At 62.3% G+C, this 44298-nt stretch carries 45 protein-coding genes and 1 pseudogene; 12 read left to right on the forward strand and 34 right to left on the reverse strand.

The window, feature by feature from the left end; translation table 11 throughout:
* The 21 genes from fabI to NCR39_RS23600 form a co-directional block, all read right to left on the reverse strand.
* The coding region (fabI, locus tag NCR39_RS23500; RefSeq protein WP_250454494.1) for an enoyl-ACP reductase FabI at positions 1 to 733 on the reverse strand (733 nt) is incomplete at its 3' end.
* Positions 730 to 1923, reverse strand: a complete 1194-nt coding sequence (locus NCR39_RS23505) for an acetate/propionate family kinase (RefSeq protein ID WP_250454495.1) — start codon at positions 1921 to 1923, stop codon at positions 730 to 732. The genes fabI and NCR39_RS23505, both read right to left, overlap by 4 nt.
* A 3-nt stretch (positions 1924 to 1926) precedes the next feature.
* Positions 1927 to 2865 (reverse strand): phosphate acetyltransferase, encoded by a 939-nt coding sequence (locus NCR39_RS23510; RefSeq protein ID WP_250454496.1) that lies wholly within the window; start codon positions 2863 to 2865, stop codon positions 1927 to 1929.
* Positions 2866 to 2876: 11 nt separating this feature from the next.
* Positions 2877 to 5201, reverse strand: a complete 2325-nt coding sequence (locus NCR39_RS23515) for a DUF3141 domain-containing protein (RefSeq protein WP_250454497.1) — start codon at positions 5199 to 5201, stop codon at positions 2877 to 2879.
* A gap of 175 nt (positions 5202 to 5376) precedes the next feature.
* The gene (ppk2, locus tag NCR39_RS23520; RefSeq protein WP_250454498.1) at positions 5377 to 6210 is read right to left on the reverse strand and encodes a polyphosphate kinase 2; all 834 of its coding nucleotides are present in this window, start codon (positions 6208 to 6210) and stop codon (positions 5377 to 5379) included.
* Between the two features lie 11 nt (positions 6211 to 6221).
* Positions 6222 to 6479 (reverse strand): RNA recognition motif domain-containing protein, encoded by a 258-nt coding sequence (locus NCR39_RS23525; RefSeq protein WP_250454499.1) that lies wholly within the window; start codon positions 6477 to 6479, stop codon positions 6222 to 6224.
* A 95-nt stretch (positions 6480 to 6574) separates the two neighbouring features.
* Positions 6575 to 6787 carry a DUF2964 family protein gene (locus tag NCR39_RS23530; protein ID WP_250454500.1) on the reverse strand — a complete coding sequence of 71 codons (213 nt, stop codon included), beginning with the start codon at positions 6785 to 6787 and terminating at the stop codon, positions 6575 to 6577.
* A gap of 44 nt (positions 6788 to 6831) precedes the next feature.
* Entirely contained in the window at positions 6832 to 7353 is a 522-nt protein-coding gene (locus NCR39_RS23535; RefSeq protein WP_250454501.1) for a hypothetical protein, read from the reverse strand.
* Between the two features lie 6 nt (positions 7354 to 7359).
* Positions 7360 to 7947, reverse strand: coding sequence for a hypothetical protein (locus tag NCR39_RS23540; RefSeq protein WP_250454502.1), 588 nt, complete (start codon positions 7945 to 7947; stop codon positions 7360 to 7362).
* A gap of 49 nt (positions 7948 to 7996) precedes the next feature.
* Positions 7997 to 8455: a glycine zipper domain-containing protein gene (locus NCR39_RS23545; RefSeq protein WP_502800275.1), complete on the reverse strand. Its 459-nt coding sequence runs from the start codon at positions 8453 to 8455 to the stop codon at positions 7997 to 7999.
* A 368-nt stretch (positions 8456 to 8823) separates the two neighbouring features.
* On the reverse strand, positions 8824 to 9819 hold the full coding sequence (locus tag NCR39_RS23550) for a 2-hydroxyacid dehydrogenase (RefSeq protein WP_250454504.1): 996 nt from the start codon (positions 9817 to 9819) through the stop codon (positions 8824 to 8826).
* A gap of 30 nt (positions 9820 to 9849) precedes the next feature.
* The gene (locus tag NCR39_RS23555) at positions 9850 to 11439 is read right to left on the reverse strand and encodes an aspartate:alanine exchanger family transporter (RefSeq protein WP_250454505.1); all 1590 of its coding nucleotides are present in this window, start codon (positions 11437 to 11439) and stop codon (positions 9850 to 9852) included.
* A 184-nt stretch (positions 11440 to 11623) separates the two neighbouring features.
* Positions 11624 to 12565, reverse strand: a complete 942-nt coding sequence (locus NCR39_RS23560) for a 3-hydroxyacyl-CoA dehydrogenase (RefSeq protein ID WP_250454506.1) — start codon at positions 12563 to 12565, stop codon at positions 11624 to 11626.
* An 88-nt stretch (positions 12566 to 12653) separates the two neighbouring features.
* Positions 12654 to 13586, reverse strand: a complete 933-nt coding sequence (kce, locus tag NCR39_RS23565; protein WP_250454507.1) for a 3,5-dioxohexanoate:acetyl-CoA acetone transferase — start codon at positions 13584 to 13586, stop codon at positions 12654 to 12656.
* A 40-nt stretch (positions 13587 to 13626) separates the two neighbouring features.
* Entirely contained in the window at positions 13627 to 14433 is an 807-nt protein-coding gene (locus tag NCR39_RS23570; RefSeq protein WP_250454508.1) for an SDR family oxidoreductase, read from the reverse strand.
* 29 nt (positions 14434 to 14462) lie between these two features.
* On the reverse strand, positions 14463 to 15131 hold the full coding sequence (locus tag NCR39_RS23575; protein ID WP_250454534.1) for a GntR family transcriptional regulator: 669 nt from the start codon (positions 15129 to 15131) through the stop codon (positions 14463 to 14465).
* Between the two features lie 192 nt (positions 15132 to 15323).
* Positions 15324 to 15605: a DUF3325 domain-containing protein gene (locus tag NCR39_RS23580; RefSeq protein WP_250454509.1), complete on the reverse strand. Its 282-nt coding sequence runs from the start codon at positions 15603 to 15605 to the stop codon at positions 15324 to 15326.
* Positions 15602 to 17176, reverse strand: coding sequence for a PepSY-associated TM helix domain-containing protein (locus tag NCR39_RS23585; RefSeq protein WP_350029693.1), 1575 nt, complete (start codon positions 17174 to 17176; stop codon positions 15602 to 15604). Before NCR39_RS23585 ends, NCR39_RS23580 begins: the two co-directional genes overlap by 4 nt.
* A gap of 41 nt (positions 17177 to 17217) precedes the next feature.
* Positions 17218 to 17511, reverse strand: a complete 294-nt coding sequence (locus tag NCR39_RS23590; protein ID WP_250454511.1) for a DUF3649 domain-containing protein — start codon at positions 17509 to 17511, stop codon at positions 17218 to 17220.
* A gap of 211 nt (positions 17512 to 17722) precedes the next feature.
* Positions 17723 to 19066 carry an MFS transporter gene (locus tag NCR39_RS23595; RefSeq protein WP_250454512.1) on the reverse strand — a complete coding sequence of 448 codons (1344 nt, stop codon included), beginning with the start codon at positions 19064 to 19066 and terminating at the stop codon, positions 17723 to 17725.
* A gap of 61 nt (positions 19067 to 19127) precedes the next feature.
* Complete coding sequence (locus tag NCR39_RS23600) at positions 19128 to 19913, reverse strand: SDR family oxidoreductase (RefSeq protein WP_250454513.1); 786 nt, start codon at positions 19911 to 19913, stop codon at positions 19128 to 19130.
* 742 nt (positions 19914 to 20655) lie between these two features.
* On the opposite strand from NCR39_RS23600, the gene NCR39_RS23605 reads away from it, so the two are divergent.
* Complete coding sequence (locus NCR39_RS23605; protein ID WP_250454514.1) at positions 20656 to 21054, forward strand: hypothetical protein; 399 nt, start codon at positions 20656 to 20658, stop codon at positions 21052 to 21054.
* A gap of 70 nt (positions 21055 to 21124) precedes the next feature.
* Here NCR39_RS23605 and NCR39_RS23610 read toward each other — a convergent pair whose 3' ends face one another.
* Positions 21125 to 21916, reverse strand: coding sequence for a DUF2182 domain-containing protein (locus tag NCR39_RS23610; RefSeq protein ID WP_250454515.1), 792 nt, complete (start codon positions 21914 to 21916; stop codon positions 21125 to 21127).
* Positions 21917 to 21932: 16 nt separating this feature from the next.
* On the reverse strand, positions 21933 to 22535 hold the full coding sequence (locus NCR39_RS23615) for a DUF1326 domain-containing protein (RefSeq protein ID WP_250454516.1): 603 nt from the start codon (positions 22533 to 22535) through the stop codon (positions 21933 to 21935).
* Positions 22536 to 22853: 318 nt separating this feature from the next.
* Between NCR39_RS23615 and NCR39_RS23620 the strand changes: the two genes are divergently transcribed.
* Entirely contained in the window at positions 22854 to 23522 is a 669-nt protein-coding gene (locus NCR39_RS23620; protein WP_284507336.1) for a CpsD/CapB family tyrosine-protein kinase, read from the forward strand.
* Here NCR39_RS23620 and NCR39_RS23625 read toward each other — a convergent pair.
* Entirely contained in the window at positions 23519 to 24412 is an 894-nt protein-coding gene (locus tag NCR39_RS23625; RefSeq protein ID WP_250454536.1) for an ATP-grasp fold amidoligase family protein, read from the reverse strand. The genes NCR39_RS23620 and NCR39_RS23625 overlap by 4 nt on opposite strands.
* Positions 24413 to 24958: 546 nt before the next feature.
* On the opposite strand from NCR39_RS23625, the gene NCR39_RS23630 reads away from it, so the two are divergent.
* The 8 genes from NCR39_RS23630 (at position 24959) to NCR39_RS23665 (ending at position 35258) form a co-directional block, all read left to right on the forward strand.
* A complete protein-coding gene (locus NCR39_RS23630) occupies positions 24959 to 26380 on the forward strand; it encodes a tyrosinase family protein (protein ID WP_250454517.1) in 1422 nt (473 codons plus the stop codon).
* A 398-nt stretch (positions 26381 to 26778) separates the two neighbouring features.
* Positions 26779 to 27738, forward strand: coding sequence for an ABC transporter substrate-binding protein (locus NCR39_RS23635; protein ID WP_250454518.1), 960 nt, complete (start codon positions 26779 to 26781; stop codon positions 27736 to 27738).
* A 6-nt stretch (positions 27739 to 27744) separates the two neighbouring features.
* Positions 27745 to 29286 carry a sugar ABC transporter ATP-binding protein gene (locus tag NCR39_RS23640; protein WP_250454519.1) on the forward strand — a complete coding sequence of 514 codons (1542 nt, stop codon included), beginning with the start codon at positions 27745 to 27747 and terminating at the stop codon, positions 29284 to 29286.
* Positions 29279 to 30349: an ABC transporter permease gene (locus NCR39_RS23645; protein ID WP_250454520.1), complete on the forward strand. Its 1071-nt coding sequence runs from the start codon at positions 29279 to 29281 to the stop codon at positions 30347 to 30349. Before NCR39_RS23640 ends, NCR39_RS23645 begins: the two co-directional genes overlap by 8 nt.
* Positions 30346 to 31380 (forward strand): galactofuranose ABC transporter, permease protein YjfF, encoded by a 1035-nt coding sequence (gene yjfF, locus NCR39_RS23650; protein ID WP_250454521.1) that lies wholly within the window; start codon positions 30346 to 30348, stop codon positions 31378 to 31380. The genes NCR39_RS23645 and yjfF overlap by 4 nt, the downstream gene beginning before the upstream one ends.
* A 7-nt stretch (positions 31381 to 31387) precedes the next feature.
* Positions 31388 to 32110, forward strand: coding sequence for a FadR/GntR family transcriptional regulator (locus NCR39_RS23655; protein ID WP_250454522.1), 723 nt, complete (start codon positions 31388 to 31390; stop codon positions 32108 to 32110).
* A 154-nt stretch (positions 32111 to 32264) separates the two neighbouring features.
* A complete protein-coding gene (locus NCR39_RS23660; protein WP_250454523.1) occupies positions 32265 to 32711 on the forward strand; it encodes a YybH family protein in 447 nt (148 codons plus the stop codon).
* Positions 32712 to 32903: 192 nt separating this feature from the next.
* Complete coding sequence (locus NCR39_RS23665; RefSeq protein ID WP_250454524.1) at positions 32904 to 35258, forward strand: sensor domain-containing protein; 2355 nt, start codon at positions 32904 to 32906, stop codon at positions 35256 to 35258.
* A 30-nt stretch (positions 35259 to 35288) separates the two neighbouring features.
* On the opposite strand, the gene NCR39_RS23670 is transcribed toward NCR39_RS23665, so the two are convergent.
* Complete coding sequence (locus NCR39_RS23670) at positions 35289 to 36209, reverse strand: LysR family transcriptional regulator (protein WP_250454525.1); 921 nt, start codon at positions 36207 to 36209, stop codon at positions 35289 to 35291.
* A 123-nt stretch (positions 36210 to 36332) separates the two neighbouring features.
* On the opposite strand from NCR39_RS23670, the gene NCR39_RS23675 reads away from it, so the two are divergent.
* Both NCR39_RS23675 and NCR39_RS23680 read left to right on the forward strand, forming a co-directional pair.
* The gene (locus NCR39_RS23675; RefSeq protein WP_250454526.1) at positions 36333 to 37523 is read left to right on the forward strand and encodes a M20 aminoacylase family protein; all 1191 of its coding nucleotides are present in this window, start codon (positions 36333 to 36335) and stop codon (positions 37521 to 37523) included.
* Positions 37520 to 38830 (forward strand): MFS transporter, encoded by a 1311-nt coding sequence (locus NCR39_RS23680; protein ID WP_502800274.1) that lies wholly within the window; start codon positions 37520 to 37522, stop codon positions 38828 to 38830. Before NCR39_RS23675 ends, NCR39_RS23680 begins: the two co-directional genes overlap by 4 nt.
* Before the next feature lie 505 nt (positions 38831 to 39335).
* Here NCR39_RS23680 and NCR39_RS23685 read toward each other — a convergent pair.
* From NCR39_RS23685 to NCR39_RS23720, 9 genes and pseudogenes are all read right to left on the reverse strand, one after another.
* Entirely contained in the window at positions 39336 to 39725 is a 390-nt protein-coding gene (locus NCR39_RS23685; RefSeq protein WP_250454527.1) for an Imm41 family immunity protein, read from the reverse strand.
* Positions 39726 to 40146: 421 nt separating this feature from the next.
* Positions 40147 to 40284 carry a colicin E3/pyocin S6 family cytotoxin gene (locus NCR39_RS29825; protein ID WP_350029694.1) on the reverse strand — a complete coding sequence of 46 codons (138 nt, stop codon included), beginning with the start codon at positions 40282 to 40284 and terminating at the stop codon, positions 40147 to 40149.
* 15 nt (positions 40285 to 40299) lie between these two features.
* Complete coding sequence (locus NCR39_RS23690) at positions 40300 to 40542, reverse strand: hypothetical protein (protein WP_250454528.1); 243 nt, start codon at positions 40540 to 40542, stop codon at positions 40300 to 40302.
* A 197-nt stretch (positions 40543 to 40739) separates the two neighbouring features.
* Positions 40740 to 41240 (reverse strand): hypothetical protein, encoded by a 501-nt coding sequence (locus NCR39_RS23695; RefSeq protein ID WP_250454529.1) that lies wholly within the window; start codon positions 41238 to 41240, stop codon positions 40740 to 40742.
* A 9-nt stretch (positions 41241 to 41249) separates the two neighbouring features.
* Positions 41250 to 41906, reverse strand: a complete 657-nt coding sequence (locus NCR39_RS23700) for a hypothetical protein (RefSeq protein WP_250454530.1) — start codon at positions 41904 to 41906, stop codon at positions 41250 to 41252.
* A gap of 39 nt (positions 41907 to 41945) precedes the next feature.
* The gene (locus tag NCR39_RS23705; protein ID WP_250454531.1) at positions 41946 to 42398 is read right to left on the reverse strand and encodes a PM0498 family protein; all 453 of its coding nucleotides are present in this window, start codon (positions 42396 to 42398) and stop codon (positions 41946 to 41948) included.
* Between the two features lie 99 nt (positions 42399 to 42497).
* Positions 42498 to 42818 (reverse strand): DUF6984 family protein, encoded by a 321-nt coding sequence (locus tag NCR39_RS23710; RefSeq protein WP_250454532.1) that lies wholly within the window; start codon positions 42816 to 42818, stop codon positions 42498 to 42500.
* 2 nt (positions 42819 to 42820) lie between these two features.
* Complete coding sequence (locus NCR39_RS23715) at positions 42821 to 43360, reverse strand: hypothetical protein (RefSeq protein ID WP_250454533.1); 540 nt, start codon at positions 43358 to 43360, stop codon at positions 42821 to 42823.
* A 13-nt stretch (positions 43361 to 43373) separates the two neighbouring features.
* Positions 43374 to 44298 (reverse strand): annotated as a pseudogene (locus NCR39_RS23720) (filamentous hemagglutinin); the annotation flags it as partial.

Consider the following 44298-nt stretch of genomic DNA (forward strand, 5'->3'; position numbering starts at 1 on the left):
CCCCCCCCGGTAGGGCGGCCCGCACAACCCGCATGGAACCCCGCCCTACATGGATGCCACCGCGGGCCCCCGGCCCCCCCCCCCCCCCCGCTTCGGTGAGCAGGAGATCGAAGTCCTTGAGCCCGGACGCCGCGCGCGTTTTCAGCGGACCGGGCGATATGGCATGCACGCGCACGCCCTGCGGTCCGAGTTCGAACGCGAGATAGCGCGCGCAGGCTTCGAGCGCGGCCTTCACCGGACCCATGACGTTGTAGTTCGCGACGACCTTGTTCGCGCCGTGATAGCTCATCGTGAACATCGTGCCGCCGTTCTTCATGAGCGGCGCCGCGAGCCGCGCCATCCGCACGAACGAATGACACGAGATGTCCATCGCCGCCGCGAAGCCCTGCGCCGAGCAGTTCAGAAGACCGCCTTGAAGATCCTCCTTCGGCGCCCACGCGATGGAATGCACGAGGATATCGAGCGCGCCCCATTCGCGTTCGATGCGCGCGAAGACCGCATCGAGTTCGTCCTGACGCGACGCATCGAGCGGCATGAAGATCGGCGCTTCGAGCGCCTGCGCGAGCGGCTCGACGTGAGGCTTCGCCTTCTCGCCGGCATAGGTGATGGCAAGCTCCGCGCCCAGATCGCGGAACGCCTTCGCGCAGCCGTACGCAATGGAATGCTCGTTGGCGATGCCCGTCACGAGCGCCTTCGCGCCTTTCAACGGCGGCGTCTGAACCTGCAGTGTCATGTCGATGCTCCTTGCGTCAGCGCGAGCGTATGACGCGCGATCATCCGTTCTTCGTTGGTCGGCACGACCCACGCGCTCACCTTGCTCGATGCCGTGCTGATGCGCGGGCCGCCGCTTTCGTTCGCGGCGTCGTCGAGTTCGATGCCCCACCATCGCGCTTCGTCGCACACGCGCCGCCGTATTTCCGCCGAATGCTCGCCGATGCCTGCCGTGAACACGAGCGCATCGAGGCCATGCAGCGCGGCGGCCATCGATCCGAGTTCGCGGCAAATGCGATACACATAAAGATCGATGGCGAAGCGCGCGCGGGGATCGTCGGTGGCGAGCAGCGCGCGCATGTCGCCCGATATGCCCGATACGCCGAGCAATCCCGAGCGCCGATACAGCAGGTCTTCGATCTCGCGCGCGTTCATGCCGAGTTCGTCGAAGAGATAAAGCACGACGCCGGGATCGAGACTGCCGGTGCGCGTGCCCATCATGAGGCCGTCGACGGCGGTGAAGCCCATCGTGCTCGCGACGCTCTTGCCATTCAGCATCGCGCAGAGGCTCGCGCCGTTGCCCAGATGCGCGACGACCGTGCGCCCCGCCGCTGCATCGGGCGCGATCTGCGGCAGCACGCTCGCGATGTATTCGTACGAGAGGCCATGAAAGCCGTAGCGCCGCACGCCCATCTTCGTCACCGATTCCGGCAGCGCGAACGCCTGCGCGAGCGGCGCCTGGCTTGCGTGGAACGCGGTGTCGAAACACGCGACTTCCGGCATCGACGGATTGCGCTCGGCAATGATGCGAATGGGCTTCAAATTGTGCGGCTGATGCAGCGGCGCAAGCGGCGTGAGCGTGTCGAGTTCGTCGACGACATCGGCGGTGGCGAGCACGGGCTGCGTGAAACGCGCGCCGCCATGCACCACGCGATGCCCCACCGCGATCAGCCGATGCCCTTCGCCATGCGAGCGCAGAAAGTCCGCGATATGCGCGATGGCTTGCGCGTGCCGCAGCTTCTCGCCATCGCCCCATGCGTGCTCGCCGGTCTTTTGACCGTGGGCGTCGAATGCGGTGAAGCGCGGCGAACTGAAGAGCCCTTCCGCCTGCCCGTGCGTGACGAGCGCGAGACCATCGGGACCGTTCACGTCGAACGCGCAGAACTTGATGCTCGACGAACCGGCGTTGAGAACCAGAATGACGTCGGCCATGTTTCACCCCAGCAATTGCGCTTCTTCCCGGCGCTTGGCCGCGACGAGCGACGCCACCGCGCACGACGCGAGCCGCGATTGCAGCGTATCGGCGCGGCTCGTGAGGATGATCGGCACGCGCGCGCCGAGCACGATGCCCGCCGCATCCGCGCCCGCGAGAAACGACAGGCTTTTCGCGAGCATGTTGCCCGCTTCGAGATCCGGCACGAGCAGCACGTTCGCGCGGCCCGCGACGGGCGAATCGATCTTCTTGGTCCGCGCGGCTTCGGGATCGATCGCGTTGTCGAGCGCGAGCGGACCGTCGACGAGCGCGCCCGTGATCTGATGCCGGTCCACCATCTTGCAGAGCGCGGCGGCTTCCAGTGTCGACGGCACTTTCGGGTTCACCGTCTCCATCGCGGAGAGAATCGCCACGCGCACTTCGGCCATGCGCACGGCGTGACCGAGATCGATCGCGTTCTGCAGGATATCGACCTTGTCCGCGAGCGTCGGCGCAATGTTGATCGCGGCATCGGTGATGATGAGCACGTTCTCGTGACCCGGCACGTCCATGATGAAACAGTGGCTCACGCGCCGCGCGGTGCGCAGCCCGCCTTCGCGCGCGACGACCGCGGCCATCAGTTCGTCGGTGTGCAGGCTGCCTTTCATCAGCGCTTCCGCCTTCGCTTCGCGCACCAGTTCCACCGCCCGTTGCGCGGCGGCATGACTGTGCGGGGCATCGACAATCGGAAAGCCGGCGATGTTCAGCCCGAACTCTTCCGCCACTTCGCGGATGCGCTCGCGCGGCCCGGCGAGCAGCGGCTCGATCAACCCCATGGCGGCGGCTTCGACCGCGCTTTCCAACGATGTGCGGTCGCACGGATGCGCGATCGCCGTCTTGAGCGGCGGCAGCGTCTGGCAGATCGCGATGAGCTTCTGATACTTCTCGTGCGTATGCTCCATGTTCACTCCCGTCAATGCGTCTGCGCCGATCGTTTCGCTGGCTTCGTCGCGCGCGCGGGCGGCATCGGCAGCGCGGCGCGAATGCGCGCAAGCATCTCGCGCTGCGCGGCGCTCGGCTCCGTGCTCTGCATGCGGCTATCGGCGAGCAGCGTATCCATGAGCGTGAGGAGCTTCTTGCGCTCGTCGGCATCGGCGAGGAGATCGGGCAACGTCGCGAGCGCCTGCTGCGGTTCGAGACGCACGACGATCTCCTGCTCGCCGCGCAGCCGGCGCCACGCATCGGGCTGCATCTGCGGCATGTATTGCGCGTAGTCGTGCGTCAGTTCCTGGCGCAGCAGCATGCGGGCGAAAGGCACCGGCTCGTCGTGCTGCATCAGGAGACACGCGACGCGTGCGAGCGCTTCCGCATAACCGCCCTTCGCGATGCCCGCCAGCGCTTCCTGCACGAACGGCAGATCGCGCGGATTGGCCGGTTCATGCGGATGCTCGCCACTCGCCATGGCCTGATCGTGATGCGCCGAGAACAGCGTGCCGTAGACCGAAAAGAAGAGGCTTTCGGTGGCGGCGTCGCGCATTGCACGATAGAAATCGAGGCTCGCGCTCACCATGTCCGATCCGCAATGCTCCGCGTCGCGCCACGCGTTCTTCGCGGTATCCGGCTTGCGCGCGGCTCTCACCGCGTCCGCTGTCGGGCCGAGCCACGCGAGCCACGGATTGAGGTCCGACATCATCCAGCGCTGCGCACGCAACGGATGAAACTGCCTGAGGAACGTCGCGGTCACGTCGTTGGACATGGCCTGCACGAACGGTTGCGCAAACAGCTCATACGCACGCTGATTGAAATCCGATACCTGTTTCACGGCCTGAAACGGCAATTCGTCGATGCGTTCGAAGCGGTTGAACCGCGCAACCACGTCTTCCAGCCGATGCTCGCGGAACGACACGTCGTATTCGGTCGTGCCGTTCGGGGTCTTGCGTTCGGCGATCTCCATGCCGTACAGCCCCGGCGGAAACGTCTCGATCGCTTCGAGCACCGATGCGATCTGCGTGTACTCCTTCTTCGCAACCTTGCCGCTCACGAAGATGCCGAGATGGCCGATATCCTGATGCATCAGCCCGACGATCACCTGTCCGCGCGACTTGATTTCCTCGGTGCTGCGATAGATGTCCGTGACCCAGTTGAACGCTTGTTGCGGCGGCGTGATGTTGTCGCCGAGCGACGCGAAGAGAATGATCGGCGAGCGGATCGCGCGCAGATCGAACGATGCGCCTTCCACGCCGCGCACTTCGCCCGACCATAGCTGGTTGCCGACGAAGAGATTGCGCGTGATCCATTCGATCTCGTCGCGGTTCATCAGGTAGTAGCCGCCCCACCATCGTTCGAAGTCGAGAAAGCGCGGCGGTTCGGTGTCGATGTTCGCGAACAGGTGGTAATACTTGTCCCACAGGCTGTTCGCGGGATTGAGCGACTCGAAGTTCTGCACGAGATGGGCGCCGTCGAACCGGCCGTTGCCGAGGTCCGCCGTGAACGACGCGAGCCACGTGCCGCCCAGCATGCCGCCGGAATAGCGCATGGGGTTGTCGCCCTCGCCTTCGCTCCATGCGCCGCTCCAGTACGACATCGGCGCGCCGTTGATGACGAGCGGACCCGTTTCGTCCGGATCGGAACTGGCGAGCATCATCGCGGCCCAGCCGCCCTGGCAGTTGCCGACGATCGCGGGCTTCGGACTCTCGGGATGCCGCTCGCGCACGTGCTTCACGAAGCGCTGCTCGGCTGCGCAGACATCGAGCAGGGTCTGGCCCGGCTGCGGATCGCGGAAGAACGTGACGAAATAGACCGGATGCCCCGCACGCAACGCGACGCCGACTTGCGAGTCGTCCTTGAAGCCGCCGATGCCGGGACCGTGACCCGCGCGCGGATCGATGATGAGATACGGGCGCTTCGTATCGTCGATCACGACGCCTTGCGGCGGCACGATACGCAAGAGCGCATAGTTCACCGGGCGCGCGAAGCCGCGTGCATCGAGAAGCATCTCGTACTCGAAATGCAGCACCGGTTCGGAGCCGCGCTTCGCGCGTTCGACGAACTGGTTGCCGCGCTGGCGCAGCGTGTCCCAGAAGAGAATGGAGCGCTGAAAGACATCGACGGCGTAGTCGTATGCATTCGGCTGCGCCGGCATGGATGCACGGGCCGCGCCGTTGTCGAGCCACGTCTTGCCGGCGGCGCTCACGCGCTCGCTGTAGTGCTGCTGCGCGGTTTGCGCGCGCTTCTGGAACACTCGTGCGACCTTGCCCGCGATTTCCTGGCTGCGGGCGAACTGGACGGCATACGTCATGCGTGACCTCCGCCGGAGATTGAGAGGGAAGCGCTTACATCAGATGCAGGGCCGGATGATGAACGACGCGCCTGCGTGATTACGCATGGATATCATCGACAAAACCCATGCGCAACGTTGCATCGGCACGATGTCATCGTCGTTGAGCTACATCAAGGACTGGTCGATGCCGCGTTCAAAACGGCTCCGGCACGTAACGCAGAGGCCGCCCGTTCTCGCGATAGCCGTCGGGCTTCTGGCGTTTCGGCAGCTTCACCTTTTCGCGCGGCACGGCGCTGTAAGGAATGTTCGTCAGCAGGTGGCTGATGACATTGAGACGCGCGCGCCGCTTGTCGTCGGAACGCACGACGTACCAGGGCGCGTGTTCGGTATCGGTGGCGGCGAACATGTCGTCGCGTGCGCGCGAGTAGTCGTACCAGCGGCTGTAGGATCGAAGGTCCATTGGCGAGAGCTTCCAGATCTTGCGTTCGTCGTGGATGCGCGCTTCGAGACGGCGCGTCTGTTCATCCGGACCTACTTCGAGCCAGTATTTCAGCAGGATCACGCCTGAATCGATGATCGCGCGCTCGACGAGCGGCACGCCGCGCAGAAAGGTATCCACCTGCTCCTGCGTGCAGAAGCCCATCACGCGTTCGACGCCCGCGCGGTTGTACCAGCTCCGGTCGAAGAGCGTGATTTCGCCGGCTGCGGGCAGATGCGGCAGATAGCGCTGCATGTACATCTGCGTCTTTTCGCGGTCGGTCGGCGCGGGCAGCGCGACCACACGAAACACGCGCGGACTCACGCGTTCGGTGATCGCGCGGATGGTGCCGCCCTTGCCCGCGCCGTCGCGTCCCTCGAACACGACGCAGATTTTCGCGCCGGTATGAACGACCCATTGCTGCACTTTCACGAGTTCGACATGCAGGCGCGCGAGTTCCTTTTCGTAGGTCTTCGCGCTCAGGCGATCATGTCCGCTCTCGCGGTCGTGCGTGCGTTCCGGCTCTGCGATCGCATCGTGATGGTTCATGTGTGTTCCCCTCAACGCTCGTGGCGCTCGGGCATGACCTGCACCACGAGCGTGCGTTCCTTCCAGACCATGTTGTGCAGGCGCGGCTGGAAGCGGCGCAGCACATACGACTCCACGGAATCGAACGTCACGACCGCCGCCGGATGCTCGCCCGTGCCGCGCACGCGTCTGATGGAATCGAAAGAAGGGAATCCGTACTTACAGAGGAACTCGCGGATCTCGTCATCGGTCGTTTCCTCTTCGACATTGCCAAGCCAGAGATCGCCCATTACGAAGCCCTCCATCGCATGCGGGACGTGCGCCGCCGCGTTGATCAGTATTCAGCTTCTATAGCGTAGTACACAATCGCGGCCATCACGACGATTCATGACGACTCGTCGCCATTCCCCTGCTTGCGCTGCGCGAGCGGATTCAGCGCCGCCACGAACACGACGATGCCCGCGCCCAGCGCGACCATTCCATAGCGGAACTCGGGCCGCACGTCGTAGATGAGACCGTGAATGGTGCCGTACAGCCCGCCCAGCCAGATGAACACGCCAATGGCCGCGATCACCATTCGAAGCTCGTCTCGTCTCATCCATGCCTCCGTGGCGCACTCCGTTGCACCGCATCCGCCACTCATCACAACACGTTCCGCTGGCTCGGATCGTAGCGAGGATCGGGCTGCTTCTGCGTCTGCCTGAGCACGCCGTCCTTGTCGAAATAGAAATGGAATAGCAGATGGTCGATGTTGTTCTCCACATACCGATACGACCACACTTCGCGGTCCATGCGCTTGAAATACGACGTTTCGAACGGCCGGCCGAATGCGGTCAGCACGTCGTCGCGCGTCCACTTGCCGACTTCCGCGCGATAGAACTCGTTGTCCTGAAGCACTTGCCGCACACTGACGACCTTGCCCGATGCATCGATATCGACGGCTGTGGTCGTGGAACCCATCGGCTGCGTCGGCCACATCAGCCGCTTGCCGCCGCCGGGCAACTCATAGCTTTCCTTCGGCGCACCGAGACGCGCGATGATCGCCTGCTGATCCATGCCCGCATCCACGCGCGCTTCCTGCTGCGCGCAAGCGGCAAGCATCAACACGGCGGCAGTGCTCAGGCTCACACCATGCCGGCGCGACAATAAAAGGCCCTTTTTCATGGCACTTTATTTGGGCATCGCGGGATCGACGGAAATGGCCAGCGCTTCGGTGTACACCGCCTTCACCTGGTCGCCCTTCTTCACGCGCTTCAATCGGTCGGGGTCGGACACGACGACATCCACCGTCTGCCCGCGCGGACCGCGCAGCGTCACGACGTTCGCATGGCGATCGACGGCGACGACATCCGCGATGATCGTCACCTCGCGCCCGATCTCGCCGCCCGGCTTCGCGCCCTGCGGCGCGCGCGCTTCGATTTCTTTCTCGGAACGCTTCACGTCGGTCTTCGTATCGACGAGGCTCAGGCTGAGCGATTCGCGATACTGCGCCGTGACGACATCGCCGACCACGAGCTGATCGAAGTTGCGCGCTTCTGGCGTCACTTCGAGTTCCAGCACCTTTCCCGCTTTCGTCTTGAGCGTGACGGTGCGCGTGGCCGGATCGATGCCGACGACCGTCGCCGTGACCTTCGCCACGCCCTGCACCGTGGCGCCGTGCTGTCCGCGCTCGATGCTCATGTCCGTTTCGGGCTCGGCGGACAGCGCGCTCGTGCAAAGCGCAAGACATGACAGCAGAAGCAGACTCGTGCGCCTCATCTTCTCGCTCCTTCTACATGGCTTCAAACAGCGCCGCGTACCTTGAACGTCATTGAATCGAATAGCCGCGACCCTGCATGCAGGCGGCCCACGCGCGGTAATACGTGCTCATCGCGCCCTGGCTTTGCGCCTGTGCGTTGGCTTGCTGCTCGCGCCGGTTCTGACGCGCGCGCATGCCGCCCGCCATCGTGCCGGCGGTGGCGCCGATGGCCGCGCCCTTGCCCGCATCGCCCGCGATCGCGCCGATGACCGCGCCGCCCGCCGCGCCGCGCGCAGCACCGCCCACGCGTTCGCCGCCGCCGACAGCAGGCCCGCTCGGCGGTGGCGGCGCTGCCGATGCCGTCGCCGGATCGATGCCCGTGTTGCTCTTCGCCCAGCTATAGCAGGCGCCATCGTCCTTCTGCTGTTGCTGCGCGCTCTGTCCTTTCGACGGATAAGCGATCGGCTTGCCTTGCGCCATCACGTCGAGCGCCAACACCGCGATCACGATGGCGCAACTCACTCGCATTCTCTTTGCGTTCATGCCCACTCCTTGCCTTCCTTCTCATTCGACGAACGTACTTCAACGGCAGCGCGCATGCGCCACGACTCTTCTGATACACCACGCCGTTGCCGTTGACAATGACAGTCATGCCGCCGCTCTCTCTATTGCACGAGAAAGCGCTTGCGATAAACGTGATAGCGCGCCGACCGGTTTCGGTCCCTGAAACAATGCGAGTCGGTTCGATGAGATGTGCGAACGGTATCGTCGATTTTTTCGCAGCAGCGTGCCGAAAACGGCGTGAATCGCCGCCATTGATCGCGGAGTCAGTTTGAAGATATGCAAACGCCGTGGCTTATTCAAGGCCACGGCGCGTGCGCCGCGCATCGCGCTTGTCAGCTTGCCTTTACTTCATTCACGAGCGGCTCGTTTATCTCGAACGCACTCACGCTTTGCAGCGTCGTTTCGCAAATGGTCGTAAGCGCTTCGCGAGTCAGATAGGCCTGATGCCCCGTCACGATCACATTCGGAAATGAAACGAGACGCTGCATGACATCGTCCTGAATGATTTCATTCGACAGGTCGCGAAAGAAGAGACTGCCTTCCTGCTCGTACACGTCGATGGCGAGTCCGCCCAACTGTCCGCTCTTCAATGCCCCGATGACCGCCTCGGTATCGATCAGCGCGCCGCGGCTCGTGTTGATGAGCAGCGCGCCGGGCTTCGCGCGTGAGAGCATGCCGGCGTTGATGATGTGATGCGTCTGCGGCGTCAACGGACAATGCAGGGAGATGATGTCCGCCTTCTCGCCGATCTCGCCGGGCTCAGCATAACGGCAGCCGAGCGATTCGAATTCCGCCGACGGATACGGGTCGTAGCCGATCACCTCGCATCCGAAGCCGAGCATGATCTGCGCGAACACGCAGCCGATCTTTCCCGTGCCGACGACCGCGACCGTCTTTCCGTACAGATCGAAGCCGATGAGTCCATCGAGCGAGAAGTTCGAATCGCGCGTGCGGTTGTACGCGCGATGCACCTTGCGGTTGATCGCGAGCAGCAGCGCGACGGCGAACTCCGCCACGGAATACGGCGAATACGTGACCACGCGCACGACCTTCATGCCGAGCCGCGCCGCCGCTTCGAGATCGACATTGTTGAAGCCCGTGCAGCGCAACGCGACGAGACGCGTGCCGCCGCGATGCAGCGCTTCGAGCGCGCGCGCATCGGCCTTGTCGTTGACGAAGATGCAGACCGCGCCGAAGCCGTTGGCGAGACCGGCCGTATCGTGATCGAGCAGCACGTCCAGATATCTGAGCGCGTGGTGCTCCGACTTGTTCGCTTCATCGAGAAACTTGCGCTCGTAAGGCGTCGAACTGAAGATCGCGACTTCCATGATGGCCTCCCTGAAAATGTCGATACGGCTTTAGCCGCTCGCGAGCGATATGGCGATCTGAACGAAAAGCACTTTCACGATGGTCATCGACGGAAAAATCATCGCGTACATGATGTCGGGCTGCTCGGTCGGCGCAATGCGATTCGCGAATGCGAGGATGGCCGGGTTGCCCGTCGCGCCGCAAATCACGCCGGCGGTGGTATCGAACGGCAGCCTGAATAGCCACAGGCAGCACGCCGCCGTCACGCTCACGAGCACGGCCAGCGTGATCGCGCCGTATAGCAGCAGCAGCGGGCCGGCCGTGCCCACGGTCGCGATGAACTTCGGCCCGCACGATATGCCGACCTGCGCGAGAAAGATGGTGAGCCCGAGATTGCGCAGCACGAGATTCGCGGAGAGCGGCATGACCCACACGAAAGGCCCGTTGCGGCGCAACTTCCCGAGACACAGCGCGAGCAGCAGCAGCGCCGCGAGGCCGAGACTGAACGAACCGAGACCCGGCACGGGCAGCGGCAACGCGCCGATCAGAAGCCCCGCCGCCGCGCCGATGCCGAGGCAGATGAAGCTCAAGTCCGCGGTGCCTTTGATGGAATCGCCGAAGAACGCGCGAATGGTCGCCTGATGCGCGCGATTGACGAGCAGGCCCACGCGATCGCCTGCTTCGATCACGAGATCGGGCGTGGAAAGCAGATCGGCGTCGCCGCGTCGCACATGCGCGATCGCGCACTTCACGCCATCGGGAAAGCGGATGTTGCCGAGCGCCATGCCGACCACCGCCGGATTCGATGCGAACACGCGCATGTAGTCGAGATCTTCGCGACGGCTCGTCACGCGGCCCGGCTGCAACTCGCCGCATAGCGCGGTGGCCTGTTCGAGCAGCCGGCGATCCGTGGCCGTGGCAAGCAGGACATCGTCGGAGCGCAAGACGAAGTCATCGGCGGGCAACTGGTTGTGATGCTCGCGACGCACCGCTGCAATCGCGACGCCCGCAGGCAACCGAGCCGTGAGCGCCGCAATGGTGAGACCGAAGAAGCTCTCGTTTCTCAGCGCGATTTCGGCGGTTTCGAGCACCTTCGCGGGCGGCTTCGCGATCTTCGCCTTCAGCATGACCTTCAGCGCGTAGAGAAACAGAATGGGCCCGGCCACGCCGAACGGATACGCGACGCTATAGGCAACGGCGGCGTCGTTGCTTTTCATCGATGCAATCGCGACTTGCAGGCTTGCCGTGCTCGTGCCGCTGCCGGCGAACATGCCGAGCGAATCGGCGAGCTTGATGCCGAGCGGAATGAACGCGCACGACACGAGACCCGAGACGATCACGCCGACGCATGCGGCCGCGTTCGCCTTCGCGCCGTCGCGGCTCGTGAGGCCCTTGAAGAACTGCGCGCCGTATTGAATGCCGATTCCGTATAGAAACAGCAGCAGCCCCAGCGTGCCGAGCAACGCGGGCGGCGCGGACTTAGGCGCGAACGCGCCCACGGCGAGTCCGACGAACAGCACCGCGCCGGACCCGAGCGCGACGCCCTTGATGTTGATCTCGCCGATCAGATAACCGAGCGCGATGGTCAGAAACAGCGCGAATAGCGACTGATTTTCGAGGAACGTCCTGACTGCATCCATGCTGCCTCCCGTCGATCTTGCCGTTCTGCCTGCAAACATTAAAGACGCTCGACGGGGCGCAGTCCAGATTCATTGACTGCGATGACTCGATTTGCGAAACGATCGGGAGCGGCGCATCGAATGTTCGAACGTGCCGCTCGCGTGGATTGCTACTCACGCGCTTACATCATCGCGCGAAGGTAGACTAACCCTTCTCTTCCAGCGACCGCCGATGCGCGAGCAGCGCCATCAAGCGACGATCCCGCCAACGGCTGCGCTCTTCGATGCGGTCCCGATCCAGCACCGCGCGGCGTTCCGCGTCGAGCCGCGTGAGCGTTTCGTCGGACCAGTGAAACGGCGTGCGCGTCGCCGCGATACTGCGATATGTGCCGCCATAGCGCGACGCATAATCCGCCACGCCTCCGGGCGCGTTCAGGTCGATGGTCTCGAACGGACCCATGAACGACCAGCGCATCGCGAGACCATCGCGCATGACGGTATCGAGGTCGGCTGCGCTCGCGTAGCCTTGTTCGTAGAGACTCAACGCTTCGTCGAGCACGGCGCCTTGCAAGCGGTTTAATAAGAACCCCGAAATTTCCCGATTCACGACGACCGGCTTTTGCCCCGCTTCTTCGTATAGCGCGCGCGCACGTTCCAACGTCTGCGGCGCGGTCCACGGCGCGCCGCACAGTTCGACGAGCGGCACGAGCGAGGGCGGATTCACCGGGTGCGCCACGAGACAGCGCGCGCGCCCTTGCAGCCCTTCGGTGAAGGTCGATGCAGGCAGTCCCGATGTCGAGCTTGCGAGCAGCGCATCGGGCTTCGTCAGCCGGTCCAGTTCGGCGAACAATGCGCGCTTCGCATCCACCACCTCGGCGATGTTCTCTTGCACGAGATCGGCATCCGCGACGGCTTGCGCCAGCGTCTCGCATGCGGCGATGCGCGCGACGATGGTATCGACGGCTTCGTCGATCAGACCGAACGATGCGAGGTCCTCCACGCTTTCGCGGATCGCCGGTATCGCGCCCGCGAGCATGTCGGCGGATGCATCGTGAATCTTCACCGTGAAGCCGTTGCGCGCGAACACGATGGCCCACGCGCGGCCAATGCGCCCCGAACCGATGACCGCGACGTTTCTTCCTTGCATTCGATTGATCCTCTATAAGTTACGAGTCCGCGCGTTGACCGCGGTCAGCACGACGATCCCTGCACTGTCGTTCACGATGCTTCGCGCATCAGAAGTTGGTGTCGCTCGCGCCCTTGAGTTGCAGCATTTCGCGCGCTTCGTCCGGCGTGGCGATATCGAGCGACAGCCCTTCGATCACCTGCCTGATCTTGCGCACTTGCGCGGCGCTGGATTCCGCGAGCTTGCCCGGTTCGATCCACAACGAATCTTCCAGGCCCACGCGCACGTTCGATCCCTGCGCGACGCCCATGGAGCCGAGCGTGATCTGATTGCGGCCCGCACCGAGGATCGACCAGACATAGTCCTTGCCGAACAGGCGGTCCGCCGTGCGGCGCATGTGCGCGAGATCTTCGGGATGCGGACCGATGCCGCCCAGCAAGCCGAACACGCTCTGCACGAAGAACGGCGGCTTCGCGAGCCCGCGGTCCACGAAATGCGCGAGGTTGTATAGATGCGAGATGTCGTAGCACTCGTACTCGAAGCGCGTGCCGTTCGCACTGCACGAAGTGAGGATGTATTCGATATCCGCGAACGTATTCTTGAACACGAGATCGCGGCTGTTCTCCAGATGCTTGCGCTCCCACTCGTATTTGAATTCCTTGAAGCGATCGAGCATCGGATAGAGGCCGAAGTTCATCGAGCCCATATTGAGCGACGCCACTTCCGGCTTGAAATGATGCGCGGGCTTCAATCGCTCGGCGACGGTCATATGCGGACTGCCGCCCGTCGTGATGTTGATGACCGCGTCGGTTTCCGCCTTGATGCGCGGCAGAAACTCCTGGAACACGGCGGGATCTTGCGTGGGATGGCCGTCGTTCGGATCGCGCGCGTGAAGGTGAATGATGGCCGCGCCTTCCTTCGCCGCCGCGAGCGCCGCATCGCCGATCTGCTGCGGCGTCAGCGGAAGATACGGCGACATGGACGGCGTATGGATCGCACCGGTCGGCGCGCATGTGATGATGACCTTGCGTTTGTTTGCCATGGGGTCCTCTTAAGTCCTTTTGTCCGTGTGGGTCTTCAGTTCAAAGCACTTCGACGTTGCCGCACACCGAGATGGCCTGCCCCGAGATGCCGCTGCCCGCGGGCGAGCACAGAAAGAGCGCGGTCGCCGCGACTTCTTCGGGCGTCGTCATGCGGCGCAGCGAAATCTTCGCGAGATACTGCTGCTCCATCTCGTCGTATGAGAGGTTCATCTGCTTCGCGCGCGCGGCGATCACGCGTTCGATGCGCGGCCCTTTCACGACGCCCGGCTGTATCGCGTTGACGCGAATGTTCGTGGGACCGAGTTCGATCGCGAGGCTCTTCACCATGCCGACCACGGCCCACTTCGTCGCTGCATACGGCGTTCTGAACGCATAGCCGAGCCTGCCCGCCACCGACGACAACGCGATGATCGTCCCGCCATGCGGTGCGTTGCGGAGAAGCGGCACCGCGCGCCGCGCGAAGTAGAACTGCGCGTTGAGATTCACGTCCACGGTGTCTTCCCACGCCTCGACGTCGATCTCTTCGATACCGCCCGTCGGTCCCGCGATGCCCGCGTTGTTCACGAGCACATCGAGGCCGCCGAGCTGGCTTTCCACATCGCTGAAGACGCGTTCCACCGCATCGCGGTCGGACACATCCGCGAGCGTCGCGGTAATCGGATTCAGTTCGGCGCAGGCTTCGGCTTGCGCGAGCGCATCGATGGCGTCGGGGCTCGCATCGCAGACATGCACGCGCGCGCCGGCATCGATGAAAGCGCGCGCGGTCACGAGCCCGATGCCCGATGCGCCGCCCGTGATGAGCACGCGCAAGCCCGCCTGCGGTTTCAACATCTGAATAACCGTCATTCGTCGTCTCCGTCTATTTATTCGCGATCCTAAGCGTTTGCCTTCTTGATACTGAATTCACTGGCTTGTTCCGCGCCTTGCAGACGCTCCGCGATATCCGCCGCCGCATCGCCGATATCTTCTTCGATGCCTGCACGCGCGCCTTCGCCGTCGCCGCGCCAGAGCGCCTCGACGATATGTCGATGCGCGGTCATCGAACGGCGCATGTGCGGGATATCGGGTGCGACGAGATTCAGGAACGGACCGATGCGCATCCACAGGTTCTTGATCGTCGCGAGCGTGATGTCGCTTGCGCCGTGCGTGTAGATGGCAATGTGGAATTCGAAATTGTCGCGCAGATAGGCGGGGCCGTCGCCGGCTTCGACATGCGCGTCCATCACGTCATAGACAGCTTGCAACGCGGTGAGATGCGCATGCGTCATGCGCGACGCCGCGCGCTTCGCAACCGCGCCTTCGAGCGCGATGCGCACGTCGCGCAGTTCGCCGAGCAGTTCGAGCGTCATCGGCGGGACCATCAGCGCGCGGCCGGGTCCGTCGATCAGCGCGCCTTCCGCCTGCAGACGCGTGAGGGCCGCGCGCACCGGCATGGTCGACGAACCGACGGCTTCCGCCACGCTGCGCAAGCTCAACAACTGGCCCGGCGCGAAGCGGCCCGTCATGATCGCCTCGCGCAATTGCGCATAGACGCGGCCCGCCATGGTTTCCCTTGCCACGAGTTCCAGCGAGGAAAGATCCGTTGTGGAGCGTGTCGCCACTGTGCGTCTCCGTCGTATGACTCGAGTTACGCTGCGTCAGCTGTGACCTGTGATCACAGTTCGGTTCAGTGAATTCTGTTACGTGTTCCGTTCGACGTCAACGGCGTTTCGTTAGGGGAAAACGCGGACGCGTGGCTAGCGTGCGCTCACACGCTCGCATGCGATCAACGCGATATACACGATGCCCGCGCCAAGGCTCGTGCATCCGCTATAGCGAACGAGGCCCATCGCCCATCCTTCATTCGCGACGAGCATCCATAGCGCGAACGCGAGACCGCACCAGCCCGCGATGCGAAAGGCATGCGTTTGTCCGCGCGTCATGAGCCGCTTGAACAATGTGAGTTGATGGCGCTCCATCGCCATGGCGAGGCACGAGAACGAGGCGATGCATACGACGACTGCGAGCATAGGCGTCATGCGTTCTCCTTCTCGCGCACATGATCGATGACACCCGCCCGCTCACGCACCGATGTCTTCGCGCGCGGACGATGACGCGTGACGCGCATCGCCAGCACGGCATGCAGTGCTGCGAAGGCCCACATCATCGCTTCGAAGCCCGCGAAAACAAGGTCGCCTTCCGCGATGCTGCGCCAGAACGGCCGTTGCGTGGTGATCGCATCGAGCACGGGCAACAACGCAAGCAACGCGGCCGCAAGCCATAACAATTCGATCCATGCGCGCTTGGCGGCGCGCGTCATCGCGTAGAGCAAGGTCGCGCCCCACACCGCGAAGAACACGTTCACCTCCGCATTCGCGCGGTCCGCGAGCGTAACCGGCAGCACGCGGTTGGCCCACAAGTAACTCGTCATGGCAACCGAAAGCCCCGCAATGCTCGCGATATTCAGGCGGTCGACGAGCCAGAAGCCGAAGTAAGGCCGCGCGGGATCGGGCAGCTTCTGACGGCGCTTGACGGTCCACATCACGAGGCCCGTGCCGACCATCGCGGTGCCGCCGAGACTCACGATGAAATAGAGCCAGCGCAATTGAAGATCGCTGAAGCGTCCGAGGTGCAGCGCATACATCACGCCGCGCGTTTCGGCCGCGCCGCCCACGTGTTCCTTCACGTCGATCAGCTTGCCGGACACGCCGTCGAACAGCATGTATTGCGGGCTCATCGATACCCGCGACGCCTCGCCTCGCGACACGGCCACGCGCGCGTTGGCATCGCCGGGAAGCGTGATCGTCACGCGGCCCACGTGATCCTTGCCCCAACGCGCCTGCGCTTCGCGGACCATCGCATCGACGGGACTCAGCGGCGCTTGCTTGCCGCTCGGCTTGCCCGGCTGAATGAAGGCGCTCGTTTGAGCCTGCATTGCCTGACGTTGCGCGGGCGTCCTGAGCGCGGTCTGCGCGCCCCACGGCATGTACATCGTCATGAGCGTGACGAGACCGGTGTAGGTGATCATCGCGTGAAAAGGCAGGCCGAACACGGATAGCGCGTTGTGCGCATCGAGCCATGAACGCTGGCCCTTGCCGCCGCGAAACGTGAAGAAGTCGACGAAGATCTTCTTGTGCGTGATGACGCCGCTCACGATGGCGACGAGCATGAACATCGCGCAGAAGCCCGCAATCCAGCGTCCCCATAGCGGCGGCATGTAATAGAACTGGAAGTGGAAGCGATAGAAGAACTCGCCGCCGAGCGTGTCGCGCGATGCGGTCTTCTGCCCTGTGAAGGGATCGAACGTGCCGTCCTGAAACGTGCGTTGGCCGGGCGCGGCGTGCGGCGTGCGCCAGAACGCGCTCACGACGTTCGTGCGATCCGAAGGCAGATCGAAGCTCCATTGCGCGCTTCCCGCCGCGATGCTGCCGAGCGTGCCGGCCACGCGCTGCGCCGTTTGCGCGGCATCGGGCGACTCGCTCCGATGCGGCGATTCGGGCCGCATCCATTGCGAGGTCTCGTCCTTGAAGTAGCTGACGGTGCCGGTCAGGAACATCGCGTAGAGAATCCAGCCCGCGAGCAGACCCGCCCACGTGTGCAGGTCGGACATCGTCTGCCGGATGCCGCGAGGCTTTATTTCAGGGCTTTTCTTCACGACGCCTGCCCTGCGAACCACACGCTGGCCGCCGCCAGCAGCAGCGGCGCGGCTGCAACGATGAGACCGGCCCACGCGCGCATCGCGCTTCGCACGGCGAAGACCCAGATCACCGCGCACGCGTACACGACGAAGCTCAGCAACATGCCGGCAAGCACGGCCTGCGTCTTGTCGATGGGCAACGCGAGCGTGGCCACGCTCGTCAACGCGGCGAGCGCGTAGCCGCCGAACATCGCGGCGACGATGCGGGAGATGAGCGGTGCGGCTTTCATCGGAATGTCGATACTCATGGCGAAGGGCCGAACGGCGCGTCGTGCGCTTCGTTCGGCCCTTGTTTCAGGGATTGAAATTGAATATCGGCGATTATCGCTTAATTGCGAATCATTCGCAATTCGAGGGGATGCGCTTAGCCGAAGGAATGCCGAAGCGCGCCGGCATTAACGCCGCGCAGCGGTTGCCCGTCTGCGCGGCGAGGCGGTTCAGAGATGAGTGACGAACGTTTTACTGAAGGCCTTCGCCGCGCACCGTGCCTGCGTCGCGGAAACGGATCTTGTGCGGCATGGCCCACGCAATCAGCGCAGCCGTGAAGATGCAGACGACCGCGATCGCATACAGCCCCATCGATGCGCTGCCGAGCATGTCCTTCACCTTGCCGACCATGTACGGCGCGACGATGCCGCCGAACTGACCCAGCGAGTTGATCAGCGCAAGCCCGGCCGCCGCCGCCGCGCCGGTCAGAATGCGCGCGGGGAACATCCAGAAGATGCCGAACGATGCGATCACGCCCGTCGCCGAGATGCTCAGGCCGAGCACGAGCAGCACCGTGTTCGTGGGCCACGCGGCGCTGATGAAATAGCCGAACGCGGCGGCCAGCGCGCAACCGGTCAGATGCCAGCGGCGCTCGCCCGTGCGGTCCGAGTTGCGGCTGATGAGCACGGTGCCGATCATCGCGGAGAGATACGGAATCATCGTGATGAGACCGATGACGAGCGGATCGCTATTGCCCGCGCTTTTCACGAGCTGCGGCATCCAGAAGAGGAAGCCGTAGATGCCCATGCACAGGCCGAAGTAGATGAGCGAGAACAGATAGATGACCGGCCAGCGCAATGCAACGAGAAAGGAATGCGTGCTGTCCACCTTGCGATCGCGCGCGATGATCGCGGAAAGCAGGCTCTTTTCAGCGGGCGTGAGCCACTTCGCATCTTCGACGCGATCGTCGAGCACGAACAGCACCATCAAACCGAGCGCGATGGAAGGCAGCCCTTCGAGCAGAAAGAGCCACTGCCAGCCCGGCATGCCGTTCAAGCCGTCGAAGTACTTGAGGATGCCGCCCGAGATCGGCCCGCCGATGATCCCGCACAACGCAATCGCGCCGAAGAACAGCGAGTTCATGCGCCCGCGACGTTCGGCGGGAAACCATTGCGTATAGAAGTACAGCACGCCCGGCACGAAGCCCGCTTCGAGCGCGCCCAGCAGAAAGCGCAGCACATAGAACGACGTTTCGTCGCGCACGAACATCATCGCCGCCGATGCCGCGCCCCACGAAATCATGATGCGCGCGATCCAGCGGCGCGCGCCCGTGCGGACCATGATCGCGTTGCTCGGAATCTCGAACAGCAGATAGCCGATGAAGAACACACTCGCGCCCAAGCCATACGCGGCTTCGCTCAGGCCGAGTTGCGACTGCATCTGCAGCTTCGCGAAACTGATGTTCACGCGGTCCAGATACGCCGCCACGAAGCACGCGAGGATGAGCGGCACGATGCGCCAGCTCACCTTGTTGAAAATGCGCGCTTCATCGAGCGCGTGCGCCTCGGGGACGACGTCCGCCAGGGTTTTGAGCATTGCTTGTCTCCGTCGATACTTTTATATGAAGCACTGCGTCAGCCGAAATGCTCGGGCTCGTCTATCCGCGTCCGACGAACGGCCTCTTCGTCGCCATGACGGTCATGTACTGCACGTTCGCTTCGAGCGGCAAGCCCGCCATGTAAGCGACCGAACGTGCGGCATGCGCGAGGTCCATCGTGGGTTCGGGCGCGCGTTCGCCGTTGGCCTGCAGCACGCCGCTCTGCATCTTCGCGGCCATCTCGGTCATCACGTTGCCGAAGTCGATCTGGCAGACCGCGATGTCGTACTTGCGGCCATCGAGCGCGCATGCCTTCGTGAGCCCGCTCACCGCGTGCTTGCTCGCGGTGTAATCGGCGGAATGAAGACGCGGCGTGTGCGCGGACAGCGAACCGTTGTTGACGATGCGGCCGCCGCGCGGCTCTTGCGCGCGCATCTGCCGAAAGGCCGCCTGCGTGCATAGCAGCGTGCCCGTCACGTTGATATCGAGCATGCTGCGAAAGCGCTCGACCGACAGGTCTTCAACCGAGACTCCTTCCACGCCCAGGCCCGCGTTGTTGAACAGCAGATCGAGCCGGCCGAAGCGTTGCCGCACGGTATCGAAGAGATGCGTGACGGATACGGGATCGGCCACGTCGGTTGCGATGGCGAGCAGGCGGTCGGCGGCGTCCGCACGCTGCCCGGCGTAATCGCGAATGACGGCATCGAGCGCGTCCTGCCGACGGCCCGCGAGCGCCACGCGCCAGCCTTCGTCGGCGAGCGCGTGGACCGTCGCGCGGCCGATACCGCTGCCCGCTCCCGTGACGATGGCGACGCGGTTTGCATTCGGTCTGTCGTGCTGACTCATTGTTCGTGTTCCCCCGGAATGTTCTGGATCGTCCTTGCATCGACTTAGCGAATCTAGCCAAAAGCCCGCGCGCCCAATATTGAGAATTTGCGATAGGGGTATGAGAAAGCGTTATACCTTTGGCGTATTCATGGGCAGATCCGGCGGCCATGCGCGTGCGGTAAGTCTTGCATCGCCCTTACGCAGCAAGGTTTCCGGCGTTGTTGCGCCACGGCATCGCGCTGTATGCGAGTCCCCGTGCGTGTTGTCTGCCGAAATGTGAATAGGGGAAGATGCGGGGGAAGATGCGAACGGCTTTTCGCTTTTCTGCCGACGGTCGCTAAAGCGGCGCCGCTACCGCGCCGTCCACGAGAAGAGCACGGCACACGACATCGAGAACTTCACATTATTCAGTGCACCTACTGACTTACGAGAATATGCACTGGACCTTTCGATTTCTAACTTCTATAAAACGTGAGTGTGCGGCATCGCGCAGGAAAGCCATCTGAATCACACGTCGATTTTCACACGGCGGCGCTCGAACTCACTCGACGCGCCTGTGTCCGATCGTGCCCGATTGTTCCTTTTGCTGCCGCGCACCTGTTCGAATCAACGCATGTTGGAAACAAGAACGTGGAGGTTGATCATCATGAGCAATAGTGCCTCAGGCAGGTTTCTGATTCACGCCCTCGTCGGCGTCATCGGCGTCACAGCGGCAACGTGGGCATCGACCGGTCATTCACAGACGCTCCCGAAACAAGGCATGATCGAAGCAACTTACACCGCATCCGGAGCCGATGTTCGAAACGTCACCGTCAGCGGCGACGACGCCGTCTATCTCTTCGAATCGACGCTCCTGATGACCAACAGCAACAAGACGCCGCTGATGCAGAACGTGACCGCGCGCTGCGTCGAAGCGGGATTCAGCGCCGGCAGCGCAACGGGATACTGCGTCTATTCGGACAAGGACGGCGACAAGTTCGTCGAGGCGTACACGTATCAGGGCGGATCGACGACAGGCAAAGGCACGCTCAGTTCGGGCACCGGAAAATACAAGGGCATCCAGGGACAGTTCGACTGGCAGCAAGTCGTCGCCCTGCCCTCGGATAAAGGCACGTACAACTACATCGGCAAGAAGACGGGCAGCTATCGCATTCCGTAGAACGGCGGCGTTCGGTCTTCTCTGCCGCATCAGTGCGCGCCGTACATCGGCATTCGCGAACTGCGCGCGCTTAGACGATATGCGGCAGCACGATCCATCCCGCCCACGCGATCAGCCCAATCCCGAGCGCCTTGCCGATGTATCGTCCCGAAGGAAGGTTCTTTTCCGCCGCCATGACGGCGCCGAGCGCGAGCATCCACCCGACGCTTCCCGTTCCCACCGCGAACATGAGCAGCATGAGCGTCCAGCAGCAGCCCACGCAAAACGCGCCGTGATTCACGCCCATCAGAAAGCTGTCGCGTCGCGCGTTCCGGCCGCTCCAGTGCTCCATGACGAACATGAGCGGCGAGCGGCACTTGTCCAGGCACCGATACTTGATGCGGCTGAACTGGTAGACGCCCGCCAGCCCGACCACGCCCGCGCCCAACAGCCACGCATGCAGCGAGATCATCGGCGTGCGCTGCGCGAACTGATGCAACACGGCATCGGCGCCGTGCGCCACTGCGCCGAACATCGCCCATGCAGCGGCATAACCCGAGACGAGCAATGCAAGCAGCACGCGCCTGTCCGCGCGCGTGGCGGTGAGGCGTCTGAAGTTCGCGAGCAATGGAAACACGGTCGGCAGCATCATGGCCGCGATCATCAGCAGCCACGCCGCGCTATGCAGCAACGCGTCGAGCATCACGCTGCCGCCGGGAACGGATTCGCAAAGCGCGGCCACGCTCGGCAAGTCGAGCCAGCTCGCGTGATGCACGTAGCGCGCATACGGCCCCGCGCCCCACGCCCACAGCACGACCCAGGCGCTCGCCACCAATGCCGCGAAGAGGGGCGCGAAAAGCCGCGCGCGTTCGGCGTTGCGCATGTCGACGCCCGCTTCGTTATGACGCGAAGCTGAACGAGCCTTGAATGGCGTTATGCCCGCTCAACGTGAAATCGATGCCCAGCGTATCGTTCTTCAAGCGAAACTTATTCGCTTTGCCGACGTATGCGGGCGAGCCGGGTATCGTCGAGAAGATGCTTTCGACGAGCTTCGTCGGCTCGCCGGTGGGACCGCGATACGGTTCCAGTTCGGCGTCGACCGTCTGGCCCACGGTGAGTCTGCCCTTGCCGTCGCGCACCGTGTATTCGATCGGCGCACGCTCGACCGATACCACCTCGCCGATCAGCTTCACCAGTTCCGCGAGCGGGCCGCCGCGCTCTCCGCGATGCACGCTCAAGAGCGCATCGTATTGCGCGTCGGTGGCGTTGTTATCGACATACATCGCAACACGCCATTCGCCTTTCAGCACATTGCCCGGAATGAACGCGGCGAACGCGACGGTGATGCCCGACACGTCCACGCCATCGATCACGCCTTTTTCATAGTGATACGCCATTGCGCTACGGCATGTCCCGTTATCCGGATCTTCGCCGATCCAGCACGGACACAGCACTTTGCATTCGCATACTTCGAGAATGCTGCCTTCCAGTCGATAGCTCATTTCCGCCCTCATCCGTTGATGTCGAACGATCGGGCCGTCGTTAAAACACGTGTGTTCGATTGTGCGTTGTCTTGTTCCGAGCGACGTCCGCCCGCTTTCAGTTTTAGGCGTTATGCGCACGGATGGAAAGCCGCACGAATTATTTCCCAGTTGTCCATACTAATAAACCTGTACTACGCTGTCCCGGTGACACCGAACACGCATTCATTCGACGAATGCGCGAGTCAGTCAAAGCACGTTCGTTATAAATCACTCGACGCGGTCCGCGGTTCTCGAAGCTCCACGCCAGTTCAATCAACGGAGGCTCGCATCGTGCTCATGCCGCTCGAAGAGTTTCGTTTTGGACGCGGACAACGGTCGGCGTTGGCCGCAACGCGCCGCCGATCCAACGTGATGGTCATCACGGGGCCGACGGTCGGTGCCGGCAAGACCTACGTGGCCGCGAATCTCGCGGGCATCAACGCGCGCGCCGGCAAGCACGTATTGCTCATCGACGCCGATCTGCGACACGGGCGCGTGGCGTCCTTGTTTGGCCTTTCGCCCGGTGCGGGACTCGCGCATGTGCTCAGCGGAAGGACGGACATCAAGGCGGCGCTTCGCTCCGTGGACGTGCGCGGCCTCCAGGTGATGACAGCCGGCGGCGAACTCGCGGACCCGTCCGAGTTGCTTTCGAACGGACGTTTGCCTGAAATGTTGCGGCAACTCACGCCGCATTACGACGTCATCTTCATCGATACCCCGGCGATACTCGCCTTCGCCGATGCAATCACCGTGGCCGCGCTCGGCGGATCGACGATTCTGATCGCGCCGCCCGGAGCGCAAAGCGACGACGATCTGGAAGACGCGGTCAACGTGCTTCAGCGCACGGGCGCGAACGTCGCCGGCGTGATCTATAACGCGCCGCCGCGCCGCGCAGGCGACGATCGCAGGCGCGCTTACCCAGCGGGATATGCGGCACGGCGCCGGCGCAGTCCTGCGGCTTTCTAGGCCCGCGCGCCTTGCAGAAAAGGCCGGTTCATGAGACGGCCCCATTCGTAGTCGAGATTCTCGGGGACCATGGGAAATACGCCCGCGCCCGGCGTGAAAGTCAACTCGCCGAAATAAATCCGGTCGCCCGGCGCGTAAAGATCGACACGTACATACTCGAAACCTTCCGCAAGCGACGCCGCCACCGCCAGCAACGCGGCCAGGTTCGCCGGGCGCGGCGCTGCTTCCACGCTACGCAGATAGTGCCCGATCGCGACATCGAGACAGTTCCAGTTTGCGTCGTACGTATCGCCGCGCGGATGCTCGCTGAAACGATCCGAAATCACCGCGATGTAATTGACCGGCTTGGTCTGCCCTTCGCTGAAGAAGCAGTGAATCTTGATGTCGGGCGGAATTTCCTCGTTCGACTCCACGAGTAGCTGTTCGAAGTAGATGCGAGGCTTGATGGTGCGATAGTGACGTTCGCGCGCCACGCGATAGAAGTCGGTCGCAAGCCAGCGCTGCGCGAGACGCTGCAATTGCTCGAACGATGTCTTCGACTTGTCGCGCACGACCTCGACAAAGCCGCTGCCGTGATTCGCCTTCATCACGAACTTCGAGGGCAATGCATCGAACACGTCGCGCGTGAACGCGGGCGGCGTTGCAATGAGCGGTATCAGATATTGTTCGCCGACCTTGCGGCGCACGTAGTCGCGCACGGTCAATTTGTCGGTCAAATCGACGAAACGCGCATCGGGATAAAGACAGCGATGCAGAATCTTTTCGTTGAATGTTCTCGGATGCGTGAGATTCGGGAACCTTCCAACCTTGCGCCGGTGCTCGATAGTCAAGAACACGCGGTCTGGCATGCAGTCCAATACCGCTTTGCCAAGCGCCTTGCCGATCGACATCATCGTTCTCCTGTGTTGCGCCGTTATGCGTGCAATTCCACGGCACGATGAGCCCGTCGATGATAGACCATGGAACCACCGCTTTCTAGCGAATGACGCGAGGCGTCAAGCGTCAGACGTTTGCCGGGTTCACGAGGACGCCGCATCGGCGCGCGACTGTCGCCACAGTGCGACAACACATGTATAAACGACATTAGTCGGATATTTACGTGCGGAAACGCACGATTAAAGCACGCCTGATCGGCGTACATTCCTTTCTGACAACTCACGGCGCGAAAACACTTGCAAGGCTCGCGTTCGAACGTCGATTGCCGATTGCAAGCGCAAACGTTGGACTAGTCGCCGGGTTTTCCCTGCTCGCCATCCAGCCGAAGGCCCAAGGAATAGACCGCTTGACACGCCGGTCGATGTCTGGGCCGGCCTGGTCGCGCACCATCTAATTAGACGTACTATGTACCGGAGAACACCTTGAGCCGCCTCAAAATTACCCGACGAGCCTTTCTCGGCGGCGCTGCATCCACTCTCTCATGGGCCGCGTTCCCCTACATGGCAGTGGCCGCGACCAATGTCATTCGCGTGGAATGGCAGCAGTACAAACAGACCCCGCAATACGCGTCGTTCCTCAACGCAGTGCGTTCGATGATGGCGAACACCAACGCCAACGATCCCAATTCCTGGCAGTACTGGAGCAACGTTCACGCGAACTACTGCCCGCACCGCACGCCGTACTTCCTGGCATGGCATCGCGGTTATCTCTACTATCTCGAACAGCAGATGAAGCGCATCACCGGTGACGCCAATTTCACGCTGCCTTACTGGGACTGGTTCAGCAACCCGCATGTGCCGAGTGAGTTCACCGACAACGCAAGCGGCAATCCGCTGTATTGCCCGCGTCTGAACACGAACGTGTATAACGCACTTGATCTCTCGCCGTTCTCGTCGTCGGTCGTGAACTTCCAGCGCGGCACCGCGAACTCGTTCGAAGAGAAGTTCGAGACCGCACCGCATAACCCGGTGCATAACATCATCGGCAACACGATGGCGACGATGCAGTCGCCGCGCGATCCGATCTTCTATCTGCATCACGCGAACGTGGACCGCCTCTGGCATGCATGGGCGCTGCCGGACGGACGCACCATGCCGCCGCCGACCGACCCGTACTGGGCAGGCACGTTCACGTATGCGCCGGGCCTCACGATCAACAAGGAACAGACTTACTCCAACCGCACGCGCCTCGGCTACGACTACGCGAACACGTCGCGGCCCACCACGATGCCGCCGCAGGCGCAAGAAGGCCGCATCATCCGCGTGCAGGCGCAAGTGCCGCAGATCCAGGTGCGTCCGGCAGTGGCTTCTTTCGCGGCGACGGCAGCCCGCACGATCGCAAACGGACGCCGCTCCATCGGCGGTGTCAAGAACGTCGTGCTCGGCAAGCAATCGATCAGCGCACGCGTGATCGGCGAAACGGCTTCCACGAAGCAGCTGCAGGATCTGCTCTCCGCGACGGCCGACAGCTTCAATGCCGCATCGCGCGGCGCGTCGAACGCTGCAGCGCTCGCGGCGGGCAAGAGCAGTCAGTACAAGTCCGTGAAGATCGTGCTCGACAACGTCACGTTGACGACGGCGGGCGCAGCGGGCGGTTACTTCTACAACGTGTATCTGAATCTGCCCGAAGGCGTGGATATCGACGAAGTGCGTTCGAAGCATTTCCTCGGCACGGTCGGCGCGTTCGAAATTTCGGGGGCCGCGCATCACGGTGAAGTGTCGCTCGACTTCCCGGCGACTGCCGCGCTGCTGAAGATGGGCTCGGGCAACGGGCGCGAATATGCGGTTTCGTTCGTGCGCGTGGACGGCGGAGCATCGGCCAAGGGCGATGCGATCTCGGTCGGCGAAGTCCGCGTGGAGTTCTCCACGGAAGCGCCGTACATCATCTCCACGAGCGCGCGCGCCCCGGCCGGCGCTTACTAAGACTCGCAGGTCCGGCATCGCTGCCGGATGCTTCGCTCGAAAGACCCGCCGATGTCCGGCGGGTCTTTTTTATCGCCTCGTTTATTCCGGATACCTAATTACCCGATAAGTTCAGAGATATCGACCCTGTGCACTGCTGTTTCTCCGTCCCGCAAGATCGTATGACTGTTTCCCGCCGAAAAGCGGGTTTACATGGATAAAAACCCGCGAAACTCCTTCATATAGTCTACCTATCTCAGCGCCGCCTCATCGCACACGCAAAACCCAAATAGCGAGAGAAATCGCAGTTAAGCGGTTAAGGGATAAGAAGGATCAAAGCCGAATCACCGATTCAGACGTGCATTCCACAAGCATTCGAAGACCTATAAATCGACAGCGAACGAATGGAGGGAACACCGATGAGACGCCGTACCGTATTGGCCGCGATGGCCGCCGCTTCATTGAGTGGAATGATTCCGGAGTTGAGTTTTGCGCAAAAGCCCATCGTGCTCGGCTTCGCGCAGGTCGGCGCGGAAAGCGAATGGCGCACCGCGAATACCGAGTCCATCAAGTCGAGCGCGAAGGATGCCGGCATCGACCTCAAGTTCTCGGACGCCCAGCAAAAGCAGGAAAACCAGATCAAGGCAATCCGCTCGTACATCGCGCAACGCGTGGACGTGATCGCGTTCTCGCCTGTCGTCGAAACGGGCTGGGACACGGTGCTCATCGAAGCGAAGAACGCGAAGATTCCCGTCGTGCTGACCGACCGCGCGATCAGCAGCAAGGACGAATCGCTCTATGTCACGTTCATCGGCTCGGACTTCACCGAGGAAGGCCGCAAGGCGGGCCGCTGGCTCGTCGAGAAGATGAAGGACAATCCCGGCCCCGTGAATATCGTCGAATTGCAGGGTACGGTCGGCTCCGCGCCCGCCATCGACCGCAAGAAGGGCTTCGAGGAAATCATCAAGGCCGATCCGAAGTACAAGATCATTCGCTCGCAGACCGGCGACTTCACGCGCGCGAAAGGCAAGGAAGTGATGGAGGCGTTCCTCAAGGCCGACGGCAAGAAGATCAACGTACTCTATGCGCACAACGACGACATGGCCATCGGCGCGATCCAGGCTATCGAAGAAGCGGGCATGAAGCCGGGCAAGGACATCGTCATCATTTCCGTGGATGGCGTGAAGGGCGCTTTCGAAGCGATGATGGCCGGCAAGCTCAACGTATCGGTGGAATGCAGTCCGCTGCTCGGGCCGCAACTGATGTCGGTCGTGAAGGACATCAAGGCGGGCAAGCCGGTGCAGAAGCGCATCGTCACGCAGGAAAGCATCTTCCCGATGGAAGTCGCGGCGAAGGAATTTCCCAACCGCAAGTACTGAGCGACGATGACATCGCCAAGCCCGACGGACGCCGCGCCCGTACTCGAGCTGCGCGGCATCGACAAGCGTTTTGCCGGCGTGCACGCTCTGGCCGACGTGAACCTCACCCTTTATCCGGGCGAGGTTCACGCGTTGATGGGCCAGAACGGCGCGGGCAAGTCCACGCTCATCAAGGTGCTCACCGGCGTCGTCAGTCTCGACGCCGGCGAGATCCTGCTCGATGGCCGCGCCATTCGCCCCGGCTCGCCTCAAGAAGCGCAGCAGCTCGGCATCAGCACCGTGTATCAGGAAGTCAATCTCTGTCCTAACCTGTCCGTCGCGGAGAACATCTTCGCGGGATCGTTTCCGCGTCGCGGTGCGCTGCATGCGTTTCGCATCGACTGGGAAGCGACGAATCGGCAAGCGCGCGAACTGCTTGCGCGCATCGGACTCGATATCGATGTCACGCGCCTGCTCACGAGTTATTCCGTCGCGGTGCAGCAGATGGTTGCGATTGCGCGCGCGTTGAAGCTCTCGTCGAAAGTGCTGATTCTCGATGAACCCACTTCCTCTCTCGACGAAGAAGAAGTGCGTCTGCTCTTCGACGTGCTGCGCCGTTTGCGCGCGCAAGGCCTCGCCATTCTCTTCGTCACGCACTTTCTCAACCAGGTCTACGCGATCTCGGACCGCATCACCGTGTTGCGCAATAGCCGGCGTGTCGGCGTGTGGCGCGCTGCCGAACTGAACACGCAGGCGCTGATCGCCGCGATGCTCGGCCGCGAACTGGCCGCTGCGCAAGCGCGCCAGACGCCGCCCGAAGAAACCGCCACGGACGCGACCGACGACATGCTTCTCGACGCCTCGCGGCTCGGTCAAACGGGGCAATTGCAGCCGCTCGATCTGCGCGTGCGTGCGGGCGAAGTCGTGGGCGTCGCGGGCCTGCTCGGGTCGGGGCGCACGGAACTCGCACGGCTGCTGTTCGGACTCGAAAAGCCCGATGAAGGCGAACTGCGCATCGACGGCGTTCCGGTGAAATTCGCGACGCCCGCGCACGCTATTCGTCACGGTGTCGCGTTCTGTCCCGAAGAGCGCAAGGCGGATGGCATCGTCGCGGAGTTGTCGTTGCGCGAGAACATCGCGCTCGCGTTGCAGGCGCGGCTCGGCACACGGCGATGCCTTTCGCGCGCGGAACAGAACGCGCTCGCCGAACGGTTCGTGCGTGCGCTCGGCATCAAGGCCGCGACGCTCGACATGCCCATCGGCCTGCTTTCCGGCGGCAATCAGCAGAAGGCGCTCATCGCGAGATGGCTTGCCACGGAACCGCGTCTTCTGATTCTCGACGAACCCACGCGCGGCATCGACGTCGCCGCGAAACAGGAGATCATGGACGAGATCCTGCGGCTCGCATCGACGGGCATGGCTGTGCTCTTCATCTCGTCGGAGATATCGGAAATCGTTCGGATTGCGAATCGTATCGTCGTGTTGCGCGATCGTCGCAAGGTCGGCGAGTTGCCCGCGGGCACGAGCGAAGACACCGTATGCGAAATGATCGGAGCCGAACATGGATGACGCCGCACCGCGCAGAACGCCAGCCAGCGCGCTACGCGCCGCGCTCGAACACCGGCTCGGCTGGCCGCTCGTCACGCTCGCGCTTTTGCTCGCGCTGAACGCCGCGTTCAACGCGGGCTTCCTGCATGTCGAATGGCGCGATGGCCATTTGTACGGCAGCTTCGTCGATATTCTCAATCGCGCCGCGCCGCTCGCGGTGGTGTCGCTCGGCATGACCATCGTGATCGCCACGCGCGGCATCGACATCTCCGTGGGCGCGATCGTCGCCATCGCGGGCGCGGTCGCCGCGTGGGCCATCGGCGGATCGGTGGCGGGGAACGTCACGCGGTTTCCGCTGCCATTTGTATTGCTGGCGGCGCTCGGCGTCGCGTTGTTGTGCGGCGTGTGGAACGGGCTGCTCGTGGCGCGCGCGGGCATGCAGCCGATCATCGCGACACTGATCCTCATGGTCGCCGGACGCGGCATCGCGCAGCTCATCACGAGCGGGCAAATCATCACCATCTACTACTCGCCGTATTTCTTCTTCGGCGGCGGCTATTTCCTCGGCTTGCCGGTGTCCATCCTGATCGTCGCGCTCGTCTTTGCTCTGCTGTATCTCGCGATCACACGCACGGCGCTCGGGCTCTTTCTTCAGGCCGTCGGCATCAATCCGACAGCGGCGCGCGTCGCGGGCGTGCAGGCGCGGCGGCTCACGCTCGGCGCATACGCGTTCAGCGGCTTGTGCGCGGGCGTCGCGGGCATTCTCATCAGCTCGAACGTGAAGAGCGCGGACGGCAACAACGCGGGCCTCCTGCTCGAACTCGATGCGATCCTCGCCGTCACGCTCGGCGGCACCGCGCTCACGGGCGGACGGTTCACGCTCGCGGGCAGCGTGATCGGCGCGCTCATCATCCAGACGCTCACGTATCTGATCTATTCGCTCGGCGTGCCGCCTGAAGTGAATCTCGTCGTGAAGGCCATCGTCGTGTTCGCGGTGATGATGCTGCAATCCGGCGAGTTCCGCGCCACCGTCGCGAAGTTCGCGCGGCGCCCTGCTCTCTCCGACCGCGAGGTGCGCCGATGAACTCGCGCCTGCCCAAGCCGCCGAGCGTTCCACTCACGCCCGATCACGGCGGCCGCGCCCCGCGACGCTCGATCGCGCAGAGCCGCTATGTGCCGCTCGCGGCGACCATCGCGCTGTTCATCGCCGTCTCCGTGATCGGCTCGACGATGTACACCGGCTTTCTCTCGCTGCAAGTGTTCCTCAATTTGCTGATCGACAACGCGTTCCTGATCGTCGTCGCCGTGGGGCAGACCTTCGTGATTCTCTCGGGCGGCATCGATCTTTCCGTGGGATCGGTGATCGCGCTCACGACGATGGTCTCCGCCGCGCTCGTCGAGAAAGCGGGCTGGCATCCGCTCGTCGTCATTCCGCTGGTGCTCGTCATGGGCACGGCCTTCGGCACGTTCATGGGCTGGCTGATCGCGCGCTTCAGGCTTCAGCCGTTCATCGTGACGCTCGCGGGCATGTTCCTCGCGCGCGGCCTGTGCTATCTCATCAGCATCGATTCGATCAGCATCACGCATCCGTGGTATGCGGCCGTCTCGCAGATTCGCATTCCGCTCGCAAGCGATGCCTCGCTTTCCATCGGCGCGGTCATCGCGCTCGTCGTGCTCGTGATTGCTGTGTTCGTCGCGCATTACACGCCGTTCGGCCGCTCCATCTACGCGGTCGGCGGCAATCCGCATTCGGCGTTGCTGATGGGCTTGCCCGTGCATGGCGCGACCATCGGCGCGTATGCGCTTTCGGGCTTCTGCTCGGCGCTCGGCGGCGTGCTGTTCACGTTCTACATGCTGTCGGGCTACGGCCTGCACGCCATGGGACTCGAACTCGATGCCATCGCTTCGGTCGTCATCGGCGGCACGCTGTTGACGGGCGGCGTCGGCTATGTGATCGGCACGCTCTTCGGCGTGCTTCTGCTCGGCATCATTCAGACGCTGATCTCGTTCGACGGCTCGCTCAGTTCGTGGTGGACGAAGATCGCGGTCGGCGCGCTTCTACTCGTGTTCTGCCTGTCGCAGCGGGCCTTCGGTTACCGCGCGGCGAGGCGCTAAGGAAAGCATGGACTATCGTCATCCTCCGGTCCGCAAAAGCATGCACGCGCGCATCGTGCAGGAGCTTGGCATCGAAATCGTGAGCGGCCGGCTTGCGCCCGGCGAACGCCTGCCCGCCGAAGCCAGGTTGTGCGAATCATATGGTGTCAGCCGGCCGGTGCTGCGCGAAGCGACGCGCGTGCTCGTCGCGAAGGGGCTCGTCTTGTCGAAGCCGCGTCTGGGCAGCGTCGTGCGCCCGCGCGACGAATGGCACATGCTCGATCCCGACGTGCTCTTCTGGACCATCAACAGCGTGAACGAAGGCGAGTTCTTTCGATCGCTGCTCGTGGTGCGGCGGATCATCGAGCCGGCGGCGGCGGCGCTGGCGGCATCGAATGCGACGGACGAGGATCTCGCGCGCATCCGCGATGCATTCGAGCGCATGTCGCATGCCGGCACGCCCGATGCGTTGCTCGCGCCCGATCTCGACTTTCATCGCGCGATCATGTCGGCCACGCACAACGACATGCTGATGTATATCGGGCATATGTTGTCGCTCGCGCTATCGGAGTCGATCAAGCTGACGAGCCGTCATCCGGATACGCACGCGCTTTCGTTGCCACGGCACAAGGCGATTCTCACGGCCATCATCAATCGCGATCCGCTGGGCGCGCGTCACGCGAGTCTCGTGCAGCTCGACAACGCGCAGGCCGACGCGGAGAACGTGTTGTCGGCGGTGTATCAGGAATAGCGTATCGACGAAACACGGTCGAACGTTCATGCCTTCGTCTTTCCTTCGCTTGGCGCGCAGCGTGTTAATTGCTTACGCCGCAGCGCGCTTCCTATACTTCGTGCGCCGTCGTCCGAATTTACGATGGACGACGAAACGATCAGGGAGACGAGCGATGAAGAAGGCAGCCGGATGGATGAGCGCATGCGCCGTGTTCGTCGTGGCCGCGCCATATGCGGTTCACGCAGCGGAAGACCCCACGGTCGAGAAAGCGAACGCAGCGTGGGACCAGACGTTCAACAGCGGCGACGCGAAAAAGCTCGCCGCGCTCTACGATGAAAACGCGGTGATATCGCCGGGCAACGGCAAGACGATCAAGGGCCGCGCGGACATCGAAAAGCTCTTCGACGGCTATTTCAAGGCAGGCACCGGCAATCACACGACGAGCGTCGTCAACGCGCGGCGCGTCGGCAATGTCATGTACGAGACCGCGAACTGGACGGCCACCGTCGATAAGGAAGGCAAAAAGACGCAATACCAGGGCGTGCTGCTCAAGGTGATGACCCGGGGCACCGACGGACAGTGGCGCACCACCGCGCACACGTGGAACGCCGCGCAGTGAAAGCGCCCGCATGCCGCAATTTTTTCCGCTTTTCGGAAGGCAAAAACGCATCGCTCGGGTCACCGAACTTTCGGATCGCGAACGCGCACCCTAAAGCATCCGCCCGCCGCGACGTAAACCAGCTATAGCCACTCCCGGCCACGTCAGGCCGGGACGGCCGCTCGTCCACCGCAAGCCGGTTTCGTCTCGCACATGTCTCAAACCACTCGTCCCGGAGTTCCAGGAGCCATCCCGTACCCCAGCGATACGGCGCGACCCCGCTCTCCCGCACGCAATCAGGGCTTCCTCTCCTTCTTCCTTTCGACGCGCAAGCGAAGCAACGCCTCGCTGCCGCTCGCGAGCATCGCGCAGATATTTTCCGCCGCCGCCGGCGCGTGGGCGCTCGCGTGGTTCGCGCTGTCGTCGGTGTCGGAGGAAGCGGCTTTCTGTATCGGCGCGGGCGCATGCGTGCTCGCGCTGCTGCTCGGCCTGCGCCACGCCCGGCGCGAACTCGCGCGCGCCAACGCGACCGCCGCGCTCGCCCGCGCGCTGCTCGACGCCAACCGCGAATGCCTGAAGCTGATCGGCCCGGATGGCCGCATGCTGCGCATCTCCGAACACGGCGCCGAAATCATGCAGGCGAGCAGCCCGGAACAACTCGCGGGCGCGAACTGGCTCGGCTTCTGGTCCGGCGACGACGCCCGCGCCGCCCGCACCGCATTCGATGCCGCACTCAACGGCTCGCCCGCCTCGTTCATGGGCTCGTGCCCGACGACGGCCGGCGTGCCGAAGACGTGGCAATCGCGCCTCATTCCGATCGACGACGGGCGCGGCGGCGTGCGCGACATCCTGTGCGCATCGCTCGATGTGACGCAGGAAGCCGAACTCACCGCCGACCTGCGCGCGAAAGAGCTGCTCATGTCCGAAATGGAAGCGCACGTCGGCCTGTGCTTCTACTCGTACAGCGCGGATTACAGCTATTTCCACCACGTGAGCGCGGGCTGCGCGTCGGTCTTCGGCATCGACGCGAAAGTGCTGCGCGAACGCCCGCAGGCGTGGATGGATCTCGTGCTGCCGGAAGAGCGTCCGGAGCTTCTCGCGACGATGCAGCGCATCACGCAATCGAAGGCCGGCGGGCGCGCGCGTTATCGGATCGAGCATCCGGTGACGGGCGTGCGCTGGATTCAGAGCACGGGCTATCCCATATTGGACGCGAACGGCAATGTCGTGCGCGTGGTCGGCATCAGTGAGGACGTCACCGTCGAGCACGAGCGTCTGGCCGAACTCGACCGCCTCGCGTTCTCGGACTCGCTGACGGGGCTCGCGAATCGCGGCGCGCTCGTGCTGAAGATCGAGGAGCGCTGCCAGCGCGACGCCGCGTTCGCGCTGATGTTCATCGACCTCGACCGTTTCAAGGTGCTGAACGACACGCTCGGACACACCGCCGCCGACCGCCTGCTCAAGTCGCTGAGCGAGCTGATCCAGGCCGCGCTGCCGCCCGACGCCCTGCTCGCGCGCCTGGGCGGCGACGAATTCGCCGTGCTGATCGACGACGCCGCCGACAAGACGCGCCTCGCCCGCATCGCGAAGGACATTCTGGCGGCGCTCGCGAAATCGGGCGAGCCTTCGCGCGCGGATGCGTTCGTCACGGCGTCCATCGGCATTTCGGTGTTCCCGGAGAACGGCGCAGACCACGAAACGCTGCTCACGAGCGCGGACATCGCCATGTACGCGGCGAAGAAGGCCGGGCGCAACGGCTTTTCGTTCGCGGACGCGAATTCGACCGAGCGTATCGTCGATTTCAAGCTGGAGCGCGATTTGCCCGCCGCGCTCGCGAATCGCCAGTTCCTGTTGCATTACCAAGCGATTCACGAGCCGCGCACGCTCGAAGTGCGCAGCGTGGAAGCGCTGATCCGCTGGAAGCATCCGACGCGTGGGCTGGTTTCGCCCGGCGTCTTCATTCCGATTCTCGAAGAAAGCGGCTTCATCAACGAAGTCGGCGCCTGGGTCATGGACGAAGCGCTGCGCCAGCTCGCGCTCTGGCGTCATGCGGGCGCGCGCTCGCTCGGCGTGTCGGTGAACGTGTCGTCGCGGCAGTTGCGCGACGAGGCGATCGTCGAGGTCGTCAACGACGCGCTGCATCGCTATGAGTTGCCCGCATCCAGCCTGCAAGTGGAACTGACCGAAAGCGCGCTGATGGAGAATCCCGCGCTCGCGCAGCGGACCTTGTCCGCGTTGAAGACGCTGGGCGTGCGCATTGCCATCGACGATTTCGGCACCGGCTATTCGAGTCTGCGCTATCTCGCGGACTTCTCGCCCGACACGCTCAAGATCGACCGGTCGTTCGTCGCGCGGCTGCAGGACGATCGCGCGACGCAAAGCATCGTCGGCGGGATCATTCAGATGGCGCGCGCGCTCGGCGTGAGCGTGACGGCGGAAGGCGTCGAGCAGGCGGTGCAGCTCGAATTCCTGCGCGAAGCCGCATGCGATCGCGTGCAGGGCTATCTGCTGAGTCAGCCCGTCGCGCCGGAGAAAGTGCTCGGGCTTTCCATCGCCGCGCCCGAATAAAACTGGCCGCGCTTTCCACGCCGCGCACGCTCACGCGCGCTCGTTGAGAAAACTCTGCGCGAGCTGTTTCCACAGGTGATCCGCCGCCGGCGAAAGCCTTCTGCCGACGCGCGTCATCATCTGGCTGCCGAAACCCGCCGCGATCGGATGATCGATCGGCACCGCGACAAGCTCGCCCAGATCGACGCCGCGCCGCGCCGTGATCGTCGACATGAACGCGACGCCCAGCCCCGCCGCCGCGAGCGTCTGCGCCGTGTTGAAGAGATCGACGCGATACGCAGGCATCACGTTGAGCCGCGCGTCGTCGAGAAGCGACTGCACGAACTGCTGCACGCCGAACGCTTCCGTCATGAAGATGAGCCGCTCGTGCGCGAGTTCGGCGGCGGCCACCTTCGACATCGACGCGAAGCGATGCGCCGGCGCGACCACCGCGCACAACGGCCGCTCGGCGAAGCGATGGATGCGCATGGCGGGATCGTCGGCGGAGCGCGCGCACAGGCCGATATCGACCGCGTCGTCGCGCACGAGCGAGAGCACGGCGGGCGTCGGCCCGGAGCGAATTTCGACGAGGATGTCGGGATAGGTCATCGAAAAGCGCTGCAATGCCCGCGCGATCAGATTGCCGATGAATCCTTCGCCCACGCCCAGCGCCACGCGCCCGCGCCGCAAGTGCCGGTATTCCTCCAGCCGCGCGGCGAGATCGCGGGCGCGGCGCTGGCCGTCGCGGTAATGGTCGATCAGCACCTGGCCGATTTCCGTCACGACGACGTTCCGCCCGCGCCGTTCGACGAGTGGAAAGCGCAGCCGCCGCTCCAGCGCCGCGACCTGCCTGCTGATGACCGATGCGTTCACGCCGAGCGTTTCGGCGGCCATCCGCATGCCGCCCGCCGCGTCGATTTCGGCGAGATAGCGCAGCGAGCGCTCGCCGATGTCGTCCGTCAAATCGTTCATGTGCGTCTCGATCGTTGACTTAAAGGCAACATTCTGGATGCGTTCCGGTCATGGGTCGAGTTTTTCGTCGGTGCAATACTCGCTGGATTATTCACAGACACCGCAACAAAGGAGCACCGAACCATGGCCGAAAGCCGCTTTTGCGAAGTCGCCGATCTCGCCGACGCGAAACCGCAGCTCGACGAGATTCGCCACCACATTCACCAGCATCCGGAACTGTCGTACGAGGAAGCGGCGACGTCGCGCTTCGTCGCCGAGAAGCTGCACGCGTGGGGCTACGAAGTGACGCGCGATATCGGCGGGCATGGCGTGGTGGCGTCGCTCAGGAACGGCACGGGCAAGCGGACCGTGGGCGTGCGCGCCGACATGGACGCGCTGCCGATCCACGAGCAAACCGGCCTCGCCTACGCGAGCGTCCACGACGGCAAGATGCACGCGTGCGGCCACGACGGCCACACGACCGTGCTGCTCGGCGCGGCGCAGCAGCTTGCGAAGACGCGCAATTTCGACGGCACCGTGCATCTGATTTTTCAGCCGGCGGAAGAAGCCGGCGCGGATAGCGGCGCGGAACGCATGATCGCCGATGGTCTTTTCGAGCGCTTTCCGTGCGATGCGATTTTCGGCCTGCACAATCATCCGGGCGTGGCGACCGGCACGTTCGGCTTTCGCGCGGGCCCGCTGATGGCCGCGTGCGATACGGTCAAGGTGCGCATTGTCGGGCGCGGCGGACATGCGGCGCGTCCGCATCTCGCGGTGGATCCGGTGGTGGTCGGCAGCAGCATCGTGATGGGCTTGCAGTCGATCGTTTCGCGCAACATCGATCCGAACGAGGCGGCGGTGGTGACGGTCGGCTCGTTCCGCGCGGGGAAGGCCGCGAACGTGATTCCCGAAGACGCGGTGCTGGAAATGAGCGTGCGATCGTTCTCCGCGACGGTGCGCGAGACGCTGGAGAAGCGCATTCGCGCGCTGATCGCGTCGCAGGCGGACGCGTATGGCGCGACGGTCGAGATCGACTTCATTCGCGGCTATCCGGTGCTCGTGAACAGCGAAGCGGAGACGGATTTCGCGCGACAGGTCGCCGAGGAACTCGTCGGCAAGGAGAACGTGATTGCGCCGTTTCCGCCGATAGCGGGCAGCGAGGACTTCGCGTACTACCTGCAGAAGGTGCCGGGCTGCTTTGTGCGCTTGGGCAACGGCGAAGGCCGCCCGATGCTGCACAACGCGCGCTATGACTTCAACGACGACAACCTCGCGATCGGCGCGGCGTTCTGGACGCGCCTCGTCGAACGCTTCCTCGGCGGGGACCGCGCATGAACGCCACGACGCAAGCGCTTTCCCGCGCGGGCGCTCACGAAGCGCCGCAGATGTCGCCCGCGCAGCAGCGCAAGATCGTGCTGGCGGCGGTCATCGGCAATCTGCTCGAATTCTTCGATTTCACCGTCTACAGCTATTTCGCGCTGACCATCGGCAAGCAGTTTTTCCCGTCGAACGATGGCATCACGTCGTCGCTGCTCGCGTTCGCGGTGTTCGCCGTGGGCTTCGTGATGCGGCCGCTCGGCGGCATCGTGCTCGGACGGTACGCGGATCGCGCCGGGCGCAAGCCTGCGCTCACGCTCACGATCTTGCTGATGGCGGTGGGATCGGCGGCGATCGGCCTGGCGCCGACTTACGCGCAGATCGGGCTGGCGGCGCCGGTGCTGATCGTCGTCGCGCGGCTGGTGCAGGGCTTCGCGCAGGGCGGCGAGTTCGGCGCGGCGACCGCGACCTTGCTCGAAATGGGCGGCAGCGCGAGCCGTGGCTTTCGCGCGAGCTGGCAGTTGGCGAGCCAGGGCGCGGCGGCGCTGCTCGGCTCGGGGCTTGCGGCGAGCCTGGGCTTTCTGCTTTCGGAAGACACGATGCATAGCTGGGGCTGGCGCATTCCGTTCCTGATGGGCACGCTGATCGCGCCGGTCGGCATCTATCTGCGCCGTCATATTCAGGAGGAAGCGCCTGCCGCGAAGGCGGTCGTGACGCGCGACGATCCGAAGCGCGGCCTTTACGTGCGCAACTGGTTCCTCACGATTTTCTCGATCATGGGGATGTCGGTTTCGACGTACGTGATGATGTATTACATGCCGACGTACTGCATTCAGTATCTCGGCTTGCCGTCGAAGATGTCGATGCTGGCGGGCGTCGCGTCGAGCGTGATTTCGCTCGTGATGTGCCCGATTTATGGCGCGTGGTCGGATCGCATGGGGCGGCGCAAGCCGCTGACGGTGATCGGGCGGATTGCGCTGATCTTGCTGCTGTATCCGGCGTTCTGGGTGATGACGCATTTTCCGTCGCTGCCGGTGGTGCTGGCCGCGCTGATCGTGCTGATGCTGTGCTACACGATGGGATCGGCCCCGGCGTATGCGTTGATGCCGGAGAATTTCCCGAAGCATCTGCGGGCGGGGTATATGTCGAGCGCGTATGCGATCGCGGTATCGGCGTTCGGCGGGACGGCCCAGTTGGTTGCGGGATGGCTGATTCGCGCGACGGGGAACAAGATGGCGCCGGCGTGGTACATGATCGGGTGCGTGCTGGTGTCGCTGATCGCGGTTTCGATGTTCGAGGAGACGGGGGGGCGGGAGTTGGGGTGAGGGGGTTTTTGGGTGGGGCATTTTGCCAAATGCCCTGCTCAAGATGCGGTCAGCGTTCTGTGTTCGCAGACGCAGATAATTGCTGGAATACTGTAAAAGTAGATTAGCAAATCCAGGTCATTTTCATCTTGTGCCTGTACCGGCCACTGCGAACGGAGTTCGGCGATGATTTCCTCGGGAGCGATTTGCCAATGCGCTTCACTAGCATCGATCGAAAATCAAGGATTTGGGTGCTCAGCCGAAACATAACAATCTGCGCCCGGCGCGACGAACTTGATCTTCTCAGTACGAAGTAAGGTCTCCACGAGCCAGAAGAAAGATTCTTTGTGCTCTGGGAAAGACAACGACGGATTCCAGCTACTTATGGAACTGAACAAGCTGGATATCCAAAGCCCGAAGGCGTCTTGAACGATTCGGTCGACGTGTTGGATGGATTTCATTTCTTAATACATTCAGTCTTCTTCGAACGGAGCGCCACCTGGAGCAGGTTCGCATTCTATCGATTCTACGTGGATTCCGACGGAAGTAATGGGTTCACTTCATCAAACGTCGCACGCACGGGGAGGCGCTTAGCGAAGAAGCCTTCGAAAACGAGCCTTATTCGCTCGCGAAATTCATGAATTTGCTCTCGACTGAGATTATTAATCTCATAAAAATCGTCTGCATCTAAGTGCGATGCTATCGCGTTCATCGCGCAACCGAATATATGGAAAACTGGGCCATATAATTCTTCAATATTCGCGTCGCGTGCAAGAAGGTCGTGAAGCGCCCACTCAAGAAGCCAATACTGGTCCCGCTGCCATATACCTTTTTCGTGCAACAACGCGGTAAATGACGCCTCACTATATTCAGACGACCACGGCGAATTTCTAGCTATTATGTTGCGCGAATCCATGAGTTATCCCATATTTTTTGCTTGTGCACCCGGAAAGCCAATAGCGGATACGCCGGCTTACTCCCCGTCATGCAACGGCGCTGTCTGCATTCGGAATACCGAAGCGAATTCTTGGCTCTGATCATGCGGATTTGTATCTTCGTACCGCTCTCACCCTAGACGTGAACCCGTGGGCACGTTCGAAATTAAGATAGCAAGTAACGGTTCAGAGTAAGCCTCCATATTATCAAGATCGACAACCGGCGACTGTATCTCTTTGTGCATGTGAAAGTATTCCGGTCGCAAAATGGCTTCGGCCTATTCGAGAGATAGCCGATCGTTGATTAAATCGCCGCGCAAGTTACACGCTTCCTTTTTCATCGATCAACTAGCTAGTTTCCTTTCTGGAATCGCGGGCTTATACAGTTCGCCTGGCACCGGGTTAGCGGATTCCAAGATGTCTGCCACGCTTATCGTACACTTCGATATCAGTATACGTGTAGTCCCATTCGTAGTAGCGTACGTCATCCGTTTTAACGCCGTTTCCAGCACTCCTTAGGTAGCACGCAAAGTCGGAGATTTGCGCTAGCGAAACTCACGCTTCGACCCAAACAATACACTCATCGTAATGTTCTTTGATCGTGCCCACAGCAGCTTGGAATTGTTTCTCATCGCTCAAATCAAACTCGATATTGAAAACCGAGACGGTGTCGGCACTGAGATCGAACCCCGTCAGGTCGACTCCGCCATTGATCCATAAGCGGGCGTTGCTGAACCCGGATTTCGCACTCAAGTAATGAGAGATCCCGCGCCGACTTTTTGCAAAGAAAATATCCATCTAAAATCATCACATCTTGAGTTCAAAGACTCAACTGAATAAAGCTCGATCTCGCAATCTCGCCTTCCGTTTGAGTATGAAATTGCGGAAAAACGCTTCTCGAAGCGCGCTGATAATCCTGCCCTGCCCGAGGGCGTCGCTGATTTCGTGGCTCGATATCAGGGCGAGCTTCTTCGCTTCATTTCTCCAGCTTCGCATTAAACACCACCTTCTGTTAGCTCTCCATTATTATTAAGAGAAACGGATAGACCATCGGAACTACTGATAGTCCATTGCTCCCACGATGCATCCGAGTCGGGAATTGACGACGTCGTCAAATGAGCACCTAAATCAAAGTTGAAAACACATGACTTACGAAGTACGTCATATCTAACCGATTCCAGAATTTGGCCGCTCAGAGATTCAAAGGCAGGAAGCATGTCTTCTTTGCTCGAGTCTTGACCGACACGGCACTCCCAAGCTTGTACTTCCCACGCGCAGTCACGCACCCAAAGCGTCCAATTCCCATAGAGAACAGCGTGCCGTCTACGCCGACGAGCAATCTGCGATACCGAAACCGAATCGCCCATCTGCATCGGCCCGAGTGCCTTTAGGTGAGGCATGCCGAACTCGACGAAAAAATTGCTTCCATGAGTTTGTCTAACCCCCCAACACATTTCTCCAACCAGTGGCGACAAAATTTTTTCGACCTTATTCAACGAGCGCTCCTATTTGTTGAACAGCATTCTGGCTTCTTCCATTATCTCTTGGTACCCCATCTGCTGACCGCCGATCCAGCGATGAAGCTCCTGCGCCTGATCGGGGGTCAACTTCAATGCAACAGCGACAGCTCGGGTCTGCCGGTTCTGCGCTTGGTTGTTGCCAGGCGTGCCGGACGCTCCGTTATTCTCGGTCTCGATTTGCGCTGCCTCCGCTGCTCCCACGCCATTGCTTCCCATGGCGGCAGCAATTCCGGCAACAAGACCGCCGACAGCATTGGTTCGAGCGTTTCTTTGTTCAGTGGTCGAGCCCTCAGTGGATCCCAGCAAAGAATTCAAGACCGAGCTCGCCGCCGCGCCCATCGCCCCCGCGCCGCAACTCGCGCCCGATGCCGCCCCGCCCGCGCAACCCACGACCGCATGCAGCGCCGCACGCGCCTCCTCGCTGCCCAGGTTATCCGCGATCTGCTTGACCTCGTTCGCTCCAAGCTCTTGCAAGTAAGCCACCGTCGCCGCTTGCGCATACTGACCGGCGCCACCGCTCACGTTGCCGCCCGCAGCCACTGTCAAAGCGCTGAGTACCTGCCGATACGTCCCGCCCGACCCCCATTCCGCGTTCAGTTGATCCGCCTGCTGCTGTGCCGCTGCTCGCTGCTCCGGCGTCAAGTTCGGGTCCTTCGCCGCCGCACTGGCCGCATCAGCCAACTACACGTTCGGCAAGCAGATCGCAAGTAACGGTTCCGAGTAAGCCTCTATATGCTCAAGATCGATAATCGACTGCATTTCTCTTTGCTTATGGAAGCTAAAGACGCTGATGTCGCCGAATTCGCCATGCTGTTCAAAGCCAAGAGTAGCCACGATGGACTCATTGACCTCTCGTCTCCATTTTTCAAGGAACCTCTCAAGAAAAATCTTCGAAGCCGAGAACAAGTTGTCCTCGCAGTAGTCTTCTAGGTGAATTTTATTGATCGAATACTCGTATCCGCTCAGATCCTTATAGAACTTGGTAATGAAATCATTGCTCGGAAGCTTTGCATTTGGAAATGCCGATCTCAAAAAAATGCAGTCACCAACCCTCTCAAACCCCTGGTCCAAAACATGGTTCAGCCGGGCTGGAAGCACACTTTCTTCGTAGAACTGCTCAAGTATCGCTTTCATCGGACTGTTCATTATAAGCATCATTTTGCTCCGAGATATCCACTTAATATCCTGTGAACGAAGAAAGAAACGACAAACCCGGCCGCAGCCGGGTTTGACTTATACACTGGATGGAAGACCACCCTTTAAAGGTGAGAAGTCGACTTTCCAGATGTCAAGCTCGTACAATTCGCCATCGCTATCCAAGTTTAAGGTAGCGATTACTGCCACGCCATCCTGATCGATAAACTCTCTCTCAGCCAATGACGCACCCAACGAGCGACTCAATTTCGATGACACGAATGTCAAACCGCCCATCCCGCCATCGTCCATCTCTTCTACAAAGCTGTCTTGCAAGCTGTCAACGATTCGTCTCTCGTCGGCTACGCCGTTTAACATCGCTTTAATAAAAGATGTTTCACTAGCAAGTAATCTACGCATATTCAGTTTGTCCTTGGCGGAGTGATACGACCGACATTGATTGTTCCATCAGGCAGCTTGAATGCGCTGTAGTCGAGCTTCACACCGTTCACAGTAACCGAGCCGATATATTGACCTTGCGGAATTGAATCAGCCAGCCGTGACAGATCGGTCTGAATTGCACTTTGCACAACATCACGATCAAACCCCGCTGCCTCGATATGGCGGAAAGTGTGACTAACTTGGTTTTCAACCCTGCCGAACTGTATTGCATCGTTTGCCGCGTTAGCCGTTGCACCAGCCTTCGCCGCCGCTCCCTCAACCGCCACGCTCGGCGTGACGGAATTCGTCACAATCGCCGCAGCCGTCTCTGCCGTAATGATGCCAGCATTCACCGCCGCTGCCGGATTGCTCAACGCGAGCGCCAGCGCGTCCGGCGCAAGCGACGCCAGCGCAGGCACCGCCGCAACCACCGCCGCAACCGCGACGCCGCCCGCCACCACCACTGCATTCTTACCGGCCGCTCCATTCATCTGGCCTTGCACTTGGACCAGTTGCTTCACCTGTTCATCCGTGCAGGTGCCCCGCGCTGTTATCGATGTTGCCCGCGCGCACGCCGAGCGCGCCTGCGGACTGCATCGTGCCGCCCTGATTTACGAGCGCATTGACGATGTTCGCGGAGAGCCATCCGCCGGAGATGATCTGGCCGTTGACGTTCGACAACGCGCCCGCGTTGATCGATTGCGCGCCGCCGGACTTCAATGCGCCGTTGTCGTTGGCGAGCGTGCCGGCGGCATTCGCGGTGATGCTGCCGCCCGCCGTCGTTGTCGCTGAGGCAAGGTTGATGTCGCCCGACGAAGCGGTCAACGCGAGGTTGCCGTTCGCGGTCGTCGAACTGCCGGCCAGATTCACCGATGCGCCCTGCACGAAGCCATTCGCGCCCGCTGCATTACGTCCGCTCGCGGAAACCGCGCCGCTTGCGATCACGCTGAGATCGCCTTGCGTGCCGATCGAGCCATCGCTGTTGATGCCCGCGCCGAGCGTGCCCGTCGAAGCGACACTGCCTGCGTTGATCGTCGTATTGCGCTGTGCAGCGAGCACGCCGCTGTTGGTCACAGCGCCCGACGTCGATGCAACGACATCCTGCTGCGCATAAGTGGTACCGCTATTGTCGATACCATCGCGCGCCGTTGCGCTAATGCTGCCGCTTGCATTCGTCTGCCCGGCCAGCACGAGCTTGCCTTGCGATGTCAGCGTGAGATCGCCCGCTTGCGCCGCGAGCACGCCTCGGTTCGAAACGCCAACGCCGTATTCATTCGAAGCCAGAAAAATGCGATTCGCATACATGCCGCCCAACTGACTCACATCGATGGCAAAGGCAGGCGCAGCGCCATTGCCCGCAATAGGCGTCGCAGCCAGCGTGGTGTGATCGACCTGATTCGCCCCGGCAACGACGTTCAGATTGTTGGCATAGATCGCGGCGTTCACTTGAATGGCCCGT

It is taken from the genome of Caballeronia sp. ATUFL_M2_KS44, from assembly GCF_023630965.1.
Classification (GTDB): Bacteria; Pseudomonadota; Gammaproteobacteria; order Burkholderiales; family Burkholderiaceae; genus Caballeronia; species Caballeronia concitans.

Coding starts and splice junctions, on each gene's coding strand:
- NCR39_RS23505 (WP_250454495.1), bottom strand. CDS start 1,923: ATGGCCGACGTCATTCTGGTTCTCAACGCCGGTTCGTCGAGCATCAAG.
- NCR39_RS23510 (WP_250454496.1), bottom strand. CDS start 2,865: ATGGAGCATACGCACGAGAAGTATCAGAAGCTCATCGCGATCTGCCAG.
- NCR39_RS23515 (WP_250454497.1), bottom strand. CDS start 5,201: ATGACGTATGCCGTCCAGTTCGCCCGCAGCCAGGAAATCGCGGGCAAG.
- ppk2 (WP_250454498.1), bottom strand. CDS start 6,210: ATGAACCATCACGATGCGATCGCAGAGCCGGAACGCACGCACGACCGC.
- NCR39_RS23525 (WP_250454499.1), bottom strand. CDS start 6,479: ATGGGCGATCTCTGGCTTGGCAATGTCGAAGAGGAAACGACCGATGAC.
- NCR39_RS23530 (WP_250454500.1), bottom strand. CDS start 6,787: ATGAGACGAGACGAGCTTCGAATGGTGATCGCGGCCATTGGCGTGTTC.
- NCR39_RS23535 (WP_250454501.1), bottom strand. CDS start 7,353: ATGAAAAAGGGCCTTTTATTGTCGCGCCGGCATGGTGTGAGCCTGAGC.
- NCR39_RS23540 (WP_250454502.1), bottom strand. CDS start 7,947: ATGAGGCGCACGAGTCTGCTTCTGCTGTCATGTCTTGCGCTTTGCACG.
- NCR39_RS23545 (WP_502800275.1), bottom strand. CDS start 8,455: ATGCGAGTGAGTTGCGCCATCGTGATCGCGGTGTTGGCGCTCGACGTG.
- NCR39_RS23550 (WP_250454504.1), bottom strand. CDS start 9,819: ATGGAAGTCGCGATCTTCAGTTCGACGCCTTACGAGCGCAAGTTTCTC.
- NCR39_RS23555 (WP_250454505.1), bottom strand. CDS start 11,439: ATGGATGCAGTCAGGACGTTCCTCGAAAATCAGTCGCTATTCGCGCTG.
- NCR39_RS23560 (WP_250454506.1), bottom strand. CDS start 12,565: ATGCAAGGAAGAAACGTCGCGGTCATCGGTTCGGGGCGCATTGGCCGC.
- kce (WP_250454507.1), bottom strand. CDS start 13,586: ATGGCAAACAAACGCAAGGTCATCATCACATGCGCGCCGACCGGTGCG.
- NCR39_RS23570 (WP_250454508.1), bottom strand. CDS start 14,433: ATGACGGTTATTCAGATGTTGAAACCGCAGGCGGGCTTGCGCGTGCTC.
- NCR39_RS23575 (WP_250454534.1), bottom strand. CDS start 15,131: ATGGCGGGCCGCGTCTATGCGCAATTGCGCGAGGCGATCATGACGGGC.
- NCR39_RS23580 (WP_250454509.1), bottom strand. CDS start 15,605: ATGACGCCTATGCTCGCAGTCGTCGTATGCATCGCCTCGTTCTCGTGC.
- NCR39_RS23585 (WP_350029693.1), bottom strand. CDS start 17,176: ATGTCCGACCTGCACACGTGGGCGGGTCTGCTCGCGGGCTGGATTCTC.
- NCR39_RS23590 (WP_250454511.1), bottom strand. CDS start 17,511: ATGAGTATCGACATTCCGATGAAAGCCGCACCGCTCATCTCCCGCATC.
- NCR39_RS23595 (WP_250454512.1), bottom strand. CDS start 19,066: ATGCTCAAAACCCTGGCGGACGTCGTCCCCGAGGCGCACGCGCTCGAT.
- NCR39_RS23600 (WP_250454513.1), bottom strand. CDS start 19,913: ATGAGTCAGCACGACAGACCGAATGCAAACCGCGTCGCCATCGTCACG.
- NCR39_RS23605 (WP_250454514.1), top strand. CDS start 20,656: ATGATCGAAGCAACTTACACCGCATCCGGAGCCGATGTTCGAAACGTC.
- NCR39_RS23610 (WP_250454515.1), bottom strand. CDS start 21,916: ATGCGCAACGCCGAACGCGCGCGGCTTTTCGCGCCCCTCTTCGCGGCA.
- NCR39_RS23615 (WP_250454516.1), bottom strand. CDS start 22,535: ATGAGCTATCGACTGGAAGGCAGCATTCTCGAAGTATGCGAATGCAAA.
- NCR39_RS23620 (WP_284507336.1), top strand. CDS start 22,854: ATGCCGCTCGAAGAGTTTCGTTTTGGACGCGGACAACGGTCGGCGTTG.
- NCR39_RS23625 (WP_250454536.1), bottom strand. CDS start 24,412: ATGTCGATCGGCAAGGCGCTTGGCAAAGCGGTATTGGACTGCATGCCA.
- NCR39_RS23630 (WP_250454517.1), top strand. CDS start 24,959: ATGGCAGTGGCCGCGACCAATGTCATTCGCGTGGAATGGCAGCAGTAC.
- NCR39_RS23635 (WP_250454518.1), top strand. CDS start 26,779: ATGAGACGCCGTACCGTATTGGCCGCGATGGCCGCCGCTTCATTGAGT.
- NCR39_RS23640 (WP_250454519.1), top strand. CDS start 27,745: ATGACATCGCCAAGCCCGACGGACGCCGCGCCCGTACTCGAGCTGCGC.
- NCR39_RS23645 (WP_250454520.1), top strand. CDS start 29,279: ATGGATGACGCCGCACCGCGCAGAACGCCAGCCAGCGCGCTACGCGCC.
- yjfF (WP_250454521.1), top strand. CDS start 30,346: ATGAACTCGCGCCTGCCCAAGCCGCCGAGCGTTCCACTCACGCCCGAT.
- NCR39_RS23655 (WP_250454522.1), top strand. CDS start 31,388: ATGGACTATCGTCATCCTCCGGTCCGCAAAAGCATGCACGCGCGCATC.
- NCR39_RS23660 (WP_250454523.1), top strand. CDS start 32,265: ATGAAGAAGGCAGCCGGATGGATGAGCGCATGCGCCGTGTTCGTCGTG.
- NCR39_RS23665 (WP_250454524.1), top strand. CDS start 32,904: ATGTCTCAAACCACTCGTCCCGGAGTTCCAGGAGCCATCCCGTACCCC.
- NCR39_RS23670 (WP_250454525.1), bottom strand. CDS start 36,209: ATGAACGATTTGACGGACGACATCGGCGAGCGCTCGCTGCGCTATCTC.
- NCR39_RS23675 (WP_250454526.1), top strand. CDS start 36,333: ATGGCCGAAAGCCGCTTTTGCGAAGTCGCCGATCTCGCCGACGCGAAA.
- NCR39_RS23680 (WP_502800274.1), top strand. CDS start 37,520: ATGAACGCCACGACGCAAGCGCTTTCCCGCGCGGGCGCTCACGAAGCG.
- NCR39_RS23685 (WP_250454527.1), bottom strand. CDS start 39,725: ATGGATTCGCGCAACATAATAGCTAGAAATTCGCCGTGGTCGTCTGAA.
- NCR39_RS23690 (WP_250454528.1), bottom strand. CDS start 40,542: ATGGATATTTTCTTTGCAAAAAGTCGGCGCGGGATCTCTCATTACTTG.
- NCR39_RS23705 (WP_250454531.1), bottom strand. CDS start 42,398: ATGAAAGCGATACTTGAGCAGTTCTACGAAGAAAGTGTGCTTCCAGCC.
- NCR39_RS23710 (WP_250454532.1), bottom strand. CDS start 42,818: ATGCGTAGATTACTTGCTAGTGAAACATCTTTTATTAAAGCGATGTTA.